We start from the raw sequence: 57,671 nt of genomic DNA on the forward strand, positions 1-57,671 counted from the left end.
AATCCTGCAATTCCAAAGCCGCTATCCGCCTCAATCAACAGGCCAGATCAATGGCTTGCGGATAGTTCACGGCCGACCAAATCGAAAATGCAAACTTAGGCTGTTGCGCGGTATCTCCTTCCACATCATCTCTTGCGCATACCTGCATTCCAAGGTGTTTGATCCTATGCTTCGCGAGGAGCAGGTAGGTCGCGACAGCTAGGCAATGTTCCAGCTGCCCTAGCGGAGGAGTCACGATTTTCCGGCAAGCTCCGTCGGCAGACGTTCCTTTCTGGCCTTGGCAAAGGCTCGGTCGCCTTCCAGAAACGCCGCCAGCATGAAAGGGATGAGTTCTGCCACGGTTTCAGACTGACCATAGGTCTGACGGTAAAGTGCAGCATACTCCTTGAGTGTTTGGCTCAGCTCCGCGCTGACGGTAATGGTGATCTTCGAAGCTGTTCGGTCCGGAAGTTTTCCAAGTTTCAGGTCAGCCATGATAACTCCTGCTCAACTGGCGTATGGCCGCAGCACGATGTCCTTGTGCACGATGACGCGCAGTGGCCAACCTGGGCGGACGACGATGGTGGGCTGGATATTGAGGTTTTTTTCGGTGATGCGCTGGCCGGCTCGACTGGCGTTCTGCTGGGCTGATTCCCGGATCGCCTTGACCAGATCGCTCTCGTTTTCGCCGAGGCTGAATTCTGTGCCGACACCGAGCAATGTGGCAAGCGCCACTCCCTTGATCATCTGCCAAGTGTGGAAATCGACTTCGTCTTCCAGCCCTGCGTAGCCGGCGGTGTCGCTCGCGGGCAGATTGTCGATTTCGGCCGACGAGCCGTCGGGCAGCAGAATGCGCTGCCAGACCAGCAGCGCTCGCTTTTGCCCGAACGCGACGACGCTGTCGTAGACGCCGATAAGACGTGAGCCCTGCGGAATCAGCAATATGTTGCCCGTGACCGTGTCGTGCACATTTTCGGTGACTTGCGCGACGACAAGGCCCGGCAAATCGGAATTGATGCCGGTGATCAGGCTGGCGGCAATCACGCTGCCAGCCATCAGTTGATATGGCGAGATCGGCGTCTGCAGCGCATGCGGATTGTAGATCCCGCCAGTGCTCCGCTGGCTGAGAAAATCAAGCTTTCGCTGCTGATTGTTCTGGTCGCCTTCCGCCGCCGCCACCGAGGCTGACGCGCGTCCTGCTTCGGATTGGGGAAGCGCCTCAAATGGATGCTGAGCAGTTTGCACGCTCTCTCCGACATCTGTCTTTTGAGCTCGATTTTCGACGCGGAAAAGCACCCGCGATTCACGCGCTTCGATCGCCTGCTGCGCTAGACGCTGCTCCTCGGCCGAGATGTCTTGGCCCGGCACGATGCCGAGCTGGCGCTGCCGCTCGAGGATGGGGCGGCCGAGGTCGCCCGGCAAAGGTAGCCCAAGGACGGGAGGCTTCGGCTTCATGCCGGAATAGTCATGGGGAAGCGTATCGAGCCCCTCGGCGGTTGGTTTGCGCTCAGTGTTGTAGAGATCTTCCGCCTGATCCCTGATGCGAAGGGCCGGCCCCTGGAGGGCGATCATGGTAACGCCGAAGACAGCGCCGGATCCGAGCGCTGCGATCGCGATGATCACACCGCGCCTGAACCGCACCACGCGGCGGGGAGAGGCCCGAAGCTGCAGTTCCTCGGGATCCAGTTTCGGCGGGATGCCAGAGCGGGAATTTTCGATCATGAGTCCTCACCTCGCCGGCTGCCGCGAAAGAGCGAGATCCGCCGTTGCGGTTGCCTGCCGTCAATCCTGCTGATGCGGATCACCTGCTGCCGCTTGGTGCCGAGGCGAAGTTCGGCCGCGGCGAAGAGCCGATCGACGATGTAATAGTTGCCGCGCACGCGATAGTTGACGAGCTCGCTGCTCCCATCTGCGCCGACGATGAAGAGTGGTGGCGCCTCGCCCTGATCTATGCGACGAGGGAACTCAATATAGACCTTGCTGCCGTCGTCGAAGGCTCGCGTCGGTCTCCAGGGCGGTGTGTCGCCACTGATTGAGTAGCGAAAGCGAAGGTTTTCGAGCGCGATATTCGACGCGACCGGTGTAACTGCCTCGGCTTGAGCATTGCGCTGGCGAAGCGCGATGATCTGGTCTTGGCTGTAGGTCCAGGAGATTGCCGCCATTGCGGTCTTCTCGGTGCTTTGAAGCTGCAAATGATAGGTCCGCCGGTCCGTCGTAATGACGACATTGGTGGCAAGACCCGGCGCGAAGGGTTTTACCAGAACATGGGTGCGCTGATTGTCACCGGTGCCGCTTGCGGTATCGCCAATGACCCAGCGCACGGTGTCGCCAGCCGACACGGCGGTTAGTTTCTCGCCCGGCTGCAGAGCGATGTCGGTCACGCGCTCCGGCGCGGCATAGAGTTGATAAAGCGCGCCATCGGTGAAGGGGTAGACTTGCACGGCATTAACATACCCGTACTTGGTGGGTTGCTGGGTCGCGGCTTTGTTGGCATCAGCGACGCGTTCTTCAGGGGGGCGCTTGTCCTCGGCCTTGCCGGGCTCGGGCTGCATTTGGCCAGGCAGCGGCAGTGGTTTTGGCACCTCGACAATTCTAATCGGCCTCTCCGGCGCCTTTTCGATCGCGGCCGGTTTGAAGTCGGCAGCGTCATAGGAAATCTCAGGCGGCGGCACCTTCTTCGATGCACAAGCGGAAACGACCGCTGCCGACACCGATAGGATCAGCACGGCACGAATCGGTGACATTTTACCTTTCATTGGTGGACTCCGTCGGAGAAAGGGGGGTTGGGACGGCGCTGTCGAGCTCGCGTGACCAGTCAATGGCATTGATGAAGACGCCGAGCGGATTCTTGCGCAGCTGATCCGTATTGCTTGGCGAGCGAATCACGATCGTGAGGATCGCAGTCCAGCGCATCGTGCTGGCAAGGCTTCCGCGCTCAAACACCTGCTCGGTCCATTTGACCTGGAATGAACTTTCGGAGGCTCTGACCACGCTGGTGACCTGTACCGAAACACTGCGCGTTCCGATCTGACCGAAGGGGTCGTTCGCCTTGGCGTATTCGTTGAGGAAGAGCGCTGCGCGATCGCTAGCAAAGTCGTACGCTGCCAACCAGTTCTGCCGTACCAAAACCGGATCGGTGGAAACGGAACGGACATTCTGGATGAAGCGGCCGAGATGCCAGGCGATCTGAGCATCCGAGGGCTCATAATTCCGGATCGCCGGCGCGACGGCGCGCGTCTCGCCGAAGCCATCGACCTCGACGACATAAGGCACGACACGGCTTTGCATCGACTGCCATACGAGTCCGCCGGAAAGCCCGGTCGCCAAGGCCAGGCAGCCAAGGGCCATGATCCGCCAGTTCCTGGCCTGCAGTCGAGATGAGCCGATGCGCTCGTCCCACAGCTGGGCGGCTTTTTGATACGGCGTGACCGGTTCGGGTGTTTTGCCGTAACGGTGCACGGGTCGCTTGAAGAGCATCTAGTCATCCTTGTCGTTGAGAGAGGGGGTGGCGCTGCCTCCCGGCCGGTCTCCGTCTCGGACAGCTTGCATGGCAGCGTGGCGATTTGCACGGGCGGTCTGTTCAGAACGTAGGCGCCTTGCCCACGTCGGCGCCGAAACAGTGGCCGAACCGGCAGAGCGTTCGGTCATTGGCGCTGTCGGCGTGCCGCCGGTCGCGGTCCACGCGGCATCGCGCCCGGCATCGGCGTTGCGCCCAACACTTGCAGTGGCGGATCGCGCTATGCGTATAGCGGCGCCGCCAGCTGCACTGGTTACACCATGCATTCCAGCAGCCACACCGGAGAGGCCAGCGTCGGGCGAGGTTGCGCGCCCGATCTGCCATGACGTGGAAGCAGCCGATCCCATTGTTGTGCCGGCTCGGATGGCGGCGACACCGCCGCTGGTTGCCATACGCGCGCCAGCAAATGCTGTGCCTCCAGCAACGAGTGATACACCCGCTGCCGCCGCGGTCGTGCCGAGGGCGGCGCCCGCCCCAAGCTGCGGTGCGCCTGAGACAAGACCCGACGCGATCCCCGGCCCAAAAATGCCAAGGCCAAGCAATGCCAGTGCGCCCAGTACCTGGGACATGGCACCGGCAAGATCCGGCTCCTTGCCTTGCAATGCGGAAGCGAACTCCCCGAAGAGCGTGGAGCCGATACCGACAATGACGGCGAGCACCATCACCTTGATGCCTGACGAGATAACATGGCCGAGCACGCGTTCGGCCAGGAACGCTGAACGGTTCCAAAGTGCGAATGGAACCAAAACAAAACCTGCCAGCGTGGTGAGCTTGAACTCAAGGATGGTGATGAAAAGCTGGATGGAAAGGATGAAGAAGGCGATGATGACCAGGAACCAGGCCATCAGCAGCACGAAGATGGTCAGTGCGTTGCCGAAGATTTCCGGGAAGCCCAGGAGCTGACTGGCTTGGTCAAGCATTGGCCAAGCACCTTCGAAACCGGTCGCGGCAATGCGGCCCGGGCGCAAGAGATTGTCTGCCGACAGATTGCCGGCCGACGCCTTAATCCCGAGACCGGCAAAAGAACGATAAACGATATCGGCGAGGTTCTTGAAATTGTTCAGAATGAAGGCGAAGACGCCAACATAGAGCACCTTGCGGACAAGCCGGCCGAGAACGCTGGTTTCGTCGCCGAGCGCCCACGCCAGGCCGGCAAGTGTGATGTCAATGCCGATCAGAATGGTAGTGAGGAAGGCGAGGTCGCCCGATAGCAGACCGAACCCGCTGTCGATGTAGCGGATGAAGGTCTCCATGAAGCGATCGATGACGCCAAGGTCGTTCATGCCGCTGCCTTTCTCGTCGTGATGAACTCGTGATTAATTGCCGGGATAAGCCGAGCCGGTACCCAAGAATCGCTTCGTCATCTCGCGGGCGGCTTCGTCTGACTGGGCCTTGCGGGCGGCATCCTCGGCCTCAGCTCGAAACTGCGTTGCGAGCAGCGTCTGGATCTGCATCTGCTGTTTTGTCGAAAGCGCCATCAGCTGGTTGGTGGCCTGGCTTGCCTGAAGCGCACCGGCCGCCCCTTGGCTGCGGTTGACGAGATCGGCGAGCAGATCGCCGTCGGCGCGGACGTTCTCGACGATTTGCGACTGGACACCCATGGTCTGGCGGAACGCCTGCATGGCGGTTTGCCAACGCTCCCGCGCAGCACTCGCCACATCGCTGACTTTGATCGTGGCGTCGTAGCTTTCCGGATATTGGCTGCGCCACTGGTCTTGAAGCTTGCCCAGATCAAAGCTGAGGCCACTCGCCTGGTCCATCAAGCCGTCGATGCGATGGAGCGAACCGGTGAGTTGGCCAACGGAAGAGAAATCCAGACGCTGAAGATTGCGCGCCATGTTCTGCAGCATGGTCGCCTGATTCTGCAGCGACTGGATCTGGTTGTTGATCTGCTCCAATGCGCGCGCGGCCGTCAGCACGTTCTGCGCATAATTGGACGGATCGAACACGATAAGGGCGTAGGCGGGCTGCACATAGTCGGCCATAGGCTTGGCGATCAGGGAAACGGTGATCAGGCCGGAGAGAAGGCGTCGCCGCATCATGAGAATTGCTCCTTGTCTGGTTGAGGGAATTGCTTGAGAAGTTCGCCGGCCCAATCGAGGCCGCGCGCGATCAGGAACTGCGAGGCAAAGCTGCCTTGCCCGTCTTCGGACATGATCCTGTCGATCAGAGTCTGCGTGGCCGGATCGGAAGCACCGCAAAGCGCAAGAGCGATGGGGCCAAGCTCGAGCTCGAACAGACGGTTGCCGCGGCGCGATTGCAGATAATACTGACGCTTCGGCGTGGCGCGGGCGATCAATTCGATCTGCCGCTCGCTTAAACCGAAGCGCTCGTAGGCTGTGCGCGCCTGGGGTTCCACGGCACGATCATTGGGAAGGAAAATGCGCTGCGGGCAGCTTTCGATGATTGCCGGCGCTATGCCAGAGCCCGCGATATCAGCCAGCGACTGCGTAGCGAAGACAACCGACACGTTCTTCTTTCGCAGCACCTTCAGCCATTCGCGGATGCGGGCGGCGAACAGCGGATTGTCGAGATAGACCCACGCCTCGTCGAGCATGATCAGCGTGGGCCGTCCGTCGAACCGTTCCTCAAGTCGCTGGAACAGATAGGTAAGCACCGGCAGCAAAGCGCTTTGGCTGTGCATTAACTCCTCGGTCTCGAAACACTGCACATCCGACAAGGCCAGCCCATCATGATCGGCATCGAGCAGGCGGCCGAAGGGACCGTCGAGCGTGTAGGGCATCAATGCGGTCTTCAGCGCATTGGATTGAAGCAGGACCGAAAGACCGGTCAGTGTGCGTTCCTGCGCCGGCGCGGTGGCAAGGCTGGCCAGCGCTGACCAAATAGCCTCCTTCACCTCCGGCGTGACGGTGACGTTCTCGTGGGCAACAAGGCTGGCGATCCATTCGGCCGCCCAGCTTCGGCTAGCCTGGTCGTTGATGCTGCGCAGTGGCTGAAAGGCAAGGGAACCGTCCGCTCCTAGCGCGTGGTGTTCTCCACCCATGGCAAGTGTTGCAGCACGGGCCGAATTGCCTTTGTCGAAGACATAAACCTGGGCGCCGGCGTAGCGCCTGAACTGCAGAGCAATCAGAGCAAGCAGAACCGACTTGCCGGCGCCGGTCGGACCAACAACCAGCATGTGGCCGACATCTTCGACGTGGGTGGAAAGCCGAAACGGTGTCGACCCACTGGTCTCGGCAACGAAAAGCGGTGGCGCTTCGGTTTGGGTGACTTTCGCGAGATGCTCGTTTGTCGCAGGACCGGCCCAAACCGACGACAGCGGCATGAGATGGGCAAGGTTCAATGTATGAACGAGCGGTTGGCGAACGTTAGCGTAGACATGGCCAGGCAATGAGCCGAGCCAAGCCTCGACCGCATTGACGCCTTCTCGGATCGTGGTGAAGCCGAGCCCATTGATGATGCGCTCGACCGCGCGAAGCTTCTCTGCAGCGGCTTGGCGATCCTCGCCCCACACCGTCACGGTGGTGGTGAGATAGCCGAAACTCACATGATCACCGCCCAATGCCTGAAGGGCTTCGTCGGCATCGAGCGCCTTGTTGTCGGCATCGCTATCGACAAGCGGGACCGGCTCGTTGGTAATGACCTCGCGTAGGATTGCCACGATCGATTTGCGCTTGGCAAACCACTGCCGGCGCAATCGCGTCAGCGTCTTCGTGGCTTCCGTTTTCTCGAGCGGAATGAAGCGCGTCATCCAGCGATAGGCGAAATCCTGATGATTGAGGGTATCGAGGATTCCGGGCCGGGTGAGGTTCGGAAAGCCGAGGATGGTCAGTGTGCGAAGATGCTGCTCACCCAGCATCGGCTCCAGGCCACCGGTAAGCGGCGCATCGACCAGGATTGCATCCAGATATATCGGCGTTTCCGGGGCCATGATAGGATGGCGACGAGGCGAAATCGTGCCGTGGAGGTAGGTCAACGTCTGAGCATCATCGAGGACGCGTACTTCGGACATGAAACCCGAGAAGAGATCGAGCACGCGGTTGGTCTCGTCACGGAACCTCGCCAGATCCTGGCGCCAGTCTCTTTCTCCTCGGGAATAATGAGAGTCGACGAGCGTGCTTTCTGCGCGCGCCTGGGCGTCCGGCGGTGGCATAAACACCAAGGTCAGATGATAGCGGCTCTCGTAGTGCGCTACCTTCCCCTCGAAAGCAGCGCGGCGTTCTTCGTCGACCAGCCACGACGCGGCGTCAGGAAAATGCGAGTTCGGATAGCCCAGCGCTTCTGTGCGCTCGGCCTCAAAGAACAATGCCCAGCCAGAGCCAAGGCGTCTGAGAGCATTGTTCGCCCGGGCGCAAATGCCGACGAGTTCAGCCTCCGTCGCACTTTCGAGATCCGGGCCGCGGAACCGCAACGTCCGCTGAAAGCTGCCGTCCTTGTTGAGCACGATGCCGGGCGCCACCAAGGCAGCCCAGGGTAGATGGTCGGCAAGCCGGTCGGCTTTGCTTCGATATTCCGAAAGGTTCAGCATGCAAGCCACCCCTTCAGACGTAGGTGGCGCACAAGCACGCTGGCGAAGTCCGGATCGCGTCTTGCGGCAAACACCGCTAACGAGTGGCCTGCGATCCAAAGCACCAGACCAGCAATCCATTGCTGCAAGCCGAAGCCAATGGCCGCGGCCACTGTACCGTTGAGGATCGCCACCGCGCGCGGAGCCCCGCCGAGCAGGATCGGCTCGGTCAGCGCCCGGTGGACCGGTACTGCGAAGCCCTCGATATGCTGCTCCCCGGCGGCCATCAGACGAGCGCCCCACCACCGAAGGAGAAGAAGGAGAGGAAGAAGCTCGATGCCGCGAAGGCGATCGACAGACCGAAGACGATCTGAATCAGGCGCCGAAAACCACCGGCGGTGTCGCCGAAGGCAAGCGTCAGGCCGGTGGTGATAATGATGATCACCGCAACGATCTTGGCGACCGGTCCCTGCACGGACTCCAGGATCTGCTGCAGCGGCTGCTCCCACGGCATGCCGGAGCCGGCGGCATAAACCGGGGCCGTGATAAGAAACGCGAGCGCTGTGGACGAAAGAAAGCGAAGCTTCTTGCGCATGAGGAAGGCCTTTCAAAGCTGCTGGAGTTGCGAAAGCGTGAGCGGGGCAACGGCGTAATCGCCGCTGCCGTCGAGACCGGTGACCTCGGCGATTGCGTCGATGTGGCGCGACGAGCCGCGTCCCGCTATGAAGACGATCAGATCTATCGCCTCAGCGATGAGCCGGCGGGGAACGGTGACCACCGCTTCCTGGGCGAGTTGCTCAATGCGATAGAGAGCCGAGCGCGCGGAATTGGCGTGTACGGTAGCGATGCCGCCTGGGTGCCCGGTGTTCCATGCCTTCAGCATGTCGAGCGCTTCCGCGCCCCTCACCTCGCCCACGATGATGCGGTCCGGCCTGAGCCTCAGCGTCGAGCGCACGAGATCGGCAAGGGTGACCGAGCCCCGCCTTGTTCTCAGGGCAACGCAGTCCCTGGCCGCGCACTGCAGTTCGCGTGTGTCCTCGATCAGGATCACCCGATCGTCGCATTCGGCGACTTCAGCCAGCAGAGCGTTGGCGAGTGTTGTCTTCCCCGAGGAAGTGCCGCCGGCGATCAGCATGTTGCGCCGCTCGCGGACGGCCTTTTTCAGCGCATCGGCCTGCAGCGGCAGCATGATGCGTTCGGCAACATAGTCGGCCAGGGTGTAGACTTTCGCGGCGGGCTTGCGGATGGCAAAACATGGCGCCAACACCACAGGTGGCAGCAGGCCTTCGAAGCGTTCGCCAGACGGCAATTCGGCACTGACGATCGGGTTGTCGGCGTGCGCCTCGGCGCGCACGTGCGAAGCAACCAGGCGGATGATACGTTCTGCCTCGGACGGGTGCATGTGAACGTCGGTATCGACCCGACCTTCGCCTAACCGGTCGAGTCGCAGCGCGCCGTCGGGATTGACCATCACCTCGATGACGGACGGATCGGCCAGGGCTTCGGTGATTGCCGGACCCATGGCGGTGCGCAGCATGACACGCCGCCGGTGGTCGGCCTCGGGATGAGAGCTCATCCTTCCCCTCCCCCACCATTGTCTTTGCTAAGCGACTTTTTGCCGGAAGCGATCTGGCGGCCGACCTTCTCAACGAATTTCTCGAAACGCTCTTGGGCAATAGCCTGCGTTGCCCGATCCGGGACCGGCGTGTGGGCGTGAAGGGTGATCGAAAAGCGGATGAAGAGCGCCAGGCTCTCCAGGATCACCTCGGAATCGCGCCTGACGTGGGCAAGATCGCGGGAGAGCCGGTCAAGCCTTACGCCGTAGCGCCGATCGAACTCGCTCTCGCCACGCCGCTCGATGAACGCCTCGATCGCCTTCCCCACGATCGCTGATTTGGTCGTTGACGGATCGCGACTGAGGTTGTCCAGTTTCTCGCTGAGCTCCGGCTCAAGCAGAAACTGATGGCGAATGCGGTGCGGCTTCATGCGGATCGTTCCGACGGCCCGGCGTTGCGCCGGCGACGGGAGAAGCATCGGCCAGACGCTCAAAATTGCTTATGGCCGTTATCTACGCTGAGGTGCGCTCTGCAACTCAGCGGACTTCAGAAGCCGGGAATGACATCGTCGCCCCTGCCCTCGTTGATACCGTAGACGCGGGCCGCAGTGGAAATCCGATCCATGACACGCTTGTCCGCGAGCGCTTCGCTGTCATCGTCTGCGGGCTTGTACAGATCGGCCTGATCGGGCTCTTGAGAGACAACAACGTCTTCTTCGGGCAGGCTTGGATGGCGTTGCTGCTGAACGCCTCCCTCGTCTTCAACTGGCGCGTCGGCGCTTTCCTCGTCCGCAGCAAGTCGGCTATCGACGCTGCACACTTGTCCAGTCCAGCCGTCCGGGCGTGATGCAGGGCAGTCCGCATAGGGTCCGTCGTGCAGCACCGGCGCAGGCAGCACCCGATCTGTGAAATTCTGATCCTGATAATAGCGCAGCTTCTTGGCGCGGATCGGCGGCAACCCAGAAACCAGGACCAATTCGTCTGACGGCGGCAATTGCATCACCTCGCCTGGCGTCAGGAGCGGGCGCGCGGTTTCCTGGCGGCTCACCATGACATGTGAAAGCCAGGGCGCAAGCCGATGGCCCGCATAGTTGCGCATCGACCTAAGTTCGGTTGCGGTGCCGAGGGCATCCGAGATGCGCTTGGCCGTGCGTTCGTCATTGGAGGAAAAGGCAATTCGCACGTGGCAATTGTCGAGAATAGCATTGTTCTCGCCATAGGCCTTTGAAACCTGGTTCAAAGATTGTGCGATCAGATAGGAGCGAATGCCATAACCTGCCATGAAGGCGAGCGCCGTTTCGAAGAAGTCGAGGCGACCGAGCGCCGGAAACTCGTCCAGCATCATGAGCAGCTGATGCTTACGGCTCTTCTTCGGGTCCCCCTCCAGACGCTCCGTCAACCGCCTGCCGATCTGGTTCAAGATCAGTCGCACAAAAGGCTTGGTGCGCGAGATATCCGAAGGCGGCACGACCAGATAGAGCGACAGCGGTCGCTCTCCATCCACTAGGTCAGCGATGCGCCAGTCGCAGGACGAAGTGGCCGCCGCGACCGTTGGATCACGATAAAGCCCGAGAAAGGACATGGCGGTCGAGAGGACGCCTGAGCGCTCGTTTTCCGACTTGTTCAGGAGTTCGCGAGCCGCCGAGGCCACTACGGGATGGACCTGAGGGTTATGCCCCGTCCCGAGATGGTTTGTCGTCATCATCCGCCGTAGCGTTGCGGCAAACGAGCGTTGCGGGTCCGACAGGAAGGTGGCGACGCGGGCCAGCGTCTTGTCCTCTTCAGCGTAGAGCACGTGCAAAATGGCGCCAACTAGGAGTGAATGGCTGGTCTTCTCCCAGTGGTTCCGTCGCTCCAGCGCGCCCTCGGGATCGACGAGGATGTCGGCGATGTTTTGAACGTCCCGGATCTCATCTGGGCCTTTGCGCACCTCCAGCAGCGGGTTGTAGCGTGCCGATCTCGGGTCGGTCGGATTGAACAGAAGGCAGTACGAGAATTTCGACCGCCAGCCGGAGGTCAACTGCCAATTTTCGCCTTTTATATCATGAATGATGGCAGACCCGGTCCAGGAAAGTAGCGTTGGAACAACCAGCCCCACGCCCTTGCCCGAACGCGTCGGCGCAAATGCCATGACGTGCTCCGGGCCGTCATGGCGCAGATAGCGATCGTTCAGCCTACCGAGGAAAACGCCCGCCGGCCGTAACAACCCTGCCGTCTCGACCTCATGAGTCGTGGCCCACCGTGAAGACCCATAGGTCGTAACCGACCCGCGCTGTCGCGCGCGCAAAAGCGAGCCAGCGATTGCGGCGGCACAACCCAGGAATCCGCTGGCGCCTGCAAGCGTACCGGCTTTGTCGAAGACCTCCGGCGCATAAGCATCGAAGTGGAACCACCATTCAAACAGCTTCCACGGCTTGTAGATTGGCCAGCCGGCGAAGAGAAACCATGGTGCGCCGAGAGGCGTCTGGTAGGTCAGCATTTGAGCGCACCATTGGGTTGCCGTCCATACGCCGATAATGACAATTGCGCACACAACGGCGATCTGCCCGATCAGTAGCTTCGTAGGTGTCATCGGCTTGGCCCGCTGAACAACGCGACCTAGCATCGCGCGGCGCAGCCGGGACAGGAATGTTCCTCACATACGATTTGGGAGCAATGAACGACTTCCTACGTATGCAGGTCGGTCAGCACGCGTGTTGCGCCTTCACGCGACACCATCCGCCACTCCATCCTTTCCATTCACCCTGAGGCCCGGCGCCGCCGACAGTTGCGTGACCGCTCCTCCGCAAAGTTATCTTCTGCGTTCAGGGAGCCACGGCGCCTGGGCTGGCTGATGAACACCGTCCGCTCGCGCATGTGGGGTCGAATTGATTTGTGCCCAAGTGGAGGCAGGCTCGTCTTCCAACAGTTGCCGCAGTTCCCCTGGCTCGAACGCCATCATCGGTGGGGAAGCGGGTTCATCCTCCAACAGTTGCCGCAGTTCCCCTGGCTCGAACGCCATCATCGGTGGGGAAGCGGGTTCATCCTCCAACAGCTGCCGCAGTTCCCCTGGCTCGAACGCCATCATTGGTGGGGAGGCAGGCTCGTCCTCCAACAGTTGCCGCAGTTCCCCTGGCTCGAACGCCATCATTGGTGGGGAGGCAGGTTCGTCCTCCAACAGTTGCCGCAGTTCCCCTGGCTCGAACGCCATCATTGGTGGGGAGGCAGGCTCGTCTTCCAACAGTTGCCGCAGTTCCCCTGGCTCGAATGCCATCATCGGTGGGGAGGCGGGTTCATCCTCCAGCAGCTGCCGCGGCTCTTCCTCGTGCGGCAAGCGCCTCCTTAGCCGGTCTTGCAGCGCCTGCCGATCGGCAACGAGGTTGTCGAGGGGCAGCGGCTCGTGGTCTGGCCGCTGCCCTTTCACCAATCGTTCAACCAGCGCCCACGTGCCCTCCAGGACAAATACGCCGCAATCATAATGGTTCGTCTGTCTGGCCATGGGGGCTGGCGCCAAGGTGGCATTCAGCAGTCCTGCGAGCTGTTTTGCAGGCACGTCGTTATATCCCTCTCGCTGGAGGGAGTCGTAGTGATAGGCGAACCGCCTTTCCGGGTCGCGGCGATCAACGAGCAGCAGCGACCAATGGGTGCCGGGGCTAGTAGCCGTGCCATTATTCACTGGCAAGAACAGGAAGTCGGCTGTGGCGTTGTTTTGATTATAGATGGACTGCAATATGCCTCGAGCGTCTTGCGGCGACGTGTGTCGCAGTAGATGGGATACGGAAGGATCCACCAGCCGAGTCCGGGCAGCGAGCGCCGGATTGATCCCCTGCAGTTGCCCCTCCAGCAAATTGTAATCTCTCTGGATATGGGCGTCGCTCAGCCATTCGGCGGCGCCGAGCACCCGCCCCGTTGCAACGTTGGACGGGGCTGTCGGATCGAGCGCCCCGATCTGAGCCCCAGAGGAACTGGTAGTCAGTGTGGTCACATCAACCAGTGGAAGGCCGCGGTAGGTGCCTGGCAGCCTAGCGGTTGCTGGCGAGGCGGGTTGGGGAGCTCTTGCCGGTGCCGCTGGCCCAGCTTCAGCAGCGGCCCCAACGCGCCTGGTGACTGCGTCTGCCGGATGAGCAGAAAGGACAGTTTCGCGCCCGAGCACAATGCGCGGCAGGATATCCCGGAGGTGAGCCAATGCAGAACTGATACTTAGCCTATTACCATAGGAGACAGCCTTGAAGCTCTCAACATCTTTATCCAGCGATTTGTCGTGAATCCGAGCCGCAATCCCAAGCTTGTTATTTTGACGCAGGTACTGACTAAAATGTCTAAGAAAATTTGTATAGCCGCCCACGGTATCTGGATTCCGTCCGGTCGCAGGCGCTGCCAGGTACTCCTTGGTCGAAGCGGCTCTGTAATTTCTAATGAGCTCGGCATCGTCAGGATAGGGGATCACGACAGGGCGAGCCATAATCGGGGCTCCGCCTGTCGACTTCTTGAGGTAACGCAGTGCGCCAGCCACGGTGGAGGAACCACCCGTACTCTCGTACTCCTTGAGATCCTGATCCAGCGACGAATGGTAAAGCCGAGCAGCAAACCCTGGCTTGTTGTTTTGAAGGAGCCACCGACTAAAGCCGAAAAGAGAATTTACATTGTAAGTGACCGTGTTCGCTTTGGCCTTACCCGCGTGGAATGCTGCCCTCAGCCCTTCGATAGCGGTCGCATCGTTGGAATAGACAGGACGCTTGTCGGCACCGTCGGGGACTACAATTGGACGATCCGGCTGCACTGTCGAGGGCATCGACCCACCACCTCCGGGATGCGGTGCTGGGGTGGATTCGTGCTCATCCCTCTGCCTGACGAGCTGCGCCTCACATTCCGGTGTAGCCACCTCATGAGGATCCTGCATCGGTTCGATCCCCTCCATCTCCTGCTGCAACCAAGCCAAAGCTTGGCGAGCGGCCTGCGCGGCTTCATCAACCGCGGAGGATGTCTCCACACCTCTGGCGGACGCCGGCAGAGCCTGCTCCGCCCGCCGTCGAAAGAGCTCTGGCGAGGCGGATTTCTCCGCCCACAATCTGGGCTGCGTAGCGAGTCCCCGTCCAGATTTATGTGGCACCGCCTCGCTTGGCAGCGGGCTGCTCCTGTCCCGTGCAGCTACCAGCTCCTCCGGGGCGCCCTGGTCGCCGTGGCGCCAGTTCAAGTGAGGGACGGCCTCTCCAAAGTCGGGCGCTTGGTGTTGGTGCGCGGTTGGGGCGAGAGACAATGGTAGATCGGTGCCCTCCTTATAACCTACCGGCAGGAGCTCCTCTGGCCAATCGAATCCCTGCTGTGGTGCGGTATGCTGAGCAGCGTCGCCACGGGGACGAGCCTCCATGCTGACCGCGTTTTCCAGATGATTCCCGAGTATAACGCGCGGCGGGTTCTTGCGGAGATAAACCAGCGCAGATTCGATCGGAGCTCCACCATTAGAGGAGGCGGCCTTGTAGCTCTCAACATCTTTATCCAGCGATTTATCGTAAATGCGACCCGCAATTCCGAGCTTGTCATTTTGACGTAGGTAATGACTGAAATGGTTAAGAGCAGTTGCGTAGCCGCTCGCGGATCTGAAATGTCTGGTGAGCGCGGCGTCGTCAGGATGGGGGTTCAGGACAGCGCGACCCACAATCGGGCCGGCTCCGCCCATCGACTTCATCAATTGACGCAGTGCGCCAGCCACGGTGGAGGAACCACCCCTACTCTCGTACTCCTCGAGATCCTGGCTCAGCGACGGATGGTAAAGCCGAGCAGCAAGCCCTGGCTTGTTGTTTTGAAAGAGCCAACGACTAAAGCCGAAAAGAGAATTTGTGCTGCGAGTGACCGTGTCCGGCCTGGCTTTACCCGCAAGGAGTGCTGACTTCAGCCCTTCGATGGCGGTGGCATCGTTGGAATAAACAGGACGCTTGTCGGCACCGTCGGGGACCACAATTGGACGATCCGGCTGCACTGTCGAGGGCATCGACCCGTCGAGATGCGGTGCTGGGGTGTATTCGTGCTCGTCCCCCTGCATCACAAGTTGCGCCTCCCGTTCCGATGTACCCACCTGATCGGTGGGGAGTTGCATCATCACGCGAGCGCCTGAGTTGCCAACCTCACCTGGTTGCCGCTCAGTGACAGCATGCTGCAGATTGCTTTGGATCCTCTGCCTCTTCGTTGGTCTCAACTCACCTTTACCATGCGAGCCATTGACGAGGACCTCCTCGCCTAGCGCACCCATCAACTCGTCCGCCGCCTGCAGTTCGCCCAAGTGCTGCTCAAAACCGGCTTGGCCGGCCTGTCCGCTTGCTCGTGCGGTACGGCGTGCTGCACCTGCAGCCAAGCTGCCACGATGAATGTCTAGTTTGTACGGGTGCACGCTATCCTCACTTCCACAGATCACATGAGCAACCTACTCAGGCAAGCTTTCGAGAGGCTGACGAGGTCCGCCGCCGCGGAAGGCGAAGGCTGGTTTTCTGCTCAGCGGTTGACGGCCTCGCGTGTTGCGGCCGCGCCGGGTATCACGCCAATCAATCTGAATAGTCGATGCGTCAAACGAACCAGGATGGGATTTTCGTAGCGGGGCTGCTCTACTCACTCTTGTCCTGAGGGCAGAATTCAACCATATCGCCGAGCAACTGGATGCCGATTGGATACCCGATCCGGAAAGCTTCAGCTCATATGTGACGCGAGGATGAGAATCGTGGCAGCTCCAGACCGACGGGCTGCCACCCACAGCGGCGATGACCGACGAGGGTCTTCTATTGCCAAGGCAATCGTCCGTTCGGGGACCTATGTGTTCCAATGCTCGTCGAGCGGATCGGTGGGCCGCACCGCCGTAGCGTTACGGCGAGCGGAAGCGGCGTTGGGTGCGGCTTTTCCCCTGAACGCTTCACACCAGGCTGATAGGGGATCTTGCAATCGCACACACGCGGTCTGCAGGCGTGCCTATCAAGCAGTTTGCTCAGACCAACGTCGCGGCGAGCCGATCCTCAATACGCAGCGCAAGTCCTAGACTCCACGATCGTCCTTCGGTGCAGATTTGCTCGCGCCTCGCCCTGATTACAGCTGATAAGGCGAGCTAACAATTGCAAGAGCCACAAGCTATTCCAGCTCGATCGGTTTGGTGTTCCAGTCGGGCGGGGTCTGACCGAGAATGTTGCGAACGAAGAAGTCTAGGAGTTTGCGCTCGGTGTAGGTGCCTAGAGTATGGTGATTGGCACCAGGAACGTAGACCATGTCAAAATCTTTTCCTGCCTTGATGAGTCGATCGGCAAGCTGGAACGAGCAAAACGGATCGACATTATCATCCATTTCGCCGACCGCGATCATCAGCTTGCCCTGCAGCCTGTGAGCATTGTCAACGGCGGAGGATTGCGAATATTCAATGCCGACCGGCCACCCCATCCAAAGTTCGTTCCACCAGGTCTTGTCTATCCTGTTGTCGAAGCAGCCGTTTTTGGCGACGGCGACCTTGTAGAAATCGGGGTGAAAGAGCAGCGCGCTGACTGCACTCTGGCCGCCGGCGGATGCGCCAAAAATGCCGACGTTGGATATGTCGTACCATGGATATTGCGCGGCCGCCGCCTTGTGCCACAGAATGCGATCGGGAAATCCTGCGTCCTTCAGATTCTTCCAAGCAACATCATGGAAGGCGCGGGAGCGGTTGTTGGTGCCCATGCCGTCGATCTGAGCAACGACGAAGCCCAGCTGCGTGAGCGGCTCTGTCCACCGCGAGAAGGATTTTGGGACGAAGGAGCCGTGGGGTCCAGCATAGATATTCTCCACAACCGGGTATTTCTTCGTCGGGTCGAAGTTGGCTGGCAGGTGGAGCACGCCCCAGATGTCAGTTTTGCCGTCGCGCCCCTTGGAATGGAAACTGAGCGGCGGCTGCCAGCCTGCGGCGACGAGCTCAGAAATGTCGGCCGTCTCGATCTGCTGGAGCTTGGCATTGTCGCTGGCGCGGTAGAGTGCCATGCGCGGGGGCAGATCGATGCGTGACCAGAGATCGACATAATAGCGCCTGTCAGGCGAGAACTCGATATGGTGGTTGGCCGGTTCGGGCGTCAGTGCAGTCAGTCCCTTGCCGTCAAAGCCGATGCGGTAAGCATGGACCCAATAGGGGTCCTCCTGCGAGTTCATCCCGCTCGCCTCGAACCAGATCTGACGCTTGACCGGATCGACATGGTTGACCCTCCGGACGACCCACTCACCTCGCGTGATCTGGTTTTCGAGCGCGCCTGTCCGGCCGTTGAAAAGATACAAATGCTCATACCCGTCGCGCTCTGATGCCCAGATGATCTCCTTCCCGTCATCGACATCGTAACGGAAGATTTTTCCGGCATCCTCCTGGCCATGCCCCAGCGGCAAATAATCAACGAATGTCTCGCTGGTCTCATCGATCAGGGAGCGCCCGCGGCCCGAGGCGGCGTCTACCTCGACCAGGCGATAAAGCTGATGCCCGCGCTGGTTATATTCGAAAGTGAAGCCGCGGCTGTCCGCCCACCACCGGAGAGGGGAAAGTTCGAAGACGTTCGAGAAGAGGGCACCGTCAATCACGATCTGGCGCCGGCCGGCAATGTCGAACAGGACTGGCTGGGGCAGCGGAAGGACATCGCCCGGCCTGGGATAGAATTTTGTTGAATATTCCCGCTCCAACTGGTCCGTCGAAGAATTGAGGTAGCGGACCTCTCGCCTATAGCCGGGGCGAACAAGGTAAGCGGCGAGGTGGCGCGAGTCCGGCGACCAGCTCAGCGTCGAAAAGACGTAGCAATTGCCTTCGGCTCCGTCCCGGCTCAGAGGAACATCCTGCAATCCGTCCTCGCTGCGCAGGAAAACGTTGCAGTTCTTGATATAGGCGATCCATTTGCCGTCGGGCGACGCGTTGCTCTTGTCGGGGTTGTTCTCCGCTGGCGGCGTGTAGCGGTGGCTGAGCTCCCTACGGTCCCCTTTCCTTGCATCGAATGTGGTGCTGGTACAGTCATAGCTTGCAAGGTCGCAGCTCCACCGGGTGTCTTCAATCTGGAAGTCGAGCCTGCGACCATCCTCACTCAGTTCGAAACGGTCGAACGGAAGATTGCCGGCTTGATAGCTCTCATGGCTCACCTTGTTTAGCGCTGCCGCCAGACGCGCCTGATCGAAAGCGGGCCGCTTGAAACCCGTGGCAGCATCGACCTGCATGAACTGCTGCTCGCCGTGGCTAGTCCGGCGGTAGACGAAGGCTTCACCCCCGGTCAGCCAGAAAGGCATTTTGGGGACATTGACAGTGAGCCCGCCATATCGATCGTTGATCGTAAGTGCGCGCTTGAAATCGGCCGGCGCTAGCGTCGGGTGTAAACTTTTCGAACCCTTGGCCAGCGTCTGAGTTGCCGATCGCCATGCGGCGCGCGTCAAAGCGCCGATCCTGGACATACCTGTTCACTTCTTTCGGTTTTCGGAATGCTAATTTTGAAGTTGGGTTCTCGTCGCCGGTCTGCAGCAGCGCCGAAGCGTCGCCTTGGAGGAGAGCCAGCACGCGGGTGCAGCCAGGCACGCGCAACAGGGGCGCTCCTTGGACATCCAGGCACTGGTTCGGGTGCCGATTGAAGAGTTGGCGTCCGCCGCCGAAACAACCAGGAAAGAGCGTCCATGCAGCCCTGACGCGACTATTTCCCCGCGAGTATGGCCGCTTGCTTTTCTGCATCATCTGAAAGGTCCTGCTCTAGTCGGGCCGGATGTCACCCCGGCAGAAATCATTGTGCTATTTCGACAATCTCCGAGCGATTGCCGCCGGCCCATGACGAGGTTTACCGATAGGGCGCAATATGCGTGCCAAAGGAAAAGCGGTTTAAATACACGGCAATCCGCCTATGTCGCATCCCCAACATCGTCGCACACCGGACAATGCCGGACGAAATTGTCCCGGGGCGTCAAATTGGTTTGATGGTGACCCAAGGAGTTCTGGCTTTATCTGAGGCGTTCGGCCTTTTTCGAAAGCCGGACTCTTCGCGCGTTTCCGACGGCCCGAAGCGCCTGATCAAAGCTGACGGCATTCCCGGGTCTTGGCCTTGCCACAGCAGCACCTGCTGCATCAATTCCGACGGACGCTGTAGAACACCTGCAACACACGGCCCGCAGCAATTTCTCCGGCGCAACGCTGGGGCGACCGCCTTTGGCACTGCAGGCGTACATGCCGGAAAGGATGCCGTCTAGCCGCACCAGCGCTCCATTGATCATCAGCCGGTGCGGGCACCAGGATGACCGGCTGGAACGAAATCTTCCAACCGCTTCATCGTGAACAGCTGCTCCATGAACACATCGCTCCCGTCAATCGAGCCGTCTCGCCAGGGGGATCAATAGTCTGTCTTTGGCGTAGGTATTTCAGCAGCCTGCTGTTAGCGTGCGGACGACGCCGACATCAACCGGCGGACAAATGCGACGAGGGCAACAAGCGCGCCTGACGCAACGCCGCCAGATCAGCCGAGCCCGTGCAGAAGCAGGCGACGGCCAACTGGCGGATGACGATCTCGAAATGCGCGACAACGGCCCCGGTGGACACTGTCGCCGCGCCCAGCACGCTGGCCGCCTGCCCGGCGATGTCCGCGCCCAGGCGGATGGCCTTGGCCACGTCGACGCCATCGCGGATCCCGCCCGACGCGATCAGCTTCACCGTTGGCAGCGCCCGACGCACCGCCTGCACGCTGGTCAGGGTGGAATCCCCCAATCGGCGAATGACATCGCCACTGCACGGTCGGCGGCATTGCGGGCGCGCTCGCCCTCCACTGCGGCCCAACTGGTGCCGCCGGCGCCGGCGACATCGATTACCGCCACGCCCGCCTCGACGAGCGCACAGGCACCGAGGCGGACAGGCCCGCCCCCACTTCCTTGGCCACCATCGGCACGCCCACGATGCGCGCGGCGCCAGCGATCAGCGCCAGGACGCCGCGCCAGTTCGCGGTCGCCCTCCGGCTGTACCGCTTCCTGCAGCGGATTGAGATGGACGATGAGCCCATCGGCCTCCAGCGCGTCCACCGCGCGACGCGCCAGGTCCAGGCCGTCGGCCTCCCGCAGTTGCGCGGCGCCGATATTGGCCAGCAAGGGAATGTCTGGCGCCAGGCGGCGCAGCGCGCGCGTTAGCCCCTGGGAGTTGCGGGATTGCAGGCTCACACGCTGCGAACCGCACATGGCGATCCCCAAGGCTTGCGCTGCCTCGCTCAAATGCCGGTTGATGGCCTCGGCCCGTGGCATGCCGCCGGCCATAGAGCTGATCAGCAGCGGCGCGCGCATAGCCTTGCCCAGCAGCGAGGCGCGCAGGTCGATCTGCGTCAGGTCCAACTCGGGCAGTGCGCAGTGTTCGAGATGGATGTACTCCCAGCCAGCGGCCACCGTGGCCGGCGCCGTTCGCCGATCCAGCACGATGTCCAGATGTTCGTCCTTCCCCGGCTCAGGGCGGTGTCGCTCATGCTCGCTCCATCCGTAGCAGCGGGCGACGGCGTTGCGTCGGATCGAACCGACGGCAGCGCGCCCAAGCCGCCGCCTCCGGCGCGTCCAGGCCGACGCACGCTGGCCTCCCCCTGCAGCGTCGCTGCGATAGCGGCTGGTCGAAGTCTGGTAGTACTGCGCGCGGATCGCCGCCATCGCCTCGATCAACGGTCCCCACGGCGCGGGAAAGCATTCTTCCGCCATCACCCGGTGCAGCATGCGCGTATGGCCGGCCAACTCGTCGTTGAGGAACTCAACCACAGGCATAGCCGGATAGCGCTGCAGAAGCAGGATCGCCGCGTTATCGCCGGCCGACCTGTCCTTGTCGCGTCCATGCAGATCGTTCTGCAGGCGCCCTATCACTGAGATGAGCCGCAGGACCTGGCGAAACGCTGGACGCGCGCGCAAGGTCGCCATGTCCAGCCCCCACAGCAGCGACAGGCAACAGAACACGGTCCCGTAAGCGATCGAATCGATGCCGTTGTGCAGGTACTCGGCGTAAGACCAGCGTCGCGCCCCTGCCGCCTGCGCGTGTCCGGCGCGCAGCGCCGCGCAGTAGCACCGGGTATAGTCGAGAAGCCGAGCATAGTCGTGACGATCGTAAGCGAGCGCAGCCAGCGAAGCGCGCAGCTGAGCGCAGCCCTCGAATCCGGAGAGCACGCACGGTACGCCGTGCCCCAGCGCCTGCTCCAGGGCGGCGAGCTGCTCCGGCGCGATCAGGCCAACGTCGTTGCAATCGTCTAGCCAGAACAGCAGCGCCAGTTCGCGATAGAACGCCACGATCAGCGTTTCGTCCTGCGGATCGCGGCCGGTGCGGGCGCTGGTGTCGCGCAGGCTCGGGTGAATGCGTTGCAGGATATACTGGCCGCCCCTTACCGCTTCCTCAGCATGCTCATCCGCGAAACCGGTCAGGGCACGCCCCCACTCAAGCACCTGCTGCAGCGCGCGTTCGGTCTGGATCATGGCGCCGCCCCTGCTCCCTCGGCTACGACGCGCCGCCCACAACGAAGCGCCAGCCACAACCCGGCGAGACCGCATCTCCGCGCCATAACGGCGATCGCGAAGTTATCGATCCGATTGCCAGTTGCTGATGCAAGCTCTTGTGAACGGCCGTTAGGACCGGCCCGCAGCCTCGCCGGCAGTATCGAGCAATCCGCTTGCGCCGGCTCGCCATAGCAGGCGAGGACGGCAAGGTCGCCGGCGGCAAACGCACGCGAGCACATTGCAAGCGACATCCGCGAACGCGGCGCCGACTGGTCAGCCTCCGCCTCGGTGCCCGCATATGTCCGCGAGTCGAGCAGCGCCTTCGCCACGAAATGAGCAGAACGCCTTACGAGCATCGACCGCCGGCTGCTGCGCATGCGCGATGATGAGGCATGGTCTCGCAGCGGACCCGTTCCGACAGATGCTGCACCAGGGACGAGGCGACCTTATCCAACAAGGCACCACTTGCGCTGTTTGTGGAGACGAGCGTCGGCTGCATCCATGCGGCTGCTTGAGTGGTGAAGACTCTGAACGACGGTTCCTACGGCGCTGCCGGCGCAATCGGCTGCTTGGGGGACGCGTGACGCAGTCAAAGCTCCCCTTGCCAAGCACGGAGCAGGCGAGTGAGAGAGCAGATGAATAGGCGTGTCGCCAATATTTTTGCATTGCTCTAATCGATTATAGTTGTGAGGAGCAATTTGAGACCATTTACTTGCGGCTCAAGTCACCCATAAAAGAAGGCAAGCACCGATTCGGTAGCTTATCCCCTGTCTTTCGCGTACTCGCGGCCGTGGCGCCGGGTGAACGATTGAAGACCGCCGGTCTCACTCGCAGGTGGGCGCCAGGGCGTGGGGCGGTTGGCAAGCCACAGGAGTAGGACAATGTCGAAGGATTCGGGTAAGGGCGATAATCACGGCGGCGGACCGGGCAAGATCGAGATCACGGTGGTGGTGAACGGCCAGCCCACGCAGGTCGAAGCCAATCCCAACCAGCCGCTTCACGTCATTCGTACCAAAGCCCTTGAGAACACGCAGAATGTCGCCCAACCAGCCGAGAATTGGGAATTCAAGGATGAGGCCGGCAACTTGCTCGATGTCGACAAGAAGCTTGGCGACTTCGGTTTCCCGAATACTGTGACCCTGTTCCTCAGCCTGAAGGCGGGCGTCGCAGGTGCCTAAACACCAAAGTGTGGATCCGGAGGTCTCCCGAGCGAAGTTTGATCGGGAGATCGGCCGGTTCCGGCCATATGCTGATGTCTATCGGGCTCAGGGCTGCTTCTTGATCGAGGCGACCTTTCCGCGCGCTTTCTTCATTTTCGCCAGCCCCAAGTTAAAGCCACGGGTGGTCAGCGCAGCGAGCGAGGTCGACTTCACCGACTACGACTTAAGACCACCGTCCGTGGTCTTCGTCGATCCGTTTACGCGTCATCCGATTGCCCGGAAAGATCTATACCTGAAAATGCTTAGACGTCCGCCGCTGCCCGGAACGCCGCCGGAGATGATAGGAGCTCTCATCCAGCAGAACGCCGTGCCGCTGACGGACTTCATCCAGGCCAACAGTCCCGAGGACGAACCATTCCTGTGCATGGCGGGCGTCCGGGAATACCACGACAATCCAGCCCATTCAGGTGATCCATGGCTGCTTCATCGGGGTTCTGGCGAAGGCTGTTTGGCCTTCATCCTGGACAAGATCATCAAGTACGGAATCGTTCCTATAGAGCAGTTGCAGATTCAACTCCAACCGACAATCGTAGGAATGGTGGTATCCCCTCAGGCGATACAAGAATGACTGGTTTGAGAGATGTAACGATCGTGACTCTCCCGCGCGGCTGCATCTCGACCACGCATGGGCATCTGCGCTCAGTTGGTCGCGAGGGCAATGAGGGGATGGCGCTCTGGGTCGGCGTTCAGCAAGAGCGGCACTTTGCCGTAACAGAGACGGTTATCCCGGCGCAGCGTCACATTCGGACAAACGATGGCGTTTGCGTGATCGTTGCGGCCGAAGAACTGCACCGGCTCAATGTCTGGCTCTACAAAAGCGGCCTGAAACTCTTGGCCCAGATTCACAGCCATCCGGGCCGCGCCTACCATTCGACGACGGACGACGCTTATGCGGTTGCTACCACGGTTGGGTGTCTGTCGCTGGTAGTGCCGAATTTCGCCCGCGAGCCTTTCGATTTTGCTCGGGTCGCCGCCTATCGGCTTGACGAAAAGGCCAAATGGAATGCGCTCCCTCCCGCGGCACTGTCGCGAATGATCATGATATCGAGTTGAACAATGGCATTCGCTAACTTCATCGATCGCGCCGCCACGGCGGCATCTCAGGTCCTGGCCGATTTTCATCTGGGAGACTTCAAAGCAGCTCTTGAAAAGCAGGTCGTGGCAGTCGCCTTCGACCATCAGGCCGCTTCCTGCGCCGAAGGCCAGGCGACACTAGATCTTGCGGTGAGATTGCTCGCTAGGCTCTACCCGGTTCTGGCGATACTCCCGCTGGACAGCGCGGCGAGCTCTCAAGCCCAAGCGCTGGAGCGCTTGGCAAAGTCGATCAATCCAAAAGTCGGCATCCGGCGTTCCGGCAAGTCTGCCACCGTCTGCGTCGTTGCAGGGGTAACGCGCCCATCACTCCGGTGCCCGATCTTTTTCGTGGGATCGGACGGTTGGGCGGCAAAGCTGTCGCGTACGGACCCGGTGGGCTCTGGCCCAAGTCTGCTGCCTTATGGAGCTGGCGCCGCCAGTTGCTTCGGCGCCGCCAACGTCTTTCGAACTATCTTCGCTGCCCAGTTGACCGGCGCCGAGTTGGACGAAACCATCGACCTCTCGCTATGCAGCTACGACAAGACCAAAGCCGGAGAGCCTGGCCCGATCGACTTCCCAGTCGACCTTGGCGAAACCCACCTCGTTGGGCTCGGTGCGATAGGCCATGGCTCGCTTTGGGCGCTAGCGAGACAACCCGATCTCAAAGGTCGTCTGCATGTAATCGATCACGAAGCGATCGAACTCTCAAACCTGCAGCGCTACGCATTGGCTGGCCAGGCGGAGATTGGTATGTCCAAAGCGGTTCTTGCAGCCACCGCCCTTAGATCGACTGCCCTTGAGGTCGAGGCGCACCCTCTGACGTGGGCAGAATATGTTGCGCGCCGGGGCAATTGGGTCTTCGACCAAGTGGGTGTGGCGCTTGACACCGCCGCCGACCGTCTGGCTGTCCAAGGTGCACTGCCGCGATGGATCGCAAACGCTTGGACGCAGGAGCACGATCTCGGTATCTCCCGGCATGGTTTCGATGACGGCCAGGCTTGCCTTTGTTGCATGTACCTGCCATCCGGAAAATCCAAGGACGAGCACCAGCTGATTGCCGAGGAACTCGGAATACCGGAAGCACACGAGCAGGTGAAAACGCTCCTGCAGACCAATGCCGGAGTTCCCAACGACTTTGTAGTTCGCGTGGCTACAGCGATGGCTGTGCCGTTTGAACCGCTAGCCCCGTTTGTCGGCCAGCCCCTGCGCTCCTTTTATCAGCAGGCTATCTGCGGCGGTCTGGTGTTCCAGCTTAGCGAAGGAAGTCGCCGCGTTCGAACTGTGGTTCCGATGGCCTTTCAGTCGGTGCTTGCCGGGATTATGCTTGCCGCGGATTTGGTCAAACATAGTGCGGGGTTTCCCATGAGCCCGACGACGAGCACTCGGGTGAATCTTCTGCGCCCCCTTGGCTCTCACTTGCACGATCCGAAGGCCAAGGACTCCAGCGGCCGCTGCATCTGTAGCGACGACGATTTCATTGCCGCTTACAGGCGCAAATACGGCGAGCGCGTTGATCAGGTAAGCGATGTCTCGGCCGCCTAAACAGACGCGCACCTCTCCGTAGACGCAGGGGGCGCGGCTTGTGGGCGTGACCATGGGCGCCATTATCACACGCTTGGCCCGCTCCTTTGCCGGCCTATCGTCCTCCGCGCATGATCCCTGTTGCCGACGTGATGATCCAGCACCAGCCGCCATGGCACCAGAGGCTGGTCAAACCTCCGTTGTTGGCCGATTTGGACAGTGCTGCATCAGGTCTCGACCGACGTCTCGACAGTCAGGGCTGCTTCGACGGGTGTGAAGATGTCAACATCGACCCCAGGCGCCCGCATCGTCACAATCAGGGCGTACCGAGCCAGAGCGTCGACGCGTTCCAGGTAAGGCTTCTCCTTCCACCAGCCCCCGACCGGGAACACGCCGATCGCATCACGCTCGGCGAGATCGGCGGCGCTGCCCGACCAGAAATCGGCGTGCAACGAGCCGCGATCGCGGAAGGTGCCGAGCAGCCACTCTTCTCCGCCTCCAGCAGGCGCCCCTTCCTCCTCGTCCCGAGCGGCCTGATTGATGCGGGCTCGGAATTCGTCGACTGTCTCGGTCGCTGACTTTACTCTGAACCGAAGACCATGGGACGCGTAACGATGCCGGCGGGTCCATCCGCGTTCACCGGGGTTGGGTTCGATGAAATAGGACAGCGTGACGCGGAGCTCGACCTGGGCAGCGCCGAGCGCCGCGAGCTGCTCCTTCGGCCAAGGCAGGCGATGCAGCTTCATGTCACGCGTTTTGGCAGCCGCGCCGCCCTCGCGCTGGAAAGGCTGAAGCTCATCTTCAACGATAAGCGTGAGGTCGTTCACCGTTGACAGAAGCGCGCGCCCAAGATCTGGCACGCCGTAACCATAGCGCCGCACGAGCGCCTGGATCTCGCCCTTCGCTCCGTTGCACGCATCGATGCGTGCGCGCATCGCCGGAGTCCATTCGGCCGAGTGGACGATCAGGGCGCGAACCGTTTCAGGCCACAGCTCGGGGCGCGCTGATAGAATTAGTCCCGCCATCCGTGCGGCATGGGCCGTTGCCGCGCTCGTATCTCCGAGGGTGGTGAAGTGGCGCAGTTCGGGTCGATAGAAAGTGGTCAATATCTGCAGATCGTCGATCGGCTCGCCAGGCAACACACCGTCATGGGCGAGATTGCCGCCTTCGAAGACGACCTCGGGCTTCACCGGCCACTGCCTGTCCCAAACGACCGAAGTGCGACTGCGCGGCGAGAGCTCGCCGACCGGCGCGATCGGAGCGTAGCCCGCAAAGTCGGTGTCAATGATATCGACCTTTTCTGTGAAAGCGCCGACCGTCAGCGCATTCCAGGCCTGAGAAGGATCATCGACTGCTTCCAGATCGTTGCGCGTCAAATGCTCGGCCGGCATGAGGTCATCGCCGATGTTGCCGGCAGAGAGAACGATCAAGCGTCGCTGCTCCTCTTCGAAACAGAGTTGGTCGATAGCGGCAGACCACGATGTGGGCCTTCCACGCGCCGGACTGGCGCTTGTCACAGCCATTGCGATCGCGCGGCGGCGCTCCGGCGCCTGCACCTCGGCGCGGGCGATCGCTTCCGCGGTGATCGAGCCATAGAGTTCTGGATCGTTTGCCTCGTCTTCTGGCGGAAGGATACGGACACTCTCCAGCCGAAAGGGCAATGGAACTGGATCGCCTCCGACCAGGAGCGGGACCAGATCACCGTACAGGCCGACACCTGCCATTCGCGTCCCGTGGCCGCTCCACGCAGGTGTGTCGTCGCTGCCCCATGCCGGTTTGACGGTGTGCCAGTCTTCAACGGCAAGTGCGGGTTCGATCAACGGGTGGGTGCGACGTACGCCGCTGTCGAGAATGCAGACCGCAATATCGGATTGAGGCGGTCTGACGCGCCCGAGAAGCTCGTCGCTCCAGTCCCTTTGCTCCGCGCCGCCAAGGCCCATGAAGAAGGACGGCGTATCCTTCGCGCGCCGCAGCTCGGCGACGACATCGCTGTGCGCAATCATGCGGTCGAGCATTGCCGTGCTGGCGAGTGCCAGCATGACCACCCGCTCCGGAAACCTGACCGCATGCGTGCGCAAAGTGATGTTCAGGGCTTCGGCAATGTGCTCGAAGTTCTCGCGGCGACCGTCGCGCAGCCAGACTTCCCACCACACCTGCTCGTCAGCGGCCTGGGGGAAGAGGTCGTCGTGGTCGGTAAACAACGATCGTGCAGTCGCCAGCCTGACTGTCTCCATGCGGGAGACGAGCGGCTCGTTGCGCGGTCTGCCGCGGTCAGTGTCAACGTCTCGATACGCCTCGACTTTCCGCAAATAATAGGCTTGCGCGCTTTGCGGCAGGAACACCGACGCTGTGATGGGAGCACCGGGTTGAGTTGGCTCATGGACGGCGACCAGCTCCATGTGCTGGCGACGATCGGCCAACTGGTCGAGGGCCGCCCGTCCGGACATGGGCAGATCGATCTCGAGGTAAAAGCCAGGCGTGCCGACCGACAGCTGGGGGTCACGCGCCGCAATCTGCTGGCGTGCACTTTCGACCGCTTGTTCGATGGATTGCGTCAAGGCCGCAGCATGCGACGCCCGATCACGCGCCGGCAGCGGCGGTGCATGTATAAGTTGGTTGGGCCGCCGATAGGCTTCCCGAATGCCGTTGTTGCGAAGGTGGATATGGGCGCGGTCGCGCGGAAAATCGTCTGCCATTATGATCTGTGCTGTCGCTACTCAGACAGCGAAGCCTGCCGGCGTTCCTTCAGAGCGTCGATGAGCGCTTCCGAGGTGATCCGCTTCCCCCCCCGCAATATGATGGTTTTTGCAGCGTCGTCGGCCGCGCGGGTGATCTCGGCCTGCGACAGTCTCTCTGCCTGAGAGATCGCCTCGTTCCAGGCAAGCCCTCTGGTGTCGAAGCGGTCGAGTCGAGCCCGAAGCAGCGCCTCGATAATCGGCCGATCGGGCACGGCGTATTCGATGACATCGTCGAAACGGCGGAACAAAGCTCTGTCGAGCAGCTCGGGATGATTTGTTGCCGCAATAATCAGGCTGTGGCTGTCGTCTTGCTCGAGAAACTGCAGAAACGAATTCAGCACGCGCCGAATCTCGCCAACATCCTGGCGTTCGCCTCGACGCGCGCCGATGGCATCGAATTCGTCAAAGAAGTAGACGCCCCGCGTCGCCTGCATTGCATCAAAAACAAGCCGCAGCTTTCCGGCAGTCTCTCCCATGAACTTGGTGATCAAACCATCGAGGACGATCATGAAAAGGGGCAGATGAAGCTCCCCGGCCAATGCCGATGCGGTCATCGTCTTGCCTGATCCTGGCGGGCCGACCAGAAGCAGTTTGCGACGGGGAACAAGCCCGTGCTCGCGCAAGCTTGCTTGTTGGCGCTGCTCTCCCAGCACGCGGTGCAGGCGCGAGCGCAGACTGTCCGGCAAAATCATGTCCGTCAGTCGCAGGTCCGGATAGCGCACATGCAGGAGGCCTGCGAGTTCGCCCTTTGGCTGAAAAAGGGGAACCGGCCGACTGCTCTTGGCAATCCGGGCGTCCCTGCTCTTGGCTGCGTCGACCAGATCCTTGAGCTCCTGAGCAAGCTTGCCATGGCCTTGACGTGCCTCATGCGCAGCAAGCTGCATCGCGATAGAGAGGAAACGATCCTCGTCGCCGGCAATGTGGCTTTTAAGCAGCGTCACGATATGGCGGGCCGTGGTCATGGCTCTCTTCTGGGGTATCCGTTTACTTGGCGAAGCGCATGCAACCTAAACGCTTTCAACGGCGATTTGTAACGCGCAATGGTGTTTTTTCTCTTGTCGATGTTCGCCCGTGGCAACTTCAGCGGTGAACTGTTGCGCCGCGGTCATAGGCCAGCCGGAATAACGCCGGCCAGCAGACAACAGTCCGCATCTTCGAGCGCTCGAAGTCTGGCCACTCACGCAGCGTGTCGGGTCCGAACGCTCCAAAGCCGCCCCGCCTGGCAGGTCCATGCGACCGATTGCGGGCGTGCGGCCATAAGGTCTACGCGGGCTCGCATGGCTGCCCGCGCCGCTGGCTAAAAAGCTGTACACCATCTCACGAAACACCAGGTCCGCTCCTTTGCCGGCCGACGGTCCATGAAATCCCCTCCCCACTCACGACACCGGAGACCTCCTTGCCCACATGGCGCTCAAGCACCGGCCGCCATGGCACCAGCGTGAACTCGCGCGACTTTTCAACGACGGCATATTTTCCGCTGGCAAGCTCGACGGAGCGGCGGAGCGTACCCTCTACTCGTCCTCCGAATCGCGCTTCGGCATAGGGCAGGCCAAGTTCCTCCGACAGTTGGCCAGCAACACGGTTCAGTTCTCGCTGGCGCAGGATCGAAAGCATGTTGGCTCGATAGACGATCCCATCCTGTTCTTTATGCGCGAGGCCTTGCGCGATCAGCCACTGCCGCCGGCGAGCTTGCGCCTCTCTCACGTCGCGGCCGAAGCCGGATCCGTGCAAAGGCTCGGGTCTATCGGCAACCAGCTCCCGGTCGAGCCAGGTGGCGCCGTTGAAGCTGACCTGTCGCTCCAGCGCCATTGAGGAGAGCTTGTCGGCAACGACAGGCTCGGCCCTGGCCCGCTGGCCCTCATAATTCGCGACGCGATCGAGATGGTCCGGCGCGATGAGCCAGGTGCCGTTCGGCTCTCGCTCAACGCCGCCGGTCGCGCGGCGGATCGCCTCCAGCCGCCGCACATGCGTTCGCGCAAAGCTCTCGGTGGCGGATGGGTCATGCTTCAGGTGCATATCGACGTCGTAACGGCCGCCATGCGCGGCGGCGATTTCGGCGATGGTACGATCGACCTGCCTCGGCTCGGTGTTCCTTGGCGCGACACGCACGATGCAGCCATTAGGCATCGTTTCCATCGCCTCGCCTCTACCGATGTTGATCCAATGGCTCTTACCGTCGACGGCGTCGACGATCATGTAATGGCGGTCATTGATCTCGTCGGCCAGTCCACGCGCGACAACGCGACCGACGAGAGACTGGACGGGCTCGCCGGATCGATCGTGGATCACCCAGTCGGCGGCCCTGCGGGCAAGCCCCTTGCCGGTCAGTTCGCGGTGCATGGTCTTGATGATGTCGCCGCGTTCGCCGGTGCGGCGCAGCGTGGCTTCGAGCTCATCGTCGAGGCGCCAGGAGCCAGCGCCGACCTCCGCGGCCAGACCCATCCGCTCGAGCTTGCGCAGCCGTCCCTGGTGCAGCGTCTGGCGAATGGCGTCGGGACCGCCCGGCGAGACCAGGCCGTCATCATCACGCATGCTGAGCAGCCGACGGTCGATGCTGGTGAAGCGTTCCTGCTCCATTTCCCGGCGCAGGCGAAGCTCAATCTCGCGGTCGGTTCGCGGACCGAGATCGAGGCTGACCAGCTCGGCCGCCCGCTCGCGGATGCCAGATGAGATATATTCGCGCGCGATGACCAGGTTCTCGCCACGGTCGTCCCTGCCACGGACGATGATGTGGCTGTGCGGGTGGCCGGTGTTGAAATGATCGACCGCGACCCAGTCGAGCTTCGTGCCGAGGTCTTCCTGCATCTGCGCCATGAGCCGCCGCGTCAGCGCCTTGAGGTCGTCGTACTCGATGCCGTCTTCGGCAGCGACGATGAAGCGGAACTGATGGCGGTCGCCGTCCGCGCGATCGATGAACGCCTTGCCGTCGACGCGGCCGCTGTCGGCGCCGTAGAGCTCGCCAGGTTCACCTTCGCGGGTGACCCCGTCGCGCTGAAGATAGCGTAGATGGGCACGCGCCCCGTCCGCGCCCTTGCCGGCGAGCTTGACGACCCGCGCCTTGACGATCACCCGGCGCTGGCGGAAGGCGGCATACCGGTCGCGCGATTTCAGCAGTGCGGCGGCCGCCCCGCCGCGCCCTGTCCGGCTTCCTGTGAAGCGACCACCGCGTTGCGGCCGGCCGCCAGCCCGGTTGATCGCCGCACGAACCTGGCCGGCATAGCGTTTGCCGGCCTTCGAGCCGCGCGACCCGATTTTGCCGAGCTTCGGCCTGAACTCGTCATCCTTAATGCGAGCCTCCCAGACATATCAAGCAAAATCAGACACTTACACGTCAAACCCTCTTGGCACCGGCGGCAGCCTCCCGGAAAAACGATGTGCAGACAAAGATTTAACCGCCTCCTGGAGGCGGTACCTTTATCTTGCCTTCCGCGCCCAGCCCCGCCAGACGCGCCCCCGTCCGCCATGGCTAACGCACCGGCTCCTTCGGCTGCGCGCCGTCCTTGCCGAGCGGCACGAAGAGATCGCCGTTTCGCACGCCTGAGTGAACACCGTCATGAATGAAGAACAGCGACCGTCCGAGAGGAGCGATTTGCGCCTTTGGAGCGACAGATTGGCTTTCGAACGCCTCGATGTCGGCCGCCGAAACTCCGGCCGCCTTGAGTTGGTCGAGGTACTCGACGGTCTCTTCTGGCAGCGGTTTGCCACGCTTCAAATGCTCGTCGTAGCGCTCGGGACCGGCATTGTAGGCGCCAAACAGGCCAGGAAATCCGAAGCGGTCATACATGGCACTGAGATAGGCCGTGCCGGCCAGGATATTGTCGCGCGGATCGTGGGGGTTAGGCCCAAGGCCGTGTTCGACCCGCATCTCTTCATAGGTGCCGGGCATCACCTGCATGAGGCCCATGGCGCCAGCGGGGGAGGTGATGGGGCGGCCGCCGCGCATTGTCTTGCCGCCGCTTTCGGCAGCCATGACGGCATAGATCCAGGCTTGGGGAATATGGAAGCGCCGGCTTGCTTCCGATACCAACGTCTGCCACTTTCGCAGCTGCGGACTTTGGGAGATGGCGACCGGCTCAGCGCCGGTCGAGGCGGAACAGGCGCATGGCGCAATGGCGATCATGCCCAACAAGAGGAGGGTCACTCGGTCCATAGTGGTACGAGCCTCCCGATGACATTTTGAGTGGGAACAGGCCCGAAATAGCGGCTGTCGAAGGAGCGGTTTTTGTCGCTGCCGAGCAGGAAAACCTCGTTATCCCCGAGCGCTCGGCAGCCGTTCCACCATGGCAAAGGTCGGCCTTCGGCGTCGATTTTGAGCCGGCGCGCGACGATGTCGCCGCCGATGATGATGGCGTCATTGAAGGCGCAGACATTATCGTCCGGCAGCGCTGCAAGACGTTTTGCCAGCGGCACATTGCGAGGCAGATAGCTGCGCTCGGCGGCGAGATACGCCGCGTATTCAGGCGGGCGCACGAGCACGAGATCGCCACGCGCCAGCGCTCCCGCAGCGATGCGGTAAAGGCCGATCGGCGCGCTGGCCGAGGCGTTCCAGACCAGCCAAGGGGCGGGCTTTCCCAGCGCCGTGAAGCCCAAAAGACCGAGACCGGCCGCGGCCAAGGCGACCGTCTTACGGGCTCGAACACGCCTCAGGCGGCTGCCGATCAGATGGATGGAAGGGCGCCGCCTCATGAACGGCCTCCCGTGCCGCCCTGGCCGGAACCGGCCTTGCCATCGCCGGCGATGGAGTGCTGCGGGTGTCCTTTCGACCAATGGTCGAGTTCGTCGATGTGATAGCGGACATAGCGGCCGTGCTTGCGGAATTTCGGGCCGCCGCCCTTGAGCCGCATCTTTTCGAGCGTGCGCTGGGAGAGCCCGATATAGAAGGCGGCTTGGGCTGTGCTGAGAAACGGGCTGCCCTTTTTCGCGCGGGCCGCGCGTTCGTTTTCGTCGTCCATGATGATCCTCGTTTCGCTTCGGACAAGCGAGGGCGAGGATGGGCGAGGGAGATCGTCTCGGGGACGGGCGAAGAGTCGGGGGAGAGTTTTCGCCGCCCTTTAGGGCGGACGGGGTTTGGGTGGAACTCCTGGGAATGAGCCCCGCGCCGGGGCTGCGGCGCGAGGCTCTTATCTCGGCCGGTCAGTCGGCCGGGTTCCAGATGATGGCGTAGGTGTCGTGATCGTCCTGGCCGGCGGCTCGGCCGAGATTGGCGTAGAGCTTGCGCGGTCCGAACTCCGGCGCTGCAATCGACAGGCTCACATAATCCTTGCCGGAAGTCTCGCCGGTGCGGATCCAGCCAGCGCCGACTTCGACCCCTTGCGTAAGCACCCGGAAGTCGGGATGGTTATCGGCGCTCTTGGCCTGGTTGGGGACGATATCGATGTCGGCGCGGACGCTGAGCGTCTTGAACTGGCCCTTGTAGGCGCCGTTTTCCTGCTTGTTGACGTAACCGATCGCGGTCATTTCGAAGTCTCCTTTTGTGGTTTCGCCGGGGACCATCCCCTGCGATGGCGCACCGTAATGGGCGCGTCAGGACCGCCTGAATCCGACAGGGCCGCAGCGACAGTGAAGGACCCGAGCGGGCAGCTTTTTTGTGAGCGAAGCGGCGCGAGGAAGCCGCCGCAGGCGGCGGGGAAAAAAGCTGATGGCGCGAGGGTTTCGGGCGGCCGGACCCGCCCATAGGTCGACAAGCCAGCCGCAGGGATGGTCCTTGGAGAGAGCATGGAGACCGCTCGCCAAGTGCGGTCTGTCAGCCAAGCAGGACGCCGGGATGAAACGGCCTGCAAAGATGCTGCGCCCTTATGCCGGATCGAGATCGTGCCAGCGGGTCGGGCGCCAGAGCAGACATCCGGCATGGTGCGATCTATGAAAGCAGGGCTCGCCAGCGGGAATTTGATACGCGAGGGGGCCAAAGTAAGGCTGGATGAGAAGCCGGTGCTACCTGCAGGTCCAGTGTCATGTGGCGGCGCTCGGGAAACCGCTACGCAATGTAACGCGCTCTTATGAGGCGAACAGACCGGCCCCAAAACCGATCGACCGGTGGTCGGCGCGAAACGCGTCATGCCTGTCCGAAAGCTGACAGTGGCAGAAGACGCATGTCGGGTTCCGCACAATTGACCATGCTGGATTTGTGAGGTTTTCAGGGAGAGCCATGCGTTCACTTCCCAGTGAGCTTTGGCACGGCATTTGCTCTTGATGTGGCAACACGGATCGAAGGTTGACTGCATGCACAAGCGCGAGATGAGCAATGCTCTCCTTTCCTGGAGGCTTGGCAGCAGATTCGATTTGACGTTGCGAGGAGCTTCAGCCGCTCGCGGCGGAAGTGATCTCAAATCTGAAGGCACCGTTGGGGCCGCAGCCATCAAACACATCTTTCTCTTTTTCGCAGCTCGTCTTCAACGCGATGCGGACTTCTTCGCGTCGACGGCGGCCGAAGGTGGAGAAGGGGCTCGACTTGCAAAAAGGAGTTGTCAATGACGTCTTACGTTCGCACCAACAGCCCGGCGCAGGTGCGCTCACTGTCCACCTTTGGCAAGCATCTGCAAAGGAGCGTGCTGACGGCGACGCTGCTTGCCGCGGCTTCGACGGGAAGTGAAGCGCAGCCCTATGTTCGTGCTGACGGCAGCACGACTGACGACTTGGAAGCGGCGCGAGCAAGTTGGCGTCATGACGCCGAATTCAATGGAAATGTGGGGCTCGCAGCCATCAACGCGGATGCCGCGTATGCGTTGGGTTCCACCGGGGAGGGGGCCAGAGCTCCTCGCCTGCCCTCGTCCGTCTTGACGAGTGCCCGCTTACAGCCTACCTCACTATCGCGTTAGCACTCGTCCATCGCGAGTGCTAACAAAAACCCCTCAACAGCGCACCAGGGAAAAATCCGAAAATGGCAAAGTCGAAGTTCCGCCCGCTGCATGACCGCGTGGTCGTTCGCCGGGTCGAATCCGAATCCAAGACCGCTGGCGGGATCATCATCCCCGACACGGCAAAGGAAAAGCCGCAGGAAGGCGAGATCATCGCTGTCGGCTTCGGCGCTCGTGACGAAGCTGGCAAGCTGGTCCCGCTGGACGTCAAGGCCGGCGACCGCATCCTGTTCAGCAAGTGGTCGGGCACGGAAGTCAAGCTCAATGGCGAAGACCTTCTGATCATGAAGGAATCCGACATCATGGGCATCATCGGCTCATATCAGGCCCTTTCGTCAACTGAATTCCCGGGCTCGATTGAAGCCCCTGCCAGGAGCTAAAAATGGCTGCCAAAGACGTAAAATTCTCCCGCGATGCCCGCGAGCGCATGCTGCGCGGTGTCAACATCCTCGCTGACGCGGTGAAGGTCACGCTCGGCCCCAAGGGCCGCAACGTGGTCATCGACAAGTCGTTCGGCGCCCCGCGCATCACCAAGGACGGCGTCACCGTCGCCAAGGAAATCGAGCTTGAGGACAAGTTCGAAAACATGGGCGCGCAGATGGTCCGCGAAGTTGCTTCGAAGACCAACGACATCGCTGGCGACGGCACCACGACCGCGACCGTTCTGGCGCAGTCGATCGTCCAGGAAGGCCACAAGGCCGTTGCCGCCGGCATGAACCCGATGGACCTGAAGCGCGGCATCGACCTCGCGGTAACCGACGTCGTTGCGACCCTGATCAAGAACGCCAAGAAGATCAAGACCTCCGAAGAGGTTGCCCAGGTCGGCACCATCGCCGGCAACGGCGATGCTTCGGTCGGCAAGATGATCGCCGAAGCGATGCAGAAGGTCGGCAACGAAGGCGTCATCACGGTTGAGGAAGCCAAGACCGCCGAGACCGAACTCGAAGTCGTCGAAGGCATGCAGTTCGACCGCGGCTACCTCTCGCCCTACTTCGTCACCAACGCCGACAAGATGGTTGCCGAACTCGAGGACGTCTACATCCTCCTGCACGAGAAGAAGCTGTCCAACCTCCAGGCCATGCTGCCGGTTCTCGAAGCCGTCGTGCAGACCTCGAAGCCGCTGCTCATCATCTCGGAAGACGTCGAAGGCGAGGCTCTGGCCACGCTGGTCGTCAACAAGCTGCGTGGCGGCCTGAAGATCGCCGCCGTCAAGGCGCCGGGCTTCGGTGATCGCCGCAAGGCCATGCTGGAAGACATCGCCATCCTCACCGGTGGCCAGGTCATCTCGGAAGACCTCGGCATCAAGCTCGAGAACGTCGGCCTCAACATGCTCGGCCGCGCCAAGAAGGTGTCGATCTCCAAGGAGAACACCACCATCGTCGACGGCGCCGGCAAGAAGGCCGAGATCCAGGGCCGCGTTGCCCAGATCAAGCAGCAGATCGAAAAGACCACTTCGGACTACGACAAGGAGAAGCTGCAGGAACGTCTGGCGAAGCTCGCCGGCGGCGTTGCGGTGATCCGCGTCGGCGGTGCGACGGAAGTCGAAGTCAAGGAAAAGAAGGACCGCGTCGATGACGCCCTCAACGCGACCCGCGCGGCCGTCGAAGAAGGCATCGTTGCTGGTGGTGGCGTCGCGCTGCTGCGCGCTTCGGCCAACATCAAGGCCACCGGCGTCAATGCCGACCAGGCCGCCGGCATCAACATCGTGCGTCGTGCGCTGCAGGCTCCGGCCCGCCAGATCGCGGCCAACGCCGGTGCGGAAGCATCGATCGTTGCCGGCAAGATCCTTGAGAACAAGGGCGCGACCTTCGGCTACAACGCCCAGACCGGCGAGTATGGCGACATGATCGCCATGGGTATCGTCGATCCGGTCAAGGTTGTCCGTACGGCTCTTCAGGACGCGGCCTCGGTCGCCGGCCTGCTGGTCACCACCGAAGCCATGATCGCGGAGGCTCCGAAGAAGGAGTCGGCTGGCGGCGGCATGCCTGGCGGCATGGGCGGCGGCGGCATGGGCGGCATGGGCGGCATGGATTTCTAATCCAGCTCTGGCAGCTTTCGCAACGAGAGGGCGGCATCAATGCCGCCCTCTTTTTTTGCGAACCTCGGTCCGATGAACGATCGACGCCAACGCCGGCCATCGGCGTTAGGGCAACCTCAAAAGAACTGTCGAGTTGGTTGCGCGCGGCTTTGCGTCATCAGAGGCGCAAGGCGGTCGCGTGTGAGGATTGCGCGCTCCCATAGGCGGTTTCGGCATGTGCCTCGCCTTCGACATCGACATTGCGGCCAAGCAGGAAATCGGCGGCTTTCGAGGCATGGCTTGCGGCGCGGAAGATGGCGCGGTTGTCCTCGCGCAAAACCGTCAGCCATGAGCCGATGTAGTCGGCATGGCGCACGGTCGGCTCGATGCCGAGACTGCTGCAGATGAAGGCTGATGCGATTTCGGCGACCAGTTCCTCGCGCGCATAGGTGTTGGACCCGAAGGAGCCGGACAGGTCGCGCGCGAGTCGCCTCGGGTGGCCGGTCCAGTGGCCAAGCTCGTGAAAGCAGGTCCGGTAATAGTCGATCTGGTGGAAGAAAGCCGGCTGCGGCGGCACCTGTATGGTGTCGCTGCCGGGCATGTAGAAGGCGCGCTCGCCGCCGACGCGAAAATCAGCGCCGGTTGCATGAATGAGCGCCTCGGCCTGCGGGACCATCTCGCGCTCAGGCAGAGGCTCGCCGGCGGCGTAAAGATGTTCGGGCAGATTATCGCACTGCGCGACATTGAAGACGGTGAAGCGCTTCAGGAAGGGCACCGCCTGCGGTTCGTCGCCATCGGTGTCGGCGCGTTGCTTTTCGTTCTTGGGAACAAAGCGGTCAGCGTGAACGATGGTGGTGCCGTGCTCGCCCTTCCTGACATTGCCGCCAAGCGAAAGCGCCTGCCGGAAGGTGAGCCAGTTCTGGCTGGGGAAACCGCGCTCGATGACCGCGCCCCACAGGATCAGGATATTGATGCCGGAATATCGGCGCTGGGTGGCCGCATTCCGCGGCAGGCCGAGGCCTGTCCTTGCCCTGCCCCACGGCTTGACCCATGGCACGGTGCCGCGCTCCAGTTCGGCAATGATGCGGTCGGTGATTTCCTGATAAAGGCTGGCGCCGGTGCGCCCGCCGCTGTCTGCGCCAGCCTGTCGGCTGCCGCAACGTTTGTTGTTTGCACGCATCGTGATGTCCTCCGCTCTACAATCGCGCGCCCTCCCCGGAAGCGGGGTGGGCGGCAAAAGCGACCGGAAAGGCCCGCCGTCGGAGGCGGACTGCATCAGCAGGACCGGAACGGAGTGGAGGACCCGAAAGCGACAAGCGAAGGGTTGCGGGACGCCGCGGCGGGCCTAGAAGGGAGTGCTGCCCACCCTGCGCCAGGGGGAAGGCCACAATAGAAAGACGCCGGCCGACAGGCCGGCGACCGTCAGCAGCCGAAGGCTGCCCCGCGCCAGGGGGCGATGCCGCAGGGCCAAGACCGCCTGAGCTTGCCGAAGAAAAGCGGGCTCGGTTCACGAGCACCCGGCCAGCGACTTCAGGCGCGGGCGCTCAGGATTGTTGTTGGCGCCCACGGCAGCTGGATGACCGCAACAAGATTACGAGGAGCGACAGCAAAGCCAGCTGCCACAAACGGCACGCTCCGGCAACAACAGCGTGGCCGGTCTACAGATGCTGCCCCGCACGAGAGCCAGCACGCTTTGAGCGCGCATCGGCGATGCAAGCGTTGCAAGCTGGCCATGTCCACAAGGTCGGCGACCACTATATCGCCGACCACCAACGCGGGCGTACCGTCTAAGTGCAGACCTTTCGCGAGTGCGCGGACGCGCGCATTTCATCTGCGATGGCCGGATCTTGCATTCCCGCTTGAGCTGCTCAACGTCAAGGCCTACACGCGCTGCGATCTTGAGAGTGACCCTTCAACTGGGGGAAATCATAAGGGCGCGGTGGAATTCGTCGAACTTTCCCTGTTTTCTCGAGGCGAGTGCGGCGAAGGCTGGGAATTGGGAATCCGGTCCCAGGACCGGGAACTGTTTGATCACAAGCTTCAGATTGGGCTCATGCTTGAAGGCTTTTTGGTAGTTGATATCAGCCAGTCTGCAATGCGGACAGTTGTGGTAGTCATTGAATATGACCAGAACGGCATCGCCTTGCGGGTTGCCGGCGATTGGCGAAGGAGATCGTTGTCGAATGCGCCGCTCCACTTTTGCCTGTCGGTCGACCACGCCTGCCGGTGCAGGTTCGCGCTATATTGGCTCGCCAGCAAGGCGAGGAGTAAAAGAAGAGCTGCGACAGTGATGGCAGTCGGCTTAGACATGAGTCTCCAATCCATGGACGGCGTGGCAGCAACGGCCGCCTTTTTGGTGTAAAATGGGTCAGTTTTGATCGTGCCCCGCAGTTGCTACAGGCGCACAGGTGCCGGTGCGATCTGGCGGTTTCTCAAATACGGCTTTGCGCCATCGGGTCCACCCCAATAGCTGAGCGTCGTTCGCACGGGGAATTGTGTTCACCACGCCGGGCGACTTGACCGTCCACCGCCAGAGCGCTGAACGGTCCGCTAGTGAGGCGCTCCCCGAATCGTCGTTTATCCCGCTCGCCCCGGACCGGGTGACAGCCAGCGTTGCCGCTACGCTGCGGAGAAAAACCGTCAGCGCGTGGCATTCGGACATAAGCTGATCGACGCCAAGAATAAGCCCCACGGAGGTGACCGGTGCGGCCGGAACAAGAAAGAGCGTTGCAGCCATTGTGACGAGGCCTGCACCGGTAATGCGGGTTGTTCCGTTCGAAGGGAACAATGCGACAAACAGCATGAGGATCCGGCAGCCGATCGGGAGATCAGTTTTCGTCGCTTGGGCGATGAAAAGGGCGGCGAGCATCATATTCGTGCCGTCCAGATTGAATGGAATGAGACCCACGACCGAATGCGTGGCGCCGGCCTTTTCCATCTTCTCCATGAGCGAGGCCAGCGCGGCCTCTGAGGAGGACATTGCGAGCAGCAGCTCGTCCTTGATGTATCGGACGAGAGAGAAGAGCGAGCGGCCGTTGTAGCGGCAGACCGCGCCGAACAGGATCGAGAGGAACAGGACCGAGAGGAACAAGACTTGCAGGATGTCGCCTTCCGCGAAGGCACTGGCAATCGTTGACGGGATGATGTTCATCAGGAAGCTGGTCACGGACTGCTCGTGAGCCGTGGCCACATAGCCCTTAACGGCTTCGACATCGAGCGAGGCCGGATCGATGTTGAGGCCGGCGCCAGGCTGAACGATATTCGCGACAATCAGCCCGACAAGGAGTGCTAGCGTCGAGAAGGTAAGGAAATAAACCATCGCCTTGGCGGCAACTCGGCCGACCTTCTGCAGATCGCTCATGCCGGCAATGCCGGTCGCCATTGTCAGGAAGATGACAGGTACGGTGATTATCTTGACGACATCGACGAAGGCATCGCAGAGCGGCTTCAGGCTGTGGCCGGTCTCCAAATGGAAATAGCCGATTGCGGCACCCAGGATTATGGCGGCAAGTACCTGCACGTAGGTCCGGGCAAAATGGCGCTTGCGGGGCGCTAAGATCGCGCGGGGAACTCTTGGAACCAACACCGTCTCTCTCCTTGACCGGATCGGGGTGGGGCTCCTCCCTCTCCCATGCAGTGCTCCGGTCGAACGCTGCGCCCACTTCGGCGCAAACGATGTGCCAAATAGCAAGAGGGGAAAACGCGCAGGACCTCACGCAATGCTTGCGATTCGCTCTCCCACACTCGTGCAGTGGTTGCCTGTCGCAACTATGGAAGGGTCGATTCTGGGAACTCCAAAGGCCGCTCTTTGCGTCGACGCAGCTTGGCTGCCTGGAAGGTTCCCTCTTTGCCTTGCGGTCTGCGAGCTGGGTCCAGATGGTCATCATTTGGCTGCGCGCTGCACGGGGCTCGAAAGATTCAATCGAGGACGGGTCCTCTTGGAAAACGGGGGCAGCGTTGGTCAAGCCCTTCCACCCTGCTGTCCCAATGGTGTTCAGAAGCTCAGTTCACGATCAAGCGATGGATCAGCGTCATCTGGCGTTTGCGCCATCGCGGCGGCGTTGCAACGGGTCTGCCAAAGATGAGCAGGCCGCGAGGCAGGGTCCGAGACCTAGACTCCAACCTCATAGCGCGCTCGGCTCGCGTTCGGAAGGTTCGAACCGCAGCACGATCAGGTGGCGACACCGTTGGTCGGAACCGGAACCCGACGAATGATCGTTCGTGACCGACATCTGTGAACAAGCAGTATGTGTCATTGCAATCACCACCCGTTGCGCGGAAATGCCCATATGGCCGTGAATGAACTGGATTTGGTGATTTTCCAGATGGCGGTGGAAAGCGTCCGCTTGCTCTCTTCAAGCTTTGATGAGAAGGCGGCTGAGATAGCCACGAGGAGCCGTGGTAGCCTTCTTTTTGACGTGCGGGTGGACGGTGACCTGGAGGTCCAGCGAGTCGCAGCCATTGGATATCCAGGCGACAAGATCGGTGTGGTGGCATTGGACCGAGAGGGCCTTGTTAGCTGTTGTTGCCTTGTCAATGGCACCTTCTCACCTTTCATTGCACCGTTGGAGAACTGGACCAGCATGCCCCTTTCGATGCAGGCCCAGATCGATGTCACAGGCTATGCGAGGCTCCTTCTGGCCGCCTTGCGAAATGCTGGACATATGCTGGACAGGTAGCATCGCGATGATGTCTGTGATGAGATGGTGCAAACGGCTGGATGAGGCGATCGCTTGCTGGCAGCTTTGGCAACAAAGCGATCGGTGAGTTCGCAATGCTGGAACACGTCCTTTAGACTCTGCAGTTAAGTTAGCGGACTACCATCTGACGAATGCCCTCTGACAGTCTGCATGGCGCGGCATGCCCTCTTAGGAATGCAGCCGTGGTTCTACACCATCGGCTGTTTTTGTGTCGAAGGCGACGGGCACGCCATGAACGAAGGAAGCGGCCGCCAACAGTTCCTCCAACTCGCGGTCGGTGGCCTTGCATGCCGGCATTAGTGTTCGGATGGCGCGGATCGCCTGCGCCATGGAGAGAAAGCGGACCCTTCCCCTGGAAAGGACATAGGCTTCTGCGGCTTTTTCGACGGTGACGGTGTGAAACGAATTGGTCATGACGAATTCCTCCCTGAACCCTGACCAACCCGACTTATGGCACGAATTCGACCGCCTTCAAGCCTATGTCCGATTGCGGACAATCGCTGCGATTCGTTCAAAACCGCTGATGCTTTTGGGCGACCTGGTGAGGGGCAAGGAGACGTCGGCTGAACCCGTTTCAACCGACATGCTTCAGGCAGCGGCCAGGCCGAAATAACGCTGCTCCTCCTTGTCATAAGCGCCATGTGTGAGCTTTATCAATCCGGCACGGTCGATGATCGTGATCTCGCCGCGCTTGGCGTGCACCAGTCCTCGATACTCAAGCATTTGCAGGGCCGTGGTGACCCCGGGCGGTGGGCGCGAGCATGGTCGCCAGAAATTCATGCGTCGGGAGGATCTTATCTCCTTCCGCACGGTCGTGGACCATCAGCTGCCAGCGGGCCAGCCGTTCTTCGACCTTGGAGTGGCCATTGACCAGTGCCGTCCGGCATGATTGGACGAGGAACGCGTGGGCATAGTCCAGCACTGAGGTGCGAAGCGACGGGCTAATCGCAGGGCGAAGGTTTTCAACCGGCAGGCGCCAGGTAGTGCTTTCCTTTCCGAGAATGACGGCAATTCCTTTCATCCCGTCATAGCCGACAATGCCGACTTCACCTTGCCGCCCGCCGGTCATGGTGGCGACCACCGACGCGATGCCCCTCTCGGGAAAATATACGTTCTTGATCGGCTGATGCGCGACCTCCAACTTGTCCTTGATGCCCGGTTCGACGTGATGCAGCGATGGTCGCAAAAGCGCGAAGTCCTGCGGGGTGAGGGCTTCAGCACCTGGTCGCGAAAGAGGGATCGGGCAAGGCTCTCTTCCAACGGGGCAAGAGCGCGTACGTCTTACTGTCGGCTGCACCGAAGTAAATGCCGGCCGATGCCAAAGCATAGGCTTCGAAACGCGCGATTGCAAAGCCCTGTCGGGGCAGTGCAGTCATGCTAGAAGTCGCGCCGCCTACGATAGGCAGCGGATGACATGATTCCCTTCTGCGGCGGCCACCAAGAACGGCTCGGGCACGCTTTAATCGTTCATACACAAGCTCGCAGGAATGTAAGCAGCGGAACAGTCGGGTGATTCGTACCGCCCTGCCCTTTCAGAGATCAAGTCATTGGACGTCAATTCGGCTGGAACGCCTCGTCGAACGGCCCAGGAAAATGCAGCCGGATGAGCAATGGTGGTTCACCTTATGTGCGGTCCCGGATATGCGGTCCGGCGGCTCATCTCCCAATGGCTTGTCGATGGGGAAGTGGAACTCGTCATGTCGCCGCGAACCGTCACCGCGCTAGCGGGGCTCTTTTGAAGACGCCGGTGTTTTTCTTTGTGGAACTGAATCTGTGAGGTGATTGATGCATGAATCAAACATTTGCGTATTTCCGCTGCATCGGCGACGTATATTGGTCGAAAGTATCGCCCAGGCCCTCGAGACCAAGAACGGCGAGGCGGCGAGCGCGTTCTGGCGCTGTGCCGCCAAGAAAATGCTCATTCAATTGTCCGATGTAGGAATTGCGCCAGAGCTCGCTGCGCAGGAGGTTGGAAGCCTTCTTCATGCGGTCTTGGACGACATGGCCAACCGAACGGTAATGCACAAAGCATAGGCTCGGGCGCTGTTGGACCGCGCGTCAGCTCGGGTCCTTATCGGGGGACTGCTCCGACTGGCCGACGGTCCGGCCAAACCGGCATACCGGCAAAGCTTTGAGGTTGCGATCGCTCACGGCGGCCGGTCCAATATTCTAAGACGACCTCAGAAGCCACGTTGGCTTCTTTGGACGAAGCGGAGGGGCGCCATTTTGGCGTGCTCACGCTGGACTGCGGGTTGCGCCTACGGAAATCCAAAGTCCGGCCGCGCGAGCCAATCGACCGGAACAGTCGAAAGCTCGTGGGGCGGGTCCGCTCACCCTCACGGCGGCGGTGGCGGCCGTGAGCAGACTTAACTCAAGTCACGGCTGAGCATCCGCAGGCGCTATGCCGATTGGATGAGAACTGGTTGCCACAACACCGGCCCGTTGAGGCGTCCCCTCCAGCGGATGCGCAAGAGACTGGCGTAGGAAATATCGAGGAAGCCGGCGACTGCCTCGGTGTTGCCGACCTGCTTGGGCTGTCCGATACGTGACAACGGCCAGGTCGCGAGACGAAGGATCCTTTCGATGCGCGTATCTGTCACCGTTACGATCCCGGAGAGATTGTTGGCCAAGCCGAATTCGATGATCCCCGCGAAGAGCTCGTAGGTTGCTTGGGCCAGGCCGCCAGCTGCCTTCGGCGCTGTCGCAGGGAGATCGAGCGCGAAACGACTACTCTCCCAGATATCGGCACTCGCAGGGACCACCATCTCATCCAGCAGCGTCGGAAACGTATCGCGCAACATTGTCGGTCCGGTGGTCGGCAAAAGGCGGACGCAGCCGCAAGTTCGCCAATCGGACCCCTTGAGAAGCAGGTAGACGGGGTTCAGGCTGTCAAACGAGTCCGTTTCCATTTCGCCTTCGGTCTGCACTTCCCAATCGAGCCGCTTCTTGAAAACCCGATACCTAAGTCCGTGCATTTCCTTGAGTTCGCTCGCAAACTCGGCGTAGCAGTCGGGTGTTATCAGCTGCATCATTGTCGTCTCCGTGCGGGATGTGTCCACGCAATCGAAGGGCAAAGCCGTCATGAATGCAGCCTGTAGACCTTTACAGCTAGACTTGGAGAGGATCAGGATCTCGCCCGAGCAGCCATCCGCACTACGGCCTGGTTGATGGTTCGCACGCCAAGCTTCGCCTTGGCGTTTTCCTGATGGAAGGTCACGGTGCGTTTCGAGACACCGAGAATCTGGCTGATATCCCAGGCCGACTTGCCGCACGCCGCCCATTTCAGGCACTCGAACTCCCGCCGGGTGAGCATTATGCCATCTACCACGCAATCTTCGGCGAGCCTGCGCCGGGCATGGATATGAACGTTGATCGCAACCAGTTGCATTGCTTTTTCGTAGCGCGTCAGCGACCTCAGAAATGGCGGATGCGCCTCGTTGGAGGCGAAGGTCAGTGCGGCGAACCGGCCGCGATGATCATGCATCGACATGGTCAGTCCGCCGCGAATGCCGAACTCAGCTGCTTTTTCCAGGACTTCCTGCTGAGAGGTCGGCAAATAACGGTGATCGCGGTCCACACCCCAGTCGAAGGTATCCCAGCCCCGCAGTCCCCGCAGGATCACGGGATCCACGCTGTGGTAGCGCTGTTGCAGGTAATGTGATGTCCATGATGATGGATAATTCGAGATCAATCGCGGCCTGTCGCCGGAAGCGGATGGGTAGGTGAAATAAGCGAAGAGCGGAAAGTCGAACCCGGCTGCGGCGGACGCCATTGCCTCATGGAGATCGACGGCATCGACGCTTGCAGAGAGTTGCTCGACCAAGGTTTCAAATACGCGATGCATCTGCGCTTAGCGTACCTCGCGGAGGTTGCTGGAAGCCGACGGAGACGTGGTTCTAAATGATGGCCTGTCCCTGCAGGGCATACGACGCGCCGCCGTCATCACCGCAATTGCTGTGCTGCTTCCGATTGGAGAGAGCTCCGCCCACCTGACCAACTACCGATGGGTGATATTGCGACGTTATCGATGAGCCGCGTGTCGCCAAGCCAAGCCGCAGCAAGCAAGCGTGCCGGTCGGTCAAGGCTTGCTAACGATTGCAGGTCTGTTTCTCCGCGAAGCTCCAGGTATTCGAGCTCGCGATAGCCGGCAGCCAGAATTGCTGCACGCGCTTCATCAAGCGTAGGCAGGATGGGGGAGCCGCGTGCAAGCCGCTCGGCCGTATCGAGCAGGACCGATGCTAGTTTTGGGGCAATGGCGCGTTGGGCTGGGGAGAGCCGCACGTTACGCGACGATAGCGCAAGACCATCGGCTTCGCGGACTGTCGGACAGGGCACAATAGTGATCGGAATGTCGAGATCCCGGACCAAGCGCCTGACAAGCTGAAGTTGCTGAAAATCCTTTTCGCCAAAAAAGGCGAAGTCAGCGCCGGCCTGCAGGAAGAGCTTGGCCACGACCGTCGCCACGCCATTGAAATGGCCGAGCCGGAATGCGCCGCAAAGGCATTCGCTGATGCCGGACACTGAAACGGCCGTGGCGAAGCCCACCTGGTACATTTCCTCTGTGTCCGGCACATAGAGCAGATGCGTGCCCAGCAGAGCGAGCTTGGCAGCATCGTCGCTTTCCGTCCGAGGGTAGGCAATCAGGTCGGCGGGGCTGTTGAACTGCTTGGGGTTTACGAACAGCGTCACGATCACCCGCTCGGCCCTTTCGAGCGCCTTCCGCACGAGGCTCAGATGCCCGTCGTGCAAGGCTCCCATGGTCGGCACAATACCGATCGTGGCACCCGAGCGACGCCATTGCGCAACGACGCCGCGCAGCTCGCTCACGGTTCGAGCGATCGGCACGCTCATGTGAAGTCACCGGCCTTCAAGGCGTTGACATAGAGATGTTCGACCGCCGGAAAGTGCCGGTTCCGCATATCGGTGGCGTAAGCGGCGATTGCCGCCTCAGCCTGCTCACCGAGCTCGGCATAGCGTTTGACGAACTTCGGCCGAAATGAGGTGAAGAGCCCGAGCATATCGTGGCTCACCAGAATCTGGCCGTCGCAAGCTGGCGAGGCACCGATGCCGATGGTGGGTATGTCGATATCGGCGGTTATCTGCCGTGCAAGCTGCTCCGGTATCTTTTCCAGCACCAAGGAGAAGGCGCCAGCTTCAGTTACCGCCCTGGCGTCGCGCCTGATCCGCTCTGCATCGGCTCCCCGGCCCTGCACACGATAGCCTCCAAACGTGTTTACCGCCTGCGGCGTCAGGCCCACATGGGCCATGACAGGTACGCCGCGCGCGGTAAGGAAGCGGATGGTTTCCGCGATGGTCTCGCCGCCCTCGATCTTTACCGCTGAACAACCGGTCTCACCCATCACGCGCGCAGCGTTGCCGAAAGCGTGCTCTGGGCTTTCCTCGTAGGAACCGAAGGGCAGGTCGACGACCATCAGCGCGTGTTCAAGGCCGCGGCGAACGGCCTGTCCGTGCATGATCATCATGTCGAGCGTGACCCCCAGCGTCGACGACAGGCCGTGCAGCACCATGCCGACGCTGTCGCCGACAAGAACGATGTCGCAGTGGCGATCGAGCAGCCTCGCGACCGGCGTGGTGTAGGCCGTCAAGCATACAAGTGGCGTCTGGCCTTTTCGCGATCGAATATCTGGAGGAGTCATCCCTTTTATCTCACCAGCCGCGCTCAACCGAGGCCCCTTCCCTTACGTTACCAACAGCGGGTGTCGCGTTTGGCATATTTTTGTGCGACTGCGAAGAGCTAAAAACAGCGCTTGAGTACTCCGGTGTTGACGTGCTGGCTTCCAAGGTTACATTCAATCGATTAAGGCGCTCCGTTGGGCCAACCCGCTTTCGCAAACATGGATCCTCAGACAAGAAGAACCAAGAAAGGCAAAGCCGCCGTCAAAGCTGACGAAGCCAAAGTGGACCTGACTGCCGTCGTGGTCGCCGTAAACGACAGTGAGCCCTGTGTCCTCACAGTCGGTCATGCGGACACCCTCCCTTCTGGACCTTTTGCCCTTGAGCATCGATCACTGCAGTCGGGTTTGAGGGGGTGGGTGGAGCAGCAGACCGGCCATGCACTTGGATACATCGAGCAACTCTACACCTTCGCCGATCGCGATCGCATCGGCACTGAGCGCCACCAGCGCGTCATCTCAATCAGCTATCTCGCATTGACCAGGAAGGAACAGGCAACGAACTCGGCCGCGTGCGGCTGGCAAAGTTGGTACGAATATTTTCCCTGGGAGGACCACCGCTTCGGCACGCCGCCTGTGCTGCTCGATAGATTGCGGCCCCGCCTGATTGAGTGGGCCGGCGGCGCCAGCGAGCCGACCACTCAACGCGAGCGCCGGCAGCGCGCTGCGATAGCCTTCGGCTTCGACGACCGCCATTGGAACGAGGAACTCACGCTCCAACGCTACGAGTTGCTCTATGAAGCTGCTCTGATTGAGGAGGCCGGTGGCGGCAGGGACGCGATTGCGGCCGCGGCTGGCAAACCAATGGTCGCTGACCACCGTCGTATTCTGGCAACCGGGATCGCGCGGCTGCGTTCGAAGATCAAATACCGGCCGGTCGTGTTCGAGCTTATGCGGCCTTCCTTCACGCTGCTGCAACTGCAGCGAACCGTGGAAGCTTTGGCTGGCAGGCTGATCAACAAGCCGAACTTCCGGAGATTGGTCGAGCAGCAGGAACTTGTTGAGGAGACCGGGGAGACCTCCCTCGACACGGGCGGCCGACCGGCGAAGCTTTATCGCTTCCGGCATGCCGTCCTCGACGACAGGGCTATCGCCGGGACAAAATTACCGCTGGCGCGGGCTTGACATACTTATAGTCAAGGTAGATATATTCCCTTATTGTCAAACCGAATATAATCGAGGCGCCAATGACTGGGGCGTTACCTATGGCTGCGTCCTTGTATGAGCGTGTCCGGCGGGTGATCCCACCCGTTGAATGGCCCGCGTTCGCCGGCGATATTGAAGCCATCTTAGCGCTGAAGCGTGAGCGCAATGCGGTGGTGCTGGCGCACAATTACCAGACGCCCGAAATTTTTCATTGCGTGGCAGACATCGTCGGCGACAGCCTGGCGTTGGCCCACAAGGCGGTGACGGTCGACGCCGACATCATCGTGGTTGCCGGCGTTCATTTCATGGCCGAGACGGCAAAACTGCTCAATCCGAACAAGACCGTGCTCATCCCGGATCTCCGCGCCGGCTGCTCGCTGGCCGAATCGATCACGGCAAACGACGTGCGGCTAATGCGGCTGCGGTATCCGGGGGTCCCCGTTGTTACTTACGTCAACACTTCCGCCGCCGTAAAAGCGGAGTCCGACATCTGCTGCACGTCCGGCAACGCCAAGGCGGTGGTGGAATCGCTTGGCGTGGCGCGTGTGCTGATGCTCCCGGACGAATATCTGGCGAGGAACGTGGCAGCCGATACAGACGTCGAGATCATCGCCTGGAAAGGCCATTGCGAGGTGCATGAGCGCTTCACCGCAGCAGACATCCGGGAACTGCGCGATGCCCATCCAGGCGTCATCGTGCTGGCCCATCCAGAATGCCCACCAGACGTTGTCGCGGAGGCGGAGTTCTCCGGCTCGACCGCGGCGATGTCGGATTATGTCGAGCGTGAGAAACCGAAGCGTGTCGTCCTTCTGACCGAATGTTCGATGAGCGACAACGTCGCGGTCGCGCATCCCGACGTCGAGTTCGTTCGCCCATGCAATCTGTGCCCGCACATGAAGCGCATCAACCTGGCCAACATTCGCGCCGCACTCGAGCAGAACCGGCATGAGGTCCGGATTGATCCCGAAATTGCCGGCCCCGCCCGCCGCGCGGTCGAGCGCATGCTTTCCCTATGAGTCTGGAGGTTCGCGAAATCGCGGGGGCGCCGGTCGTCATCGGCGGCGGCATTGCCGGCCTGATGACGGCGCTTCATCTGGCGCCGGAACCGGTCGTGCTTTTGACCAACGCGCCGCTTGGAACCGGAGCCTGCAGTGAACTTGCCCAGGGCGGTCTTGCGGCAAGTCTCGGGGGCGACGACGGCCCAGATTTTCACCTTTGCGACACGATAGCTGCCGGCGACGGACTCTGCGATGAGGCCACGGTGCGGCGAGTGGTACGAGCTGCACCCGAAGCGATTAGGACGATCCAAAGGTTCGGCGTCGACTTCGACCAGCACCCTGACCGCGCGTTGCGACTTGGGCTCGAGGCGGCACACTCGCGACGGCGGATTGTGCATGCAGCCGGCGACGCCACCGGTCGCGAGTTGGTGCGCGCGCTCGTCGCCGCGGTTCGGCGTACAGCCTCGATCACCATTATCGAAAATGTGGAGGTCCGCCGGCTGGTCGTGCAGGACGGGTCGGTCATCGCCGTGGTCGCAGCAGGACGAGCCGGCGCGCTCGCTCTGCCCACGCGTCGCGCGGTGCTGGCGACCGGCGGCGTCGGCGGGCTGTTTTGCGACACGACAAACCCCGCTGGCTCATGGGGTCACGGGCTGGCGCTCGCCGCATGGGCGGGGGCGGAACTCGCCGACTTGGAATTCATACAGTTCCATCCAACTGCGCTCGACGGTCCGCGCCGGCCGATGCCGCTGGTGAGCGAAGCCGTGCGTGGCGAAGGCGCGGTGCTCATCGATGAGCGAGGAGAGCGCTTCCTCGCCGACACACCTGGCGGTGAACTTGCGCCTCGCGACGTCGTAGCGCGCGCCATTTGGCACCAGCTTGCCGTTGGACGCCGCGTATTCCTGGACGCACGGCAAAGTCTCGGCCCGAGATTTGGCAAGCGTTTTCCAGGCATCGCCGAATTGTGCCGGAGCGCAGGAATCGACCCAGCGACCGACCTGATCCCGGTGCGCCCGGCGGCACATTATCACATGGGCGGCGTCGCCGTAGACAGCGCCGGCCGCAGCTCCATCGAGGGATTGTGGGCCTGCGGTGAGGTGGCCTGTACCGGCCTGCACGGCGCCAACCGCCTGGCCAGCAACTCGCTCACCGAAGCGGCGGTCACCGCGAGCTGGGTTGCCGAAAGCGTTGCCGGCACGTCGTATACCCGGCGACCGCGCAGATGCTCCACATTCGTCCCTCCACGACCAGACGCTTCCGTGGTCCGCCCGATTGTCTCCGCCGCCCTGGGTATCATCCGCGACGGCGAGGCAATGCGCGAAGCGGTGGCGACCCTGCTGCCGATCGCAGCCAATAGTGTCGCTGCCTCTGGTCCGGCTTTGGTCTCACTGATGATCGCCGCGGCGGCCCTGAGGCGGGAAGAGAGTCGAGGCGCGCACTGTCGGTCCGATTTCCCGCTCCACGATGCCAACGTGCGCCCATCACGGCTGACACTGCACAGCGCAATGCGGGCCGCGGCCGCACTCGATTGCCGGGCTACCATACGGAGCACTTGATATGACTTCATTCTCCCCCCTCCCCGCGACCCTGATCGAACCGATTGTGCGCGTTGCGCTCCTCGAAGACCTGGGCAGATCCGGCGACCTGACCACCGATGCGGTTATCCCGTATGATTGCACTGCCACGTTGGTGCTCAAAGCGAGGCAGGCGGGCGTCGTTGCCGGGCTCGATCTGGTCTCGTATGCCTTCCTTCTCGTGGAACCGGCGATCAACATCCAGATCTGGCGCCCTGATGGCAGCGAGGTTGGGGCCGGGGAAACCATTGCAAGATTGTCCGGACCCGCACGAGGCCTGCTCACGGCCGAACGCACGGCCCTCAATTTCTTATGCCGGCTGAGCGGCATTGCCACTGCCACAGCGGCCATGGTTGAGGCCGTGCGCGGTCACAAGGCGAGGATTGTATCGACGCGAAAGACGACGCCCGGGCTGCGGGCATTGGAGAAATACGCCGTGCGCGTCGGCGGCGGTGCCAATCACCGGTTCGGCCTCGATGACGGCGTGCTCATAAAGGACAACCACATCGCGATCGCCGGCGATATGCGCACAGCAATAGAGCGGGCGCGCGCCGCAGCAGGGCATATGGTGAAGGTCGAGGTCGAGGTCGACACGCTGAAGCAGCTCGATGCAGCGCTCGCGATTGGTGTTGACGCGGTGCTGCTCGACAATATGTCGGTCGAGGATCTTGCCCGCGCGGTTTCTATAGTGGATGGCCGTACGATCACCGAGGCGTCCGGTCGGGTGATGCCGAAAACGGCGGCGGCGATTGCGGCGACCGGTGTCGATCTCATCTCCATGGGTTGGCTGACGCACAGCGCCCCGATCCTCGACATCGGCCTGGACATGCCGGACCACCAGAACATCTGCAAGCACTTGAACTGAGGATTACGGCGTGAGGAGCAACATCAGCTCGGCAGGCGTAGGAGGTGCTGGAAAGACGTGCCGCAGCTCGCCTTTAGCGAGTGCGCCCCAAAGCCAAGAAGGCGTACCGGACTAGCAAACAAAGGTTTGACGATGACGATTGGAATGAACTCGGAGTTCGACGTGAACCAGACCATGCAATCGGTCGACGGAACGCCTCCGCGATGGAACCGCAAAGAGGCCGAGGCCATCTACGGCATGCCATTCAACGATCTGCTGTTCCTGGCTCAGACGATCCACCGCCAGAACTTCGATCGAAACCGAGTGCAGCTGTCGCGGCTCCTTAGCATCAAGACCGGCGGGTGCCCCGAAGATTGCGGCTATTGCAGCCAGTCTGCGCATTACGAAACCGGTGTGAAGGCGTCGAAGCTGGTGGACGTCAAGCATGTCATCGACGAAGCGGCCAAGGCGCGTGATGGCGGCGCAACGCGCTATTGCATGGGCGCGGCGTGGCGAAGTCCCAAGGAGCGCGACATGGACGTTGTGGTCGCCATGATTGAGGGCGTCAAGGCCCTCGGCATGGAGACCTGCATGACGCTCGGCATGCTCGATCTTGAGCAAGCTGCTCGCCTGAAGCAGGCCGGTCTCGACTACTATAACCACAACATCGATACCTCTGAGCGCTACTATGGCGAGGTTATTTCAACCAGGACTTTTGCCGACCGGCTGAAAACGCTTGGGCACGTGCGCGCGGTTGGGATGAAAGTCTGCTGCGGCGGCATTGTCGGGATGGGAGAAGAAAAGACCGATCGCATCGACATGCTGGTCACGCTCGCGAACCTGCCCGAGCCGCCGGAAAGCGTGCCGATCAACATGCTTATTCCCATCGAAGGCACGCCGCTTGCCGCGGCCGACGCCATCGATCCGATCGATTTCGTCCGCATCGTTGCGCTCGCGCGGGTGATGATGCCGAAATCCTATGTAAGGCTGTCCGCCGGCAGGACGGCGATGAGCGACGAAACGCAGGCGCTGTGCTTCTTTGCCGGCGCCAATTCGATCTTTGTCGGCGACACGCTGCTGACGGCGGGAAATCCCGGCGAGGACAAGGATACCCTTCTGTTCCGGCGCCTCGGCATTGAGCCTATGGAACTCGCCACGCAATGAAGGAGGCAATTCTTGCCCGCTATGACGCAACCTTGCGGGGACTGGGGCGCAAGGACCGGTTGCGGACGCTCGCACCGCGCGCCGGGCTCGACTTCTCGTCGAACGACTATATCGGACTTGCCGCCTCCAAAAGACTGGGCGATGCGGTTTCGACGGCGATTGCGCGGGGCACGCCAGTGGGCGCCACCGGATCGCGGCTGTTGCGCGGCAATGCACCGGAACATGAGCAACTGGAGGCGGACGCAGCGGCATTTTTCGGAGCCGAGCGTGCACTGTTCTTCGGCAGCGGCTATATCGCCAACTTCGCTCTGCTGACGGCCCTGCCGCAGAAAGGCGACCTGCTGGTCCTCGACGAGCTCGCTCATGCCAGCATGCATGAGGGTGCCCAGGCCGGGCGCGCTGAGTTCAAGCTGGCCGCGCACAACGACGTCGACGCTGTCGAGGACGCAATCACCCGCTGGCGCGCCGAAGGCGGCATGGGGCGGGTGTGGATCGCCTTCGAAAGCCTTTACAGCATGGATGGCGACCGTGCGCCGATGGAGAGCCTGGTCGCGCTGGCTGATCGGTACCAGGCATTCATCGTCGTCGATGAAGCGCATGCCACCGGCGTCTGGGGACCGGACGGCCGGGGACTGGCCGCCGCGTATGAAGGCCGCGACAACATCGTCACGCTCCACACATGCGGCAAGGCGCTTGGCGCATCCGGCGCGCTCGTTACCGGACCGCGAACACTGTGCGACTATCTTATCAACCGGTGCCGGCCATTCATCTATGCGACCGCACCATCGCCGCTGATGGCAGTCGCGGCACGTGAGGCGCTGACTATTCTGTCTGACGAGCCTATGCGTCGTGCTCAGTTGCACGAGCGTGTCGCTTTCGCGAGCCGGCAATTGGCCGAACGCTGCGGCGTGATGCCCAGCGGCTCGCAGATCCAGCCGCTTGTGATCGGCGATAACAGCCGCACCATGGCGGTGGCGGCAGGACTGCAGGCACGCGGCTTCGACATACGCGGCATTCGCCCGCCGACAGTGCCTGAGGGTACGTCGCGCCTGCGCATTTCGCTGACTCTCAACGTCGACGAAGCCGACATTTCCGCCATGGTCGAGGCTCTCGTCGGAGTGTTGGCCACAGCATGACCAAACGCATCGTCGTCACCGGAACAGACACTGGAATTGGCAAGACAGTGTTTTCGGCCGGACTTGCCGGGCTGCTCGACGGCTTCTACTGGAAGCCGGTGCAATCGGGCCTCAACGAGGAGACCGACAGCGAGGTCGTCGCCCGGCTTTCCGGCTTGCCCGACGGACGCGTGCTGCCCGAAGTCTATCGACTGACGATGCCGCTGTCGCCGCATCGATCAGCCGAAATCGACGGCGTCGCGATCGAGGCCGACGATCTTTCATTTCCGGTCCTGCCGACACCGCTCGTCATCGAAGGCGCCGGCGGGCTGATGGTGCCGCTCAATCGACAGACAAGGTTCATTGACATATTCGAACAATGGCGGCTGCCGGTCATACTGTGCGCCCGCACCGCGCTTGGCACCATCAATCATACGCTGTTGTCGATCGAGGCCCTGAGAGCCCGCTCCATCCCGCTCATCGGCATTGCCTTCATTGGCGAAGAGGTGGCCGATACACAAAGGACAATCGTGGAATTCGGCGGCGTGCCGCAGCTGGGCAGGCTGCCGCACCTCGGTCCGCTGACGGGTGAAACGTTGAGAGATGCAATGATTTCCGGCTTCGACCTGGCCATGATTGCCGGAGGCGACTGATGGCGGAGTCTCGAGTCTGGCATCCGTTCACGCAGCACGCGCTAGAGCCCTCGCTCCCTGAAATCGTGCTGACTGAAGGCGCCTATCTCCACAAGGCCGACGGCTTCCGCATCCTCGATGCGATTTCTTCCTGGTGGGTCGTCACCCATGGCCATCGCCACCCCCGCATCATGAAGGCCATCGAGACGACCGCCTCGAGCCTCGACCAGATCATCTTCGCGGGCTTCACCCACGAGCCGGCCGAACGGCTGGCCGAGGCGCTTGTAGGCATCGCACCCGCCGGCCTCCACCGGGTGTTCTATTCCGACAGTGGCTCGACCTCAGTCGAAGTCGCGCTGAAGATGGCGCTCGGCTATTTCCGTAACATCGGCGCGTCGCGTTCGCGCATCGCCGTCATGGAGCACAGCTATCATGGCGACACCATCGGCACGATGAGCGTCGGCGCCCGTGGCGTCTTCAACGCCGCCTATGAGCCTTTGCTGTTCGAGGTCGACACCATCCCCTTCCCGGCCGCCGGGCGCGAGCAGGAAACGCTGGATCGGTTCGAGGCCGTTAGCCGCGACCGGCGCGCAGCCGCGCTGATCGTCGAGCCGCTGGTGCTTGGCGCCGGCGGCATGCTGATGTATCCGGCCTGGGTTCTTGCCGAATTGAAGAGGATCGCCGAAGCCTCCGGCACGCTCGTGATCGCCGATGAAGTGATGACCGGCTGGGGGCGCACCGGAACCATGTTTGCCTGCGAACAGGCGTCCGTCTCGCCCGACATCTTGTGCACCTCGAAAGGTCTGACCGGTGGTACCATCCCGCTGGCCGCCACGATCGCCACCGATGCCATCTTCCACGCTCACTTTTCGGAGGATCGCAAGAAGACGTTTTTCCATTCGAGCTCCTACACCGCCAATCCGATCGCCTGCGCGGCAGCACTTGCCAATGTCGAGATCTGGCGTGACGAGCCGGTGGCCGAGCGGATCGCGGTCTTGAGCGCGAGGCAGGCCGCGGGGCTGCAACGCTTCCGGGACAATCCATATTTCACCGACTGCCGGACAACCGGCACCATCGCGGCACTCGACCTACGCACCGGCTCAGCCGGTTATCTGGCCGAGATCGGGCCAAAACTGCGCGCTTTTTTCCTTGAGCGCGGCCTGTTGGTGCGCCCGCTCGGCAATGTCCTCTATCTTCTGCCGCCCTATTGCATCACCAGCGACGAATTGGACGGGCTCTATGACGCGATAGAGGAGGCCGGCGAACGCTTCGGCTCGCGGCCATGAACCTATCGTCGCGCGTTCTCGGCTTCGGCCATCATGCGCCGACGCGCAAGGTCGAGAACCCGGAAATCGAAGACCGGCTCGGGCTTGAGCCCGGCTGGATCGAGCGGCGCACCGGAATTCGCTCGCGCTTCTGGGCAACAGACGAAGACACGCTGTCGGGCCTTGCCGCCTCTGCCGGCGACATGGCGCTGACCAATGCCGGTATCGACCGCGGCGACGTCGGTCTACTCTTGCTCGCCACGTCGACGCCCGATCACCTTCTGCCGCCAAGCGCGCCGCTGGTCGCACATCGGCTGGGGCTAGGCCGCGCCGGAGCGATCGACCTGACCGGCGCCTGCGCCGGCTTCATCTATGCGCTGATGTTCGCCGACGGGTTCACCCGCCTGCACGGCAAAGCGAGCCTTGTCATCGCCGCCAACATCCTCAGCCACCGCATCAATTTGGCCGAGCGCGCCAGCGCCGTGCTGTTTGCCGATGCCGCCGGCGCCATGGTGATCAGTCCTTGCGATGACCCGGATCGAGGCATTCTCGGCGCTTCGGTGGATTCCGACGGCTCGCGCTACGGGCTAATCCAGATTCCCGCCGGGGGAAGCAACACTCCGTTCCATGCCGACCTCGACCTCGCGCAGACACGGATGACGATCACTGACGGCCGTGAAGTATTCAGCAAGGCCGTGGAGATGATGACCGCCTGCTCGAGAGATGCGCTCACTGCTGCCCGACTGAGGCCGCAAGACCTCGATCGTTTCGTGCCGCATCAGGCCAATGCGCGCATTTTCGACGCGGTCGGCAGGAACCTCGGCATCGCTGATCACTCGATCGTCAAGACGATCGCCGAATATGGCAACTCTTCCGCCGCGACGATCCCGCTCTCATTGTCGCTGGCCCATCGGGCGCAGCCGTTTCGGCCTGGCGAGAAAGTCCTCTTGGCGGCAGCGGGTGCGGGTCTCAGCGGCGGCGCGCTTGTGGTGGGAATTTAGCAAAGCAATGCTTGCGCACAGGACTGCTCATGAATGAGACTATGAGAATGGCTCAATACGCAAATAGTCGCCGGCAAGCTCCATAGAGCTGGGGTCCGTGCGGTGCTCCGCGATGTCTAAGTATCGACCCGCTTGCTCAAATCGCAGCGCTCATCGAAGGCCAGCAA

The 57,671-nt window shown here is 61.6% G+C and carries 49 protein-coding genes and 4 pseudogenes; 20 read left to right on the plus strand and 33 right to left on the minus strand.

Annotation, left to right across the window (positions count from 1 at the left end; translation table 11 throughout):
• Positions 1 to 202, plus strand: a 202-nt coding sequence (locus LB556_RS28700; RefSeq protein ID WP_206520515.1) for a hypothetical protein, incomplete at its 5' end; no start/stop codon positions are given.
• A 29-nt stretch (positions 203 to 231) separates the two neighbouring features.
• Here LB556_RS28700 and LB556_RS28705 read toward each other — a convergent pair.
• The 17 genes and pseudogenes from LB556_RS28705 to LB556_RS28785 all read right to left on the minus strand — a co-directional run.
• The gene (locus tag LB556_RS28705) at positions 232 to 474 is read right to left on the minus strand and encodes a DUF2274 domain-containing protein (RefSeq protein ID WP_024502859.1); all 243 of its coding nucleotides are present in this window, start codon (positions 472 to 474) and stop codon (positions 232 to 234) included.
• A 12-nt stretch (positions 475 to 486) separates the two neighbouring features.
• A complete protein-coding gene (locus LB556_RS28710; protein WP_063169228.1) occupies positions 487 to 1,701 on the minus strand; it encodes a TrbI/VirB10 family protein in 1,215 nt (404 codons plus the stop codon).
• Positions 1,698 to 2,735: a P-type conjugative transfer protein TrbG gene (trbG, locus tag LB556_RS28715; protein ID WP_063169229.1), complete on the minus strand. Its 1,038-nt coding sequence runs from the start codon at positions 2,733 to 2,735 to the stop codon at positions 1,698 to 1,700. The genes LB556_RS28710 and trbG overlap by 4 nt, the downstream gene beginning before the upstream one ends.
• The gene (gene trbF / locus LB556_RS28720) at positions 2,725 to 3,456 is read right to left on the minus strand and encodes a conjugal transfer protein TrbF (protein ID WP_063169230.1); all 732 of its coding nucleotides are present in this window, start codon (positions 3,454 to 3,456) and stop codon (positions 2,725 to 2,727) included. The genes trbG and trbF overlap by 11 nt, the downstream gene beginning before the upstream one ends.
• Positions 3,457 to 4,779 carry a P-type conjugative transfer protein TrbL gene (gene trbL, locus LB556_RS28725; protein WP_063169231.1) on the minus strand — a complete coding sequence of 441 codons (1,323 nt, stop codon included), beginning with the start codon at positions 4,777 to 4,779 and terminating at the stop codon, positions 3,457 to 3,459.
• Positions 4,780 to 4,812: 33 nt separating this feature from the next.
• A complete protein-coding gene (gene trbJ, locus LB556_RS28730; protein WP_024502854.1) occupies positions 4,813 to 5,538 on the minus strand; it encodes a P-type conjugative transfer protein TrbJ in 726 nt (241 codons plus the stop codon).
• Entirely contained in the window at positions 5,535 to 7,985 is a 2,451-nt protein-coding gene (trbE, locus tag LB556_RS28735; protein ID WP_063169232.1) for a conjugal transfer protein TrbE, read from the minus strand. The genes trbJ and trbE overlap by 4 nt, the downstream gene beginning before the upstream one ends.
• On the minus strand, positions 7,979 to 8,251 hold the full coding sequence (locus LB556_RS28740) for a VirB3 family type IV secretion system protein (protein ID WP_024502852.1): 273 nt from the start codon (positions 8,249 to 8,251) through the stop codon (positions 7,979 to 7,981). The genes trbE and LB556_RS28740 overlap by 7 nt, the downstream gene beginning before the upstream one ends.
• A complete protein-coding gene (locus tag LB556_RS28745) occupies positions 8,251 to 8,559 on the minus strand; it encodes a TrbC/VirB2 family protein (protein WP_024502851.1) in 309 nt (102 codons plus the stop codon). Before LB556_RS28745 ends, LB556_RS28740 begins: the two co-directional genes overlap by 1 nt.
• A gap of 12 nt (positions 8,560 to 8,571) precedes the next feature.
• Positions 8,572 to 9,540, minus strand: coding sequence for a P-type conjugative transfer ATPase TrbB (trbB, locus tag LB556_RS28750; RefSeq protein WP_024502850.1), 969 nt, complete (start codon positions 9,538 to 9,540; stop codon positions 8,572 to 8,574).
• A complete protein-coding gene (locus LB556_RS28755) occupies positions 9,537 to 9,950 on the minus strand; it encodes a CopG family transcriptional regulator (protein WP_063170364.1) in 414 nt (137 codons plus the stop codon). The genes trbB and LB556_RS28755 overlap by 4 nt, the downstream gene beginning before the upstream one ends.
• 116 nt (positions 9,951 to 10,066) lie before the next feature.
• Positions 10,067 to 12,091, minus strand: a complete 2,025-nt coding sequence (locus LB556_RS28760) for a conjugal transfer protein TraG (RefSeq protein ID WP_063169233.1) — start codon at positions 12,089 to 12,091, stop codon at positions 10,067 to 10,069.
• Between the two features lie 219 nt (positions 12,092 to 12,310).
• Entirely contained in the window at positions 12,311 to 15,775 is a 3,465-nt protein-coding gene (locus LB556_RS28765; RefSeq protein ID WP_063169234.1) for a Ulp1 family isopeptidase, read from the minus strand.
• A gap of 833 nt (positions 15,776 to 16,608) precedes the next feature.
• Positions 16,609 to 18,915, minus strand: a complete 2,307-nt coding sequence (locus tag LB556_RS28770; protein ID WP_063169235.1) for a S9 family peptidase — start codon at positions 18,913 to 18,915, stop codon at positions 16,609 to 16,611.
• Between the two features lie 667 nt (positions 18,916 to 19,582).
• A pseudogene (locus LB556_RS28775) lies at positions 19,583 to 19,814 on the minus strand (IS5/IS1182 family transposase); the annotation flags it as partial.
• A gap of 86 nt (positions 19,815 to 19,900) precedes the next feature.
• Positions 19,901 to 20,945 (minus strand): annotated as a pseudogene (gene fni, locus LB556_RS28780) (type 2 isopentenyl-diphosphate Delta-isomerase).
• An 88-nt stretch (positions 20,946 to 21,033) separates the two neighbouring features.
• Positions 21,034 to 21,927 (minus strand): annotated as a pseudogene (locus LB556_RS28785) (terpene synthase family protein); the annotation flags it as partial.
• A 902-nt stretch (positions 21,928 to 22,829) separates the two neighbouring features.
• Between LB556_RS28785 and LB556_RS28790 the strand changes: the two are divergent.
• From LB556_RS28790 to LB556_RS28805, 4 genes are read left to right on the plus strand one after another with little or no spacing between them, the layout of a single operon-like run.
• Complete coding sequence (locus LB556_RS28790; protein ID WP_024505654.1) at positions 22,830 to 23,126, plus strand: DUF2604 domain-containing protein; 297 nt, start codon at positions 22,830 to 22,832, stop codon at positions 23,124 to 23,126.
• 10 nt (positions 23,127 to 23,136) lie between these two features.
• A complete protein-coding gene (locus tag LB556_RS28795; RefSeq protein WP_372958890.1) occupies positions 23,137 to 23,736 on the plus strand; it encodes a putative metal-binding protein in 600 nt (199 codons plus the stop codon).
• Complete coding sequence (locus tag LB556_RS28800; RefSeq protein WP_024505652.1) at positions 23,733 to 24,221, plus strand: Mov34/MPN/PAD-1 family protein; 489 nt, start codon at positions 23,733 to 23,735, stop codon at positions 24,219 to 24,221. The genes LB556_RS28795 and LB556_RS28800 overlap by 4 nt, the downstream gene beginning before the upstream one ends.
• A 3-nt stretch (positions 24,222 to 24,224) precedes the next feature.
• Positions 24,225 to 25,784 (plus strand): E2 ligase fold family C protein, encoded by a 1,560-nt coding sequence (locus LB556_RS28805; protein ID WP_024505651.1) that lies wholly within the window; start codon positions 24,225 to 24,227, stop codon positions 25,782 to 25,784.
• 206 nt (positions 25,785 to 25,990) lie between these two features.
• Here LB556_RS28805 and LB556_RS28810 read toward each other — a convergent pair whose 3' ends face one another.
• The 7 genes from LB556_RS28810 to LB556_RS28840 form a co-directional block, all read right to left on the minus strand.
• Complete coding sequence (locus tag LB556_RS28810) at positions 25,991 to 28,459, minus strand: S8 family peptidase (RefSeq protein WP_063169237.1); 2,469 nt, start codon at positions 28,457 to 28,459, stop codon at positions 25,991 to 25,993.
• A gap of 17 nt (positions 28,460 to 28,476) precedes the next feature.
• Complete coding sequence (locus LB556_RS28815) at positions 28,477 to 29,463, minus strand: AAA family ATPase (protein WP_024505649.1); 987 nt, start codon at positions 29,461 to 29,463, stop codon at positions 28,477 to 28,479.
• 355 nt (positions 29,464 to 29,818) lie between these two features.
• Positions 29,819 to 31,789: a relaxase/mobilization nuclease RlxS gene (gene rlxS, locus LB556_RS28820; protein ID WP_063169238.1), complete on the minus strand. Its 1,971-nt coding sequence runs from the start codon at positions 31,787 to 31,789 to the stop codon at positions 29,819 to 29,821.
• 178 nt (positions 31,790 to 31,967) lie between these two features.
• Complete coding sequence (locus tag LB556_RS28825) at positions 31,968 to 32,651, minus strand: lytic transglycosylase domain-containing protein (RefSeq protein ID WP_024505647.1); 684 nt, start codon at positions 32,649 to 32,651, stop codon at positions 31,968 to 31,970.
• Positions 32,639 to 33,187 carry a S26 family signal peptidase gene (locus LB556_RS28830; protein WP_024505646.1) on the minus strand — a complete coding sequence of 183 codons (549 nt, stop codon included), beginning with the start codon at positions 33,185 to 33,187 and terminating at the stop codon, positions 32,639 to 32,641. Before LB556_RS28830 ends, LB556_RS28825 begins: the two co-directional genes overlap by 13 nt.
• Positions 33,184 to 33,453, minus strand: a complete 270-nt coding sequence (locus tag LB556_RS28835; protein ID WP_024505645.1) for a helix-turn-helix transcriptional regulator — start codon at positions 33,451 to 33,453, stop codon at positions 33,184 to 33,186. Before LB556_RS28835 ends, LB556_RS28830 begins: the two co-directional genes overlap by 4 nt.
• A gap of 181 nt (positions 33,454 to 33,634) precedes the next feature.
• Positions 33,635 to 33,958, minus strand: a complete 324-nt coding sequence (locus LB556_RS28840) for a DUF736 domain-containing protein (RefSeq protein WP_024505644.1) — start codon at positions 33,956 to 33,958, stop codon at positions 33,635 to 33,637.
• A gap of 1,010 nt (positions 33,959 to 34,968) precedes the next feature.
• Between LB556_RS28840 and LB556_RS28845 the strand changes: the two genes are divergently transcribed.
• The 3 genes and pseudogenes from LB556_RS28845 (at position 34,969) to groL (ending at position 37,393) form a co-directional block, all read left to right on the plus strand.
• Complete coding sequence (locus LB556_RS28845; RefSeq protein WP_063169239.1) at positions 34,969 to 35,316, plus strand: hypothetical protein; 348 nt, start codon at positions 34,969 to 34,971, stop codon at positions 35,314 to 35,316.
• Positions 35,317 to 35,378: 62 nt separating this feature from the next.
• Positions 35,379 to 35,672: pseudogene (gene groES / locus LB556_RS28850) on the plus strand (co-chaperone GroES); the annotation flags it as partial.
• A gap of 65 nt (positions 35,673 to 35,737) precedes the next feature.
• Positions 35,738 to 37,393: a chaperonin GroEL gene (groL, locus tag LB556_RS28855; RefSeq protein WP_063169240.1), complete on the plus strand. Its 1,656-nt coding sequence runs from the start codon at positions 35,738 to 35,740 to the stop codon at positions 37,391 to 37,393.
• A gap of 157 nt (positions 37,394 to 37,550) precedes the next feature.
• Here groL and LB556_RS28860 read toward each other — a convergent pair whose 3' ends face one another.
• Positions 37,551 to 38,552 carry an ArdC family protein gene (locus tag LB556_RS28860; protein ID WP_063169241.1) on the minus strand — a complete coding sequence of 334 codons (1,002 nt, stop codon included), beginning with the start codon at positions 38,550 to 38,552 and terminating at the stop codon, positions 37,551 to 37,553.
• A gap of 759 nt (positions 38,553 to 39,311) precedes the next feature.
• Between LB556_RS28860 and LB556_RS32105 the strand changes: the two genes are divergently transcribed.
• Positions 39,312 to 39,734, plus strand: coding sequence for a hypothetical protein (locus LB556_RS32105; protein ID WP_063169242.1), 423 nt, complete (start codon positions 39,312 to 39,314; stop codon positions 39,732 to 39,734).
• A gap of 6 nt (positions 39,735 to 39,740) precedes the next feature.
• Here the strand turns inward: LB556_RS32105 and LB556_RS28870 are convergent, their stop codons facing one another.
• Complete coding sequence (locus LB556_RS28870) at positions 39,741 to 40,958, minus strand: cation:dicarboxylate symporter family transporter (RefSeq protein ID WP_082826565.1); 1,218 nt, start codon at positions 40,956 to 40,958, stop codon at positions 39,741 to 39,743.
• A 703-nt stretch (positions 40,959 to 41,661) separates the two neighbouring features.
• Here LB556_RS28870 and LB556_RS28875 point away from each other — a divergent pair.
• A complete protein-coding gene (locus tag LB556_RS28875; RefSeq protein WP_024505560.1) occupies positions 41,662 to 42,051 on the plus strand; it encodes a hypothetical protein in 390 nt (129 codons plus the stop codon).
• A gap of 189 nt (positions 42,052 to 42,240) precedes the next feature.
• Here the strand turns inward: LB556_RS28875 and LB556_RS28880 are convergent, their stop codons facing one another.
• From LB556_RS28880 to LB556_RS28885, 3 genes are all read right to left on the minus strand, one after another.
• A complete protein-coding gene (locus LB556_RS28880) occupies positions 42,241 to 42,486 on the minus strand; it encodes a hypothetical protein (protein ID WP_063169243.1) in 246 nt (81 codons plus the stop codon).
• Between the two features lie 174 nt (positions 42,487 to 42,660).
• On the minus strand, positions 42,661 to 42,795 hold the full coding sequence (locus tag LB556_RS31765; RefSeq protein ID WP_256754986.1) for a hypothetical protein: 135 nt from the start codon (positions 42,793 to 42,795) through the stop codon (positions 42,661 to 42,663).
• Positions 42,788 to 43,258 (minus strand): Crp/Fnr family transcriptional regulator, encoded by a 471-nt coding sequence (locus tag LB556_RS28885; RefSeq protein WP_224570941.1) that lies wholly within the window; start codon positions 43,256 to 43,258, stop codon positions 42,788 to 42,790. The genes LB556_RS31765 and LB556_RS28885 overlap by 8 nt, the downstream gene beginning before the upstream one ends.
• Before the next feature lie 599 nt (positions 43,259 to 43,857).
• Here LB556_RS28885 and LB556_RS28890 point away from each other — a divergent pair.
• Positions 43,858 to 44,106, plus strand: coding sequence for a DUF6074 family protein (locus tag LB556_RS28890; RefSeq protein ID WP_063169245.1), 249 nt, complete (start codon positions 43,858 to 43,860; stop codon positions 44,104 to 44,106).
• A gap of 365 nt (positions 44,107 to 44,471) precedes the next feature.
• Here the strand turns inward: LB556_RS28890 and LB556_RS28895 are convergent, their stop codons facing one another.
• The 4 genes from LB556_RS28895 to panB form a co-directional block, all read right to left on the minus strand.
• Complete coding sequence (locus tag LB556_RS28895) at positions 44,472 to 45,104, minus strand: acyl-homoserine-lactone synthase (protein ID WP_063169246.1); 633 nt, start codon at positions 45,102 to 45,104, stop codon at positions 44,472 to 44,474.
• Positions 45,105 to 45,196: 92 nt separating this feature from the next.
• Complete coding sequence (locus tag LB556_RS28900) at positions 45,197 to 45,916, minus strand: LuxR family transcriptional regulator (RefSeq protein WP_063169247.1); 720 nt, start codon at positions 45,914 to 45,916, stop codon at positions 45,197 to 45,199.
• Between the two features lie 98 nt (positions 45,917 to 46,014).
• A complete protein-coding gene (gene panC, locus LB556_RS28905; RefSeq protein WP_063169248.1) occupies positions 46,015 to 46,923 on the minus strand; it encodes a pantoate--beta-alanine ligase in 909 nt (302 codons plus the stop codon).
• Positions 46,920 to 47,756, minus strand: coding sequence for a 3-methyl-2-oxobutanoate hydroxymethyltransferase (gene panB / locus LB556_RS28910; protein WP_063169249.1), 837 nt, complete (start codon positions 47,754 to 47,756; stop codon positions 46,920 to 46,922). The genes panC and panB overlap by 4 nt, the downstream gene beginning before the upstream one ends.
• 171 nt (positions 47,757 to 47,927) lie before the next feature.
• On the opposite strand from panB, the gene LB556_RS28915 reads away from it, so the two are divergent.
• The 9 genes from LB556_RS28915 (at position 47,928) to LB556_RS28955 (ending at position 57,504) form a co-directional block, all read left to right on the plus strand.
• Positions 47,928 to 48,890: an NUDIX hydrolase gene (locus LB556_RS28915; RefSeq protein WP_024505567.1), complete on the plus strand. Its 963-nt coding sequence runs from the start codon at positions 47,928 to 47,930 to the stop codon at positions 48,888 to 48,890.
• Between the two features lie 62 nt (positions 48,891 to 48,952).
• Positions 48,953 to 49,927, plus strand: coding sequence for a quinolinate synthase NadA (nadA, locus tag LB556_RS28920; RefSeq protein ID WP_063169250.1), 975 nt, complete (start codon positions 48,953 to 48,955; stop codon positions 49,925 to 49,927).
• On the plus strand, positions 49,924 to 51,465 hold the full coding sequence (locus LB556_RS28925) for an L-aspartate oxidase (protein WP_063169251.1): 1,542 nt from the start codon (positions 49,924 to 49,926) through the stop codon (positions 51,463 to 51,465). Before nadA ends, LB556_RS28925 begins: the two co-directional genes overlap by 4 nt.
• Before the next feature lies 1 nt (position 51,466).
• Positions 51,467 to 52,348 carry a carboxylating nicotinate-nucleotide diphosphorylase gene (gene nadC, locus LB556_RS28930; protein WP_063169252.1) on the plus strand — a complete coding sequence of 294 codons (882 nt, stop codon included), beginning with the start codon at positions 51,467 to 51,469 and terminating at the stop codon, positions 52,346 to 52,348.
• Positions 52,349 to 52,522: 174 nt separating this feature from the next.
• Complete coding sequence (gene bioB, locus LB556_RS28935) at positions 52,523 to 53,491, plus strand: biotin synthase BioB (RefSeq protein WP_224570943.1); 969 nt, start codon at positions 52,523 to 52,525, stop codon at positions 53,489 to 53,491.
• Complete coding sequence (locus tag LB556_RS28940) at positions 53,488 to 54,627, plus strand: 8-amino-7-oxononanoate synthase (RefSeq protein ID WP_024505572.1); 1,140 nt, start codon at positions 53,488 to 53,490, stop codon at positions 54,625 to 54,627. Before bioB ends, LB556_RS28940 begins: the two co-directional genes overlap by 4 nt.
• Positions 54,624 to 55,259 (plus strand): dethiobiotin synthase, encoded by a 636-nt coding sequence (gene bioD / locus LB556_RS28945; protein ID WP_063169254.1) that lies wholly within the window; start codon positions 54,624 to 54,626, stop codon positions 55,257 to 55,259. Before LB556_RS28940 ends, bioD begins: the two co-directional genes overlap by 4 nt.
• On the plus strand, positions 55,259 to 56,524 hold the full coding sequence (locus LB556_RS28950; protein ID WP_063169255.1) for an adenosylmethionine--8-amino-7-oxononanoate transaminase: 1,266 nt from the start codon (positions 55,259 to 55,261) through the stop codon (positions 56,522 to 56,524). The genes bioD and LB556_RS28950 overlap by 1 nt, the downstream gene beginning before the upstream one ends.
• A complete protein-coding gene (locus tag LB556_RS28955; protein ID WP_063169256.1) occupies positions 56,521 to 57,504 on the plus strand; it encodes a beta-ketoacyl-ACP synthase III in 984 nt (327 codons plus the stop codon). The genes LB556_RS28950 and LB556_RS28955 overlap by 4 nt, the downstream gene beginning before the upstream one ends.
• Positions 57,505 to 57,671 lie beyond the last annotated feature (167 nt).

This window comes from Mesorhizobium sp. ES1-4, from assembly GCF_020164745.1.
Classification (GTDB): Bacteria; Pseudomonadota; Alphaproteobacteria; order Rhizobiales; family Rhizobiaceae; genus Mesorhizobium.

What these genes read in the sequence shown, in the direction of transcription:
- LB556_RS28810 (WP_063169237.1), bottom strand. Translation starts at nt 28,459, where the DNA reads ATGGCAGACGATTTTCCGCGCGACCGCGCCCATATCCACCTTCGCAAC.
- LB556_RS28835 (WP_024505645.1), bottom strand. Translation starts at nt 33,453, where the DNA reads ATGGACGACGAAAACGAACGCGCGGCCCGCGCGAAAAAGGGCAGCCCG.
- LB556_RS28710 (WP_063169228.1), bottom strand. Translation starts at nt 1,701, where the DNA reads ATGATCGAAAATTCCCGCTCTGGCATCCCGCCGAAACTGGATCCCGAG.
- LB556_RS28740 (WP_024502852.1), bottom strand. Translation starts at nt 8,251, where the DNA reads ATGGCCGCCGGGGAGCAGCATATCGAGGGCTTCGCAGTACCGGTCCAC.
- LB556_RS28895 (WP_063169246.1), bottom strand. Translation starts at nt 45,104, where the DNA reads ATGATGCAGCTGATAACACCCGACTGCTACGCCGAGTTTGCGAGCGAA.
- trbL (WP_063169231.1), bottom strand. Translation starts at nt 4,779, where the DNA reads ATGAACGACCTTGGCGTCATCGATCGCTTCATGGAGACCTTCATCCGC.
- LB556_RS28760 (WP_063169233.1), bottom strand. Translation starts at nt 12,091, where the DNA reads ATGACACCTACGAAGCTACTGATCGGGCAGATCGCCGTTGTGTGCGCA.
- LB556_RS28745 (WP_024502851.1), bottom strand. Translation starts at nt 8,559, where the DNA reads ATGCGCAAGAAGCTTCGCTTTCTTTCGTCCACAGCGCTCGCGTTTCTT.
- LB556_RS28845 (WP_063169239.1), top strand. Translation starts at nt 34,969, where the DNA reads ATGACGTCTTACGTTCGCACCAACAGCCCGGCGCAGGTGCGCTCACTG.
- nadA (WP_063169250.1), top strand. Translation starts at nt 48,953, where the DNA reads ATGACTGGGGCGTTACCTATGGCTGCGTCCTTGTATGAGCGTGTCCGG.
- LB556_RS31765 (WP_256754986.1), bottom strand. Translation starts at nt 42,795, where the DNA reads ATGCTTGAGTATCGAGGACTGGTGCACGCCAAGCGCGGCGAGATCACG.
- bioB (WP_224570943.1), top strand. Translation starts at nt 52,523, where the DNA reads ATGCAATCGGTCGACGGAACGCCTCCGCGATGGAACCGCAAAGAGGCC.
- LB556_RS28875 (WP_024505560.1), top strand. Translation starts at nt 41,662, where the DNA reads ATGGCCGTGAATGAACTGGATTTGGTGATTTTCCAGATGGCGGTGGAA.
- LB556_RS28915 (WP_024505567.1), top strand. Translation starts at nt 47,928, where the DNA reads ATGGATCCTCAGACAAGAAGAACCAAGAAAGGCAAAGCCGCCGTCAAA.
- LB556_RS28805 (WP_024505651.1), top strand. Translation starts at nt 24,225, where the DNA reads ATGGCATTCGCTAACTTCATCGATCGCGCCGCCACGGCGGCATCTCAG.
- nadC (WP_063169252.1), top strand. Translation starts at nt 51,467, where the DNA reads ATGACTTCATTCTCCCCCCTCCCCGCGACCCTGATCGAACCGATTGTG.
- LB556_RS28825 (WP_024505647.1), bottom strand. Translation starts at nt 32,651, where the DNA reads ATGGACCGAGTGACCCTCCTCTTGTTGGGCATGATCGCCATTGCGCCA.
- LB556_RS28950 (WP_063169255.1), top strand. Translation starts at nt 55,259, where the DNA reads ATGGCGGAGTCTCGAGTCTGGCATCCGTTCACGCAGCACGCGCTAGAG.
- LB556_RS28815 (WP_024505649.1), bottom strand. Translation starts at nt 29,463, where the DNA reads ATGACCACGGCCCGCCATATCGTGACGCTGCTTAAAAGCCACATTGCC.
- trbF (WP_063169230.1), bottom strand. Translation starts at nt 3,456, where the DNA reads ATGCTCTTCAAGCGACCCGTGCACCGTTACGGCAAAACACCCGAACCG.
- trbE (WP_063169232.1), bottom strand. Translation starts at nt 7,985, where the DNA reads ATGCTGAACCTTTCGGAATATCGAAGCAAAGCCGACCGGCTTGCCGAC.
- LB556_RS28840 (WP_024505644.1), bottom strand. Translation starts at nt 33,958, where the DNA reads ATGACCGCGATCGGTTACGTCAACAAGCAGGAAAACGGCGCCTACAAG.
- trbB (WP_024502850.1), bottom strand. Translation starts at nt 9,540, where the DNA reads ATGAGCTCTCATCCCGAGGCCGACCACCGGCGGCGTGTCATGCTGCGC.
- panC (WP_063169248.1), bottom strand. Translation starts at nt 46,923, where the DNA reads ATGAGCGTGCCGATCGCTCGAACCGTGAGCGAGCTGCGCGGCGTCGTT.
- trbJ (WP_024502854.1), bottom strand. Translation starts at nt 5,538, where the DNA reads ATGATGCGGCGACGCCTTCTCTCCGGCCTGATCACCGTTTCCCTGATC.
- LB556_RS28890 (WP_063169245.1), top strand. Translation starts at nt 43,858, where the DNA reads ATGCATGAATCAAACATTTGCGTATTTCCGCTGCATCGGCGACGTATA.
- bioD (WP_063169254.1), top strand. Translation starts at nt 54,624, where the DNA reads ATGACCAAACGCATCGTCGTCACCGGAACAGACACTGGAATTGGCAAG.
- LB556_RS28900 (WP_063169247.1), bottom strand. Translation starts at nt 45,916, where the DNA reads ATGCATCGCGTATTTGAAACCTTGGTCGAGCAACTCTCTGCAAGCGTC.
- LB556_RS28860 (WP_063169241.1), bottom strand. Translation starts at nt 38,552, where the DNA reads ATGCGTGCAAACAACAAACGTTGCGGCAGCCGACAGGCTGGCGCAGAC.
- LB556_RS28880 (WP_063169243.1), bottom strand. Translation starts at nt 42,486, where the DNA reads ATGACCAATTCGTTTCACACCGTCACCGTCGAAAAAGCCGCAGAAGCC.
- LB556_RS28800 (WP_024505652.1), top strand. Translation starts at nt 23,733, where the DNA reads ATGACTGGTTTGAGAGATGTAACGATCGTGACTCTCCCGCGCGGCTGC.
- LB556_RS28830 (WP_024505646.1), bottom strand. Translation starts at nt 33,187, where the DNA reads ATGAGGCGGCGCCCTTCCATCCATCTGATCGGCAGCCGCCTGAGGCGT.
- LB556_RS28755 (WP_063170364.1), bottom strand. Translation starts at nt 9,950, where the DNA reads ATGAAGCCGCACCGCATTCGCCATCAGTTTCTGCTTGAGCCGGAGCTC.
- LB556_RS28925 (WP_063169251.1), top strand. Translation starts at nt 49,924, where the DNA reads ATGAGTCTGGAGGTTCGCGAAATCGCGGGGGCGCCGGTCGTCATCGGC.
- trbG (WP_063169229.1), bottom strand. Translation starts at nt 2,735, where the DNA reads ATGAAAGGTAAAATGTCACCGATTCGTGCCGTGCTGATCCTATCGGTG.
- LB556_RS28940 (WP_024505572.1), top strand. Translation starts at nt 53,488, where the DNA reads ATGAAGGAGGCAATTCTTGCCCGCTATGACGCAACCTTGCGGGGACTG.
- groL (WP_063169240.1), top strand. Translation starts at nt 35,738, where the DNA reads ATGGCTGCCAAAGACGTAAAATTCTCCCGCGATGCCCGCGAGCGCATG.
- LB556_RS28790 (WP_024505654.1), top strand. Translation starts at nt 22,830, where the DNA reads ATGTCGAAGGATTCGGGTAAGGGCGATAATCACGGCGGCGGACCGGGC.
- LB556_RS28770 (WP_063169235.1), bottom strand. Translation starts at nt 18,915, where the DNA reads ATGTCCAGGATCGGCGCTTTGACGCGCGCCGCATGGCGATCGGCAACT.
- LB556_RS28955 (WP_063169256.1), top strand. Translation starts at nt 56,521, where the DNA reads ATGAACCTATCGTCGCGCGTTCTCGGCTTCGGCCATCATGCGCCGACG.
- LB556_RS28705 (WP_024502859.1), bottom strand. Translation starts at nt 474, where the DNA reads ATGGCTGACCTGAAACTTGGAAAACTTCCGGACCGAACAGCTTCGAAG.